General features: G+C 49.4%; 58 protein-coding genes and 2 pseudogenes (2 of these 60 cut by a window edge). 7 read left to right on the top strand and 53 right to left on the bottom strand.

Features of this window, described 5'->3' with window-relative positions; translation table 11 throughout:
• From hslU to sucC, 7 genes are all read right to left on the bottom strand, one after another.
• A protein-coding gene (gene hslU / locus KJS63_RS08540; RefSeq protein ID WP_213618736.1) for an ATP-dependent protease ATPase subunit HslU crosses the window boundary here: on the bottom strand, positions 1 to 1,300 show its 5' portion. Its footprint begins 110 nt before the window's first position; only the first 1,300 of its 1,410 coding nucleotides appear in the window; it begins with the start codon at positions 1,298 to 1,300; its stop codon lies off the left edge, out of view.
• Between the two features lie 27 nt (positions 1,301 to 1,327).
• Positions 1,328 to 1,870 carry an ATP-dependent protease subunit HslV gene (gene hslV, locus KJS63_RS08535; RefSeq protein WP_068619363.1) on the bottom strand — a complete coding sequence of 181 codons (543 nt, stop codon included), beginning with the start codon at positions 1,868 to 1,870 and terminating at the stop codon, positions 1,328 to 1,330.
• A 98-nt stretch (positions 1,871 to 1,968) separates the two neighbouring features.
• Positions 1,969 to 3,294, bottom strand: coding sequence for a methylenetetrahydrofolate--tRNA-(uracil(54)-C(5))-methyltransferase (FADH(2)-oxidizing) TrmFO (gene trmFO, locus KJS63_RS08530; protein ID WP_374706264.1), 1,326 nt, complete (start codon positions 3,292 to 3,294; stop codon positions 1,969 to 1,971).
• 46 nt (positions 3,295 to 3,340) lie between these two features.
• Complete coding sequence (topA, locus tag KJS63_RS08525) at positions 3,341 to 5,440, bottom strand: type I DNA topoisomerase (RefSeq protein WP_213618734.1); 2,100 nt, start codon at positions 5,438 to 5,440, stop codon at positions 3,341 to 3,343.
• Between the two features lie 172 nt (positions 5,441 to 5,612).
• Positions 5,613 to 6,707, bottom strand: a complete 1,095-nt coding sequence (gene dprA, locus KJS63_RS08520; RefSeq protein ID WP_213618733.1) for a DNA-processing protein DprA — start codon at positions 6,705 to 6,707, stop codon at positions 5,613 to 5,615.
• A gap of 173 nt (positions 6,708 to 6,880) precedes the next feature.
• Complete coding sequence (gene sucD, locus KJS63_RS08515; protein ID WP_068619372.1) at positions 6,881 to 7,810, bottom strand: succinate--CoA ligase subunit alpha; 930 nt, start codon at positions 7,808 to 7,810, stop codon at positions 6,881 to 6,883.
• 27 nt (positions 7,811 to 7,837) lie between these two features.
• Positions 7,838 to 8,998 (bottom strand): ADP-forming succinate--CoA ligase subunit beta, encoded by a 1,161-nt coding sequence (gene sucC / locus KJS63_RS08510; protein ID WP_068619374.1) that lies wholly within the window; start codon positions 8,996 to 8,998, stop codon positions 7,838 to 7,840.
• 248 nt (positions 8,999 to 9,246) lie between these two features.
• Here sucC and KJS63_RS08505 point away from each other — a divergent pair, with 248 nt between their 5' ends.
• The gene (locus tag KJS63_RS08505) at positions 9,247 to 10,053 is read left to right on the top strand and encodes an RDD family protein (RefSeq protein ID WP_213618732.1); all 807 of its coding nucleotides are present in this window, start codon (positions 9,247 to 9,249) and stop codon (positions 10,051 to 10,053) included.
• A 176-nt stretch (positions 10,054 to 10,229) separates the two neighbouring features.
• Here KJS63_RS08505 and KJS63_RS26430 read toward each other — a convergent pair whose 3' ends face one another.
• A complete protein-coding gene (locus tag KJS63_RS26430) occupies positions 10,230 to 10,985 on the bottom strand; it encodes a collagen-like protein (protein WP_213618731.1) in 756 nt (251 codons plus the stop codon).
• 328 nt (positions 10,986 to 11,313) lie between these two features.
• On the opposite strand from KJS63_RS26430, the gene KJS63_RS08495 reads away from it, so the two are divergent.
• Positions 11,314 to 12,900, top strand: coding sequence for a YifB family Mg chelatase-like AAA ATPase (locus tag KJS63_RS08495; RefSeq protein WP_213618730.1), 1,587 nt, complete (start codon positions 11,314 to 11,316; stop codon positions 12,898 to 12,900).
• Positions 12,901 to 13,360: 460 nt separating this feature from the next.
• On the opposite strand, the gene KJS63_RS08490 is transcribed toward KJS63_RS08495, so the two are convergent.
• From KJS63_RS08490 to KJS63_RS08435, 12 genes are all read right to left on the bottom strand, one after another.
• Entirely contained in the window at positions 13,361 to 13,864 is a 504-nt protein-coding gene (locus KJS63_RS08490; RefSeq protein ID WP_213618729.1) for a DinB family protein, read from the bottom strand.
• 38 nt (positions 13,865 to 13,902) lie between these two features.
• A complete protein-coding gene (locus tag KJS63_RS08485; RefSeq protein WP_068619384.1) occupies positions 13,903 to 14,301 on the bottom strand; it encodes a YraN family protein in 399 nt (132 codons plus the stop codon).
• The gene (locus KJS63_RS08480) at positions 14,291 to 14,599 is read right to left on the bottom strand and encodes an EscU/YscU/HrcU family type III secretion system export apparatus switch protein (protein ID WP_068619386.1); all 309 of its coding nucleotides are present in this window, start codon (positions 14,597 to 14,599) and stop codon (positions 14,291 to 14,293) included. Before KJS63_RS08480 ends, KJS63_RS08485 begins: the two co-directional genes overlap by 11 nt.
• Complete coding sequence (locus KJS63_RS08475) at positions 14,596 to 16,785, bottom strand: flagellar hook-length control protein FliK (protein ID WP_213618728.1); 2,190 nt, start codon at positions 16,783 to 16,785, stop codon at positions 14,596 to 14,598. The genes KJS63_RS08480 and KJS63_RS08475 overlap by 4 nt, the downstream gene beginning before the upstream one ends.
• 175 nt (positions 16,786 to 16,960) lie before the next feature.
• On the bottom strand, positions 16,961 to 17,584 hold the full coding sequence (locus tag KJS63_RS08470; RefSeq protein WP_213618727.1) for a ribonuclease HII: 624 nt from the start codon (positions 17,582 to 17,584) through the stop codon (positions 16,961 to 16,963).
• Positions 17,581 to 18,762, bottom strand: coding sequence for a polysaccharide deacetylase family protein (locus KJS63_RS08465; RefSeq protein WP_213618726.1), 1,182 nt, complete (start codon positions 18,760 to 18,762; stop codon positions 17,581 to 17,583). The genes KJS63_RS08470 and KJS63_RS08465 overlap by 4 nt, the downstream gene beginning before the upstream one ends.
• 280 nt (positions 18,763 to 19,042) lie before the next feature.
• Positions 19,043 to 19,906: a ribosome biogenesis GTPase YlqF gene (gene ylqF / locus KJS63_RS08460; protein WP_213618725.1), complete on the bottom strand. Its 864-nt coding sequence runs from the start codon at positions 19,904 to 19,906 to the stop codon at positions 19,043 to 19,045.
• A 129-nt stretch (positions 19,907 to 20,035) separates the two neighbouring features.
• Positions 20,036 to 20,659: a signal peptidase I gene (lepB, locus tag KJS63_RS08455; protein WP_213618724.1), complete on the bottom strand. Its 624-nt coding sequence runs from the start codon at positions 20,657 to 20,659 to the stop codon at positions 20,036 to 20,038.
• A gap of 102 nt (positions 20,660 to 20,761) precedes the next feature.
• A complete protein-coding gene (gene rplS, locus KJS63_RS08450; protein WP_068619397.1) occupies positions 20,762 to 21,106 on the bottom strand; it encodes a 50S ribosomal protein L19 in 345 nt (114 codons plus the stop codon).
• 157 nt (positions 21,107 to 21,263) lie between these two features.
• On the bottom strand, positions 21,264 to 21,701 hold the full coding sequence (locus tag KJS63_RS08445) for an AAA family ATPase (protein WP_213618723.1): 438 nt from the start codon (positions 21,699 to 21,701) through the stop codon (positions 21,264 to 21,266).
• Between the two features lie 2 nt (positions 21,702 to 21,703).
• Positions 21,704 to 22,441 carry a tRNA(His) guanylyltransferase Thg1 family protein gene (locus KJS63_RS08440; RefSeq protein WP_213618722.1) on the bottom strand — a complete coding sequence of 246 codons (738 nt, stop codon included), beginning with the start codon at positions 22,439 to 22,441 and terminating at the stop codon, positions 21,704 to 21,706.
• 156 nt (positions 22,442 to 22,597) lie between these two features.
• On the bottom strand, positions 22,598 to 24,052 hold the full coding sequence (locus tag KJS63_RS08435; RefSeq protein WP_213618721.1) for a 4-hydroxyphenylacetate 3-hydroxylase family protein: 1,455 nt from the start codon (positions 24,050 to 24,052) through the stop codon (positions 22,598 to 22,600).
• A gap of 105 nt (positions 24,053 to 24,157) precedes the next feature.
• Here KJS63_RS08435 and KJS63_RS08430 point away from each other — a divergent pair, with 105 nt between their 5' ends.
• A complete protein-coding gene (locus tag KJS63_RS08430; RefSeq protein WP_213618720.1) occupies positions 24,158 to 24,622 on the top strand; it encodes a cupin domain-containing protein in 465 nt (154 codons plus the stop codon).
• Positions 24,623 to 24,857: 235 nt separating this feature from the next.
• Here KJS63_RS08430 and KJS63_RS26425 read toward each other — a convergent pair whose 3' ends face one another.
• The 10 genes from KJS63_RS26425 to smc form a co-directional block, all read right to left on the bottom strand.
• Positions 24,858 to 24,992, bottom strand: a complete 135-nt coding sequence (locus tag KJS63_RS26425; RefSeq protein ID WP_262363157.1) for a hypothetical protein — start codon at positions 24,990 to 24,992, stop codon at positions 24,858 to 24,860.
• A gap of 178 nt (positions 24,993 to 25,170) precedes the next feature.
• Positions 25,171 to 25,941: a tRNA (guanosine(37)-N1)-methyltransferase TrmD gene (gene trmD / locus KJS63_RS08425; protein WP_213618719.1), complete on the bottom strand. Its 771-nt coding sequence runs from the start codon at positions 25,939 to 25,941 to the stop codon at positions 25,171 to 25,173.
• Between the two features lies 1 nt (position 25,942).
• Complete coding sequence (rimM, locus tag KJS63_RS08420) at positions 25,943 to 26,461, bottom strand: ribosome maturation factor RimM (protein WP_213618718.1); 519 nt, start codon at positions 26,459 to 26,461, stop codon at positions 25,943 to 25,945.
• A gap of 112 nt (positions 26,462 to 26,573) precedes the next feature.
• Positions 26,574 to 26,804, bottom strand: coding sequence for a KH domain-containing protein (locus KJS63_RS08415; RefSeq protein WP_213618717.1), 231 nt, complete (start codon positions 26,802 to 26,804; stop codon positions 26,574 to 26,576).
• Between the two features lie 22 nt (positions 26,805 to 26,826).
• A complete protein-coding gene (gene rpsP / locus KJS63_RS08410; protein ID WP_068619412.1) occupies positions 26,827 to 27,099 on the bottom strand; it encodes a 30S ribosomal protein S16 in 273 nt (90 codons plus the stop codon).
• Positions 27,100 to 27,141: 42 nt separating this feature from the next.
• On the bottom strand, positions 27,142 to 28,527 hold the full coding sequence (ffh, locus tag KJS63_RS08405) for a signal recognition particle protein (RefSeq protein ID WP_213618716.1): 1,386 nt from the start codon (positions 28,525 to 28,527) through the stop codon (positions 27,142 to 27,144).
• Positions 28,528 to 28,559: 32 nt separating this feature from the next.
• Complete coding sequence (locus KJS63_RS08400; protein ID WP_068619418.1) at positions 28,560 to 28,913, bottom strand: putative DNA-binding protein; 354 nt, start codon at positions 28,911 to 28,913, stop codon at positions 28,560 to 28,562.
• A 137-nt stretch (positions 28,914 to 29,050) separates the two neighbouring features.
• Positions 29,051 to 29,698: a PAQR family membrane homeostasis protein TrhA gene (trhA, locus tag KJS63_RS08395; protein WP_213618715.1), complete on the bottom strand. Its 648-nt coding sequence runs from the start codon at positions 29,696 to 29,698 to the stop codon at positions 29,051 to 29,053.
• A 15-nt stretch (positions 29,699 to 29,713) separates the two neighbouring features.
• Positions 29,714 to 30,715: a signal recognition particle-docking protein FtsY gene (gene ftsY / locus KJS63_RS08390; protein WP_068619421.1), complete on the bottom strand. Its 1,002-nt coding sequence runs from the start codon at positions 30,713 to 30,715 to the stop codon at positions 29,714 to 29,716.
• 670 nt (positions 30,716 to 31,385) lie between these two features.
• The gene (gene smc, locus KJS63_RS08385) at positions 31,386 to 34,955 is read right to left on the bottom strand and encodes a chromosome segregation protein SMC (protein ID WP_213618714.1); all 3,570 of its coding nucleotides are present in this window, start codon (positions 34,953 to 34,955) and stop codon (positions 31,386 to 31,388) included.
• 159 nt (positions 34,956 to 35,114) lie between these two features.
• On the opposite strand from smc, the gene KJS63_RS08380 reads away from it, so the two are divergent.
• Positions 35,115 to 35,291, top strand: a complete 177-nt coding sequence (locus KJS63_RS08380) for a hypothetical protein (protein WP_213618713.1) — start codon at positions 35,115 to 35,117, stop codon at positions 35,289 to 35,291.
• A gap of 107 nt (positions 35,292 to 35,398) precedes the next feature.
• Here the strand turns inward: KJS63_RS08380 and KJS63_RS26165 are convergent.
• Together KJS63_RS26165 and KJS63_RS08375 are read right to left on the bottom strand one after the other, a co-directional pair.
• Positions 35,399 to 35,720, bottom strand: a pseudogene (locus KJS63_RS26165) (family 1 glycosylhydrolase); the annotation flags it as partial.
• 111 nt (positions 35,721 to 35,831) lie between these two features.
• Positions 35,832 to 36,611: an acetoin reductase gene (locus tag KJS63_RS08375; protein WP_213618712.1), complete on the bottom strand. Its 780-nt coding sequence runs from the start codon at positions 36,609 to 36,611 to the stop codon at positions 35,832 to 35,834.
• A gap of 231 nt (positions 36,612 to 36,842) precedes the next feature.
• Here KJS63_RS08375 and KJS63_RS08370 point away from each other — a divergent pair.
• Positions 36,843 to 36,947, top strand: a pseudogene (locus tag KJS63_RS08370) (LacI family DNA-binding transcriptional regulator); the annotation flags it as partial.
• Between the two features lie 285 nt (positions 36,948 to 37,232).
• Here the strand turns inward: KJS63_RS08370 and rnc are convergent.
• The 10 genes from rnc to KJS63_RS08320 all read right to left on the bottom strand — a co-directional run bounded on the left by rnc (position 37,233) and on the right by KJS63_RS08320 (position 45,285).
• Positions 37,233 to 37,928, bottom strand: coding sequence for a ribonuclease III (gene rnc, locus KJS63_RS08365; RefSeq protein WP_068619429.1), 696 nt, complete (start codon positions 37,926 to 37,928; stop codon positions 37,233 to 37,235).
• Positions 37,929 to 37,940: 12 nt separating this feature from the next.
• The gene (gene fabF, locus KJS63_RS08360) at positions 37,941 to 39,179 is read right to left on the bottom strand and encodes a beta-ketoacyl-ACP synthase II (RefSeq protein ID WP_213618711.1); all 1,239 of its coding nucleotides are present in this window, start codon (positions 39,177 to 39,179) and stop codon (positions 37,941 to 37,943) included.
• 125 nt (positions 39,180 to 39,304) lie between these two features.
• Entirely contained in the window at positions 39,305 to 39,538 is a 234-nt protein-coding gene (acpP, locus tag KJS63_RS08355) for an acyl carrier protein (RefSeq protein ID WP_024630176.1), read from the bottom strand.
• A 103-nt stretch (positions 39,539 to 39,641) separates the two neighbouring features.
• Positions 39,642 to 40,391, bottom strand: a complete 750-nt coding sequence (gene fabG / locus KJS63_RS08350; protein WP_213618710.1) for a 3-oxoacyl-[acyl-carrier-protein] reductase — start codon at positions 40,389 to 40,391, stop codon at positions 39,642 to 39,644.
• 240 nt (positions 40,392 to 40,631) lie between these two features.
• Positions 40,632 to 41,576, bottom strand: coding sequence for an ACP S-malonyltransferase (fabD, locus tag KJS63_RS08345; protein ID WP_213618709.1), 945 nt, complete (start codon positions 41,574 to 41,576; stop codon positions 40,632 to 40,634).
• Positions 41,577 to 41,666: 90 nt separating this feature from the next.
• Positions 41,667 to 42,656, bottom strand: coding sequence for a beta-ketoacyl-ACP synthase III (locus KJS63_RS08340; protein WP_213618708.1), 990 nt, complete (start codon positions 42,654 to 42,656; stop codon positions 41,667 to 41,669).
• Complete coding sequence (gene plsX, locus KJS63_RS08335) at positions 42,657 to 43,655, bottom strand: phosphate acyltransferase PlsX (protein WP_068619440.1); 999 nt, start codon at positions 43,653 to 43,655, stop codon at positions 42,657 to 42,659.
• Entirely contained in the window at positions 43,639 to 44,235 is a 597-nt protein-coding gene (gene fapR, locus KJS63_RS08330) for a transcription factor FapR (RefSeq protein ID WP_082926943.1), read from the bottom strand. The genes plsX and fapR overlap by 17 nt, the downstream gene beginning before the upstream one ends.
• A gap of 219 nt (positions 44,236 to 44,454) precedes the next feature.
• Positions 44,455 to 44,628 (bottom strand): 50S ribosomal protein L32, encoded by a 174-nt coding sequence (rpmF, locus tag KJS63_RS08325; RefSeq protein ID WP_082926944.1) that lies wholly within the window; start codon positions 44,626 to 44,628, stop codon positions 44,455 to 44,457.
• Between the two features lie 144 nt (positions 44,629 to 44,772).
• Complete coding sequence (locus KJS63_RS08320; RefSeq protein WP_068619442.1) at positions 44,773 to 45,285, bottom strand: YceD family protein; 513 nt, start codon at positions 45,283 to 45,285, stop codon at positions 44,773 to 44,775.
• Between the two features lie 242 nt (positions 45,286 to 45,527).
• On the opposite strand from KJS63_RS08320, the gene KJS63_RS08315 reads away from it, so the two are divergent.
• The gene (locus KJS63_RS08315) at positions 45,528 to 46,757 is read left to right on the top strand and encodes a nucleotidyltransferase (protein ID WP_213618707.1); all 1,230 of its coding nucleotides are present in this window, start codon (positions 45,528 to 45,530) and stop codon (positions 46,755 to 46,757) included.
• Here KJS63_RS08315 and KJS63_RS08310 read toward each other — a convergent pair.
• Positions 46,744 to 47,775, bottom strand: coding sequence for a SepM family pheromone-processing serine protease (locus KJS63_RS08310; protein ID WP_244862536.1), 1,032 nt, complete (start codon positions 47,773 to 47,775; stop codon positions 46,744 to 46,746). The two genes, KJS63_RS08315 and KJS63_RS08310, sit on opposite strands and share 14 nt — an antisense overlap.
• Before the next feature lie 168 nt (positions 47,776 to 47,943).
• Between KJS63_RS08310 and KJS63_RS08305 the strand changes: the two genes are divergently transcribed.
• Positions 47,944 to 49,164 carry a nucleoside recognition domain-containing protein gene (locus KJS63_RS08305; protein WP_213618706.1) on the top strand — a complete coding sequence of 407 codons (1,221 nt, stop codon included), beginning with the start codon at positions 47,944 to 47,946 and terminating at the stop codon, positions 49,162 to 49,164.
• A gap of 11 nt (positions 49,165 to 49,175) precedes the next feature.
• Here the strand turns inward: KJS63_RS08305 and coaD are convergent, their stop codons facing one another.
• From coaD to KJS63_RS08255, 10 genes are all read right to left on the bottom strand, one after another.
• Positions 49,176 to 49,688 carry a pantetheine-phosphate adenylyltransferase gene (gene coaD, locus KJS63_RS08300; protein WP_068619450.1) on the bottom strand — a complete coding sequence of 171 codons (513 nt, stop codon included), beginning with the start codon at positions 49,686 to 49,688 and terminating at the stop codon, positions 49,176 to 49,178.
• On the bottom strand, positions 49,675 to 50,280 hold the full coding sequence (gene rsmD / locus KJS63_RS08295; RefSeq protein ID WP_213618705.1) for a 16S rRNA (guanine(966)-N(2))-methyltransferase RsmD: 606 nt from the start codon (positions 50,278 to 50,280) through the stop codon (positions 49,675 to 49,677). The genes coaD and rsmD overlap by 14 nt, the downstream gene beginning before the upstream one ends.
• A 422-nt stretch (positions 50,281 to 50,702) precedes the next feature.
• Complete coding sequence (locus tag KJS63_RS08290) at positions 50,703 to 51,371, bottom strand: DUF2642 domain-containing protein (protein WP_213618704.1); 669 nt, start codon at positions 51,369 to 51,371, stop codon at positions 50,703 to 50,705.
• A 13-nt stretch (positions 51,372 to 51,384) separates the two neighbouring features.
• Positions 51,385 to 52,728, bottom strand: a complete 1,344-nt coding sequence (locus KJS63_RS08285; RefSeq protein WP_213618703.1) for an arsenic transporter — start codon at positions 52,726 to 52,728, stop codon at positions 51,385 to 51,387.
• Between the two features lie 821 nt (positions 52,729 to 53,549).
• Positions 53,550 to 53,660 carry a sporulation protein YjcZ gene (locus tag KJS63_RS08280; protein WP_213618702.1) on the bottom strand — a complete coding sequence of 37 codons (111 nt, stop codon included), beginning with the start codon at positions 53,658 to 53,660 and terminating at the stop codon, positions 53,550 to 53,552.
• Positions 53,661 to 53,754: 94 nt separating this feature from the next.
• Positions 53,755 to 54,036 (bottom strand): hypothetical protein, encoded by a 282-nt coding sequence (locus KJS63_RS08275; RefSeq protein ID WP_213618701.1) that lies wholly within the window; start codon positions 54,034 to 54,036, stop codon positions 53,755 to 53,757.
• 331 nt (positions 54,037 to 54,367) lie between these two features.
• Positions 54,368 to 54,898 carry an accessory gene regulator ArgB-like protein gene (locus KJS63_RS08270; protein ID WP_213618700.1) on the bottom strand — a complete coding sequence of 177 codons (531 nt, stop codon included), beginning with the start codon at positions 54,896 to 54,898 and terminating at the stop codon, positions 54,368 to 54,370.
• Positions 54,843 to 55,547 (bottom strand): hypothetical protein, encoded by a 705-nt coding sequence (locus tag KJS63_RS08265; protein ID WP_213618699.1) that lies wholly within the window; start codon positions 55,545 to 55,547, stop codon positions 54,843 to 54,845. Before KJS63_RS08265 ends, KJS63_RS08270 begins: the two co-directional genes overlap by 56 nt.
• Positions 55,548 to 55,849: 302 nt before the next feature.
• On the bottom strand, positions 55,850 to 56,746 hold the full coding sequence (locus KJS63_RS08260) for a cation diffusion facilitator family transporter (RefSeq protein ID WP_213618698.1): 897 nt from the start codon (positions 56,744 to 56,746) through the stop codon (positions 55,850 to 55,852).
• A 281-nt stretch (positions 56,747 to 57,027) separates the two neighbouring features.
• Positions 57,028 to 57,671, bottom strand: partial view of a glycoside hydrolase family 25 protein gene (locus tag KJS63_RS08255; RefSeq protein ID WP_213618697.1) — the 3' portion only. The gene runs 181 nt beyond the window's last position; only the last 644 of its 825 coding nucleotides appear in the window; its start codon lies beyond the right edge, outside the window; the stop codon is at positions 57,028 to 57,030.

Genomic DNA, 57,671 nt, shown 5'->3' with positions numbered 1-57,671 from the left:
AGCTCAGGTCCTCAAGCAGCTTCTCCAGGATCGTATGCAGTCTTCTCGCGCCGATATTCTCGGTGCTCGCATTCACTGAAGCCGCAATGCTGGCGATTTCCCGGATCGCTTCACTGGAGAACTCAATCTCGATATCCTCGGTCCGGAGCAGATCAATATACTGTTTGGTAAGCGCATTCTGCGGCTCGGTCAGTATAGATACAAAGTCATCCAGGGACAAGCTGCTGAGCTCTACCCGGATTGGAAAACGCCCCTGAAGCTCGGGAATCAGATCCGAAGGCTTGGAGACATGGAAAGCACCGGCTGCGATGAACAGCACGTAATCCGTCTTGACGGGGCCATATTTGGTCATAATCGTGGAACCTTCCACGATTGGCAGAATATCACGCTGTACCCCTTCACGGGATACGTCTGGCCCCGAGCCCTGCCCACGGCTGGCCACCTTGTCGATTTCATCTATGAAGATAATGCCTGACTGTTCCGCACGGCTGATGGATTCCTGGACCACATCATCGTGATCAATGAGCTTGTTGGCTTCCTCCTGCGTGAGGACTTTACGCGCTTCCTTAACGGTCAGCTTGCGGCGTTTGGTCCGTTTGGGCATAAGGCTTCCAAACATTTCCTGCATATTCATCCCCATCTGGTCATTGCCCTGGCCAGCGAACATATCCAGCATGTTAGGCGCATTGTCCTCCACATCGATCTCAACGGTATCATTCTCAAGCTGACCGGCCAGCAATTTAAATCTCACTTGTCTTCTCTTCTCGGCTACACCGCTCTCCACCTCAGAATCATCCTGGCTGCTTTGGGCCTGAGTTCCCCCCTGCTGATTTCCGAACAGCATCTCGAACGGATTGCGCTGGTTCTTGTTCTTGCTCGGAGACGGCACCAGAATTTGGACCAACCGCTCGTTGGCAAGCTCCTCGGCTTTGTCTTTGACTTTCTCTGTACGCTCCTGCTTGACCATGCGGATGGACGTCTCAATTAAATCACGCACCATTGACTCCACATCACGGCCCACATAACCAACCTCGGTGAATTTTGTGGCTTCCACTTTGACAAAAGGCGCATTAACCAGCTTCGCCAGCCGGCGTGCAATCTCTGTCTTCCCCACTCCAGTCGGCCCGATCATGAGAATATTTTTGGGTACGATCTCGTCCCTGACATCTTCACCCAGCAGACTCCGGCGGTACCGATTGCGCAGAGCGACCGCCACCGATTTTTTGGCCTGCTTTTGACCGACGATATACTTATCCAATTCAGCTACAATCTGTCTTGGAGTTAAAGCCTGATTTGTCATCGAATTCCCTCCCGGCTCTTCAAGTTCTTATAGTTCTTCGACGATGATGTTACCATTGGTGTACACGCATATTTCCGAAGCCACCTTGAGCGACTCCCTAGCCATCTCCGAAGCGCTCAGGCTCGCAGCGTGACGCTTAAGGGCCCGCGCCGCGGACAAGGCAAAGTTCCCCCCTGAACCGATTGCAAGCACGTCATCATCCGGTTCAATAATCTCTCCACCTCCGGATATGAGAAGCATACCGGTTTTGTCCATCACAATCATTAACGCCTCCAGCTTGCGCAGAACTCTATCCTGACGCCAGTCCTTGGCCAGCTCGACAGCAGCCCGCTGCAGGTTGCCGTGATGCTCCTCCAATTTCCCCTCAAACTTCTCGAATAGCGTAATGGCATCCGCCACGGAACCGGCAAATCCGGCCAATACCTGACCCCGGTATAACCTTCTTACCTTCTTGGCCGTCTGTTTCATAATGACACTTTCACCAAAAGTAACCTGGCCATCTCCGGCTATCGCCCCTTGACCGTTATGGCGAACGGCACAAATCGTAGTTGCATGAAAAGACATTTCCATGGTTATCACCTCATCTTACTTTATGAGTACATGTATACTTTCAACACCGCAAAACAGATACACCGTCCTAATGAATTAGGACGGCAACCGGATAATATTTATATGGATTGGCTAATTATAAACTGCTCAAGGCTGTTCAGGGCCCGGCGAGCAAGCGCCTCATTCTTCTCGCTCTTCTTCCGGTATCTCTCCTCAAGCTTAGGGAATAGACCGAAATTGGCATTCATCGGCTGAAAATGTTTAAAGTCAGCGGTGGTGATATACCTCGCCATGCTGCCAAGGGTTGTGTCCTCAGGGAATACAATCCCCTCCTGGTCACGGGCTGCTCTAGCCGCGTTGATGCCGGCAATAAGCCCGGAAGCCGCAGACTCCACATAACCCTCCACCCCAGTCATCTGACCGGCAAAAAACAGCGTAGGCCGCTTCTTGGACTGATAGGTCGGCTCCAGCAAAGTAGGGGAATTTATAAATGTGTTGCGGTGCATTACGCCATAGCGGACAAACTCCGCATTTTCCAGTCCAGGAATCATCGAGAATACCCGCTTCTGCTCGCCCCATTTCAGATGGGTCTGGAAGCCGACCAGATTGTACAGGGTTCCGGCGGCATTATCCTGACGGAGCTGCACCACCGCATGCGGAAGCGTCCCGGTATGCGGGTTAACCAGACCAACCGGCTTCATCGGACCGAACAAGGCCGTTTGCTTGCCGCGTCTCATCATGATCTCAATCGGCATGCAGCCTTCAAAGTAGATTTCCTTCTCGAATTCCTTGACTTGAGCCACCTCTGCCGAGATCAGAGCCTCATAAAAAGCATCGAACTCCTGCTCATTCATCGGACAGTTAAGATATGCCGCTTCCCCTTTATCGTATCGGGAGGCCAGGTACACCTTCTCCATATCAATGGAATCTTTCTCTACGATAGGTGCCGCAGCGTCATAGAAGTAGAAATACTCCTCACCAGTCAACGCTTTGATCTGCTCGGATAAGGCAGGTGAGGTCAGCGGTCCTGTAGCGATCACCACGATCCCTTCAGAAGGAATTTCCTTGAGCTCCTCGTTCACGACTGTAACCAGCGGGTGCTCATGCAAAGTTCTTGTAATATCGCCGGAGAACCCATCCCGGTCTACCGCAAGCGCGCCGCCCGCGGGAACCGCATTCTTGTCGGCTGAGCTCAGCACCAGGGAATTCAGACGGCGCATCTCCTCCTTCAGAACACCCACAGCGTTGGTCAAGCCATTAGCCCGTAGTGAATTACTGCACACCAATTCAGCAAACTTGTCTGTATGGTGGGCCGGTGTCTTCACAACCGGGCGCATTTCATATAGAGTCACAGGGACACCGCGGCTGGCGATCTGCCAGGCTGCTTCGCTGCCTGCAAGACCGGCTCCAATCACGGTAACCCTTGTCTGATCTGTCAAATTCATAACCTCCTAGATAATTCCCAAGCCACCCACTAAGAGAAGTGTATGGTTACTCGGATGCTTCGTCTTCGTTGTCTTCCACAGCTTCAACATAGTCGCAACCCGTGCATTGAAGCTTGGTCCCCTGCTTGTTACGCTTCTCCACCAGCATGGAGCCGCACTTTGGACATGGCTTTGGTGACGGCTTATCCCAGGAGACGAAATCACATTCCGGATAACGGTCGCAGCCGTAGAATACACGCCCTTTCTTGCTTCGGCGTTCCACAACATGACCTTCCTTACATTTAGGACAGGTTACCCCGATGTCCTTAACGATCGGTTTGGTATTCCGGCAATCCGGGAAGCCCGAGCAGGCCAGGAACTTGCCGAATCTGCCAAGCTTATAGACGAGCGGCTTCCCACACTTCTCGCAGATCTCATCGGATACCTCATCCTCAATTTCGATCTCCTTCATCTCTTCCTCAGCGACCTCGAGCCTCTTCTCAAACGACTCATAGAATTCACTGAGGACTCTGACCCAGTCTTCCTCGCCCTCTTCCACATGGTCGAGATCCCCCTCCATATGGGCGGTGAACTCCACATCAAGGATTTCAGGGAAGAACTGCTCCATCTGCTCAATTACGAGCTCACCGAGTTCGGTTGGCATGAACTTCTTGTCCTCAATGGCTACATAACCGCGCTTCTGGATCGTCTCAAGTGTTGGAGCGTAGGTACTTGGACGACCAATGCCAAGCTCCTCCAGCGTCTTCACTAGGCGTGCTTCCGTATATCTTGGAGGCGGCTGGGTGAAATGCTGCTTAGGTTCAATCTTCTCAGTCTTAAGATCATCTCCAGACTTTAGGGGTGGAAGGAACTTATCGTCATCTGTCGTTCCGTCGTCATTGCCTTCCACATAAACCTTCATGAACCCGGGAAATCTCACCTTAGACCCGACAGCCCGGAAGGTTGCCTCCCCTGCGGCAATATCTACGGAAAGCGTATCCAGAACAGCCGAAGCCATCTGGCTGGCCATGAAACGTTCCCATACCAGCTTGTATAATCTATATTGATCTCTGCTCAAAAAAGATTTAATAGACTCTGGATCCCGAAGTGCGGATGTCGGCCGGATCGCTTCATGCGCTTCTTGCGCATTCGCCGCCTTCTTAGAATACTGGCGGGGTGATTCAGGAACGAATTGTTCGCCAAACTTACCTACAATATATTCCTTGGCCTCTTCCTGGGCTGAAACTGCTATACGTGTCGAGTCTGTACGCATATAGGTGATTAAACCAACGGTTCCTTCCTTGCCAAGCTCGACCCCTTCATACAGCTGCTGGGCAACCGACATCGTCTTGGAAGCCCGGAAATTGAGCTTTCTCGCAGCCTCCTGCTGCATGGAGCTGGTGGTGAAGGGTGCCGAAGGGTGGCGTAGACGCTCCTTCTCCTTAACTTCACTAACCTTAAAAGAAGCCCCTTTAATGCTTTGAAGCACTTGATTGACCTGTTCCTCATTAGACAGGTCCATCTTCTCTCCCTTGAAGCGGTGAAATTTCGCTTCAAAGGTGGTGCCGTCTATTTGCAGCAGAGCGGTTATGCTCCAGTATTCTTCCGGAACGAACTCGGAGATTTCATTCTCCCGGTCCAGAATAATCTTGACCGCCACCGATTGAACACGCCCAGCAGACAAGCCCTTCTTGACCTTTTTCCAAAGCAGGGGGCTGATCTTATATCCTACAAGACGGTCGAGAATACGCCGTGCCTGCTGGGCATTGACCAGATCCATATTAATCTTGCGCGGTGTCTTAAAGGCATCCTTGACCGCCTGTTTAGTAATCTCATTAAAGACGACCCTGCAGCTCTTGGATGCATCCACATCGAGCACATGCGCCAAATGCCAGGCAATCGCCTCTCCTTCGCGGTCGGGGTCAGCCGCCAGATAAATATTTTTAACTTTTTTGCTGGCATCCTTCAGTTCCTTCAATATAGAACCTTTGCCGCGGATCGTAATATATTTCGGGTTAAAATCATTCTCAACCTCTACACCGATTTGGCTCTTAGGCAAGTCCCGAACATGACCCATTGACGCTTTCACGATATATTTACTGCCTAAATACTTGCCGATCGTCTTCGCTTTCGCGGGCGACTCGACAATAACAAGTGAATCCGCCATAGGTTCATCCTCCTCTCAAAACAATAAACAACCACTTAAATCCACTCCATAGGGTATAAGCTCCGTAACATTACTAAATAAGAGTTAGAGGCTCAGCAGAGCCATGGGGGTGCATCTTATTTAAGTTCACACCATATATAGTTAAATTACGTAATCCTCACCTGTGTCTAAACTATATTAATTTGTAAATTGAACCAGGTAATTGCACAACCTGTTTTTTTATGATTAAAGATAACAGAACTGAGTGCAAAAGTCCAAAGTCCCAGCCTGTCGCCGACAGAAGGGCGTCGAGGCCTGCGCTCCCCTGCTCCAACATATGGTATATGCGCTGCTCTGGTTCTGTCAACTTGTTTCCTTCGTTCATACTAGCCAAGCCCGCCAGATTCAACTGGTCCACTCTGCCGTATTCCTCCAGAATATCCTGAGCAGAAGTAACCATTTTGGCCCCCTGCTTAATCAGATTCAAGGTTCCGCAGCTCTTCGGCGAGGTGATTTGCCCCGGAACAGCAAAAACATCCCGGTTCGCTTCCATTGCCGCATCAGCTGTGATCAGCGATCCACTTCGGGCATCGGCTTCAACGACCAAGGTCCCGCGCGTAAGTCCCGCAATAATGCGGTTCCGCTGGGGAAACAATCCCGGATGAGGAGGCGTTCCAATAGGATATTCTGACACAATCAGACCCTTCTCCGCAACTCTCTGGTATAACCCGCTATGCTCGGGTGGGTAAGCCTTGTCAATCGCAGTCCCCAGCACAGCAATTGTCGGTCCTCCGCAGCGGAGTGCCGATTCATGGCATACCCCGTCGATTCCTCTTGCCAGTCCGCTGACAACCGTCACCCCATTATGACATAAATCGGCAGCCAGCTGCTCCGCCACCTTGCGGCCATAAGCAGTCGGCACCCGTGTTCCGACCATGGCTATGGAGAAGGAGGACAGCAGTTCTCGGCGTCCAAGCAAGTACATGACCCAAGGAGGTCTGCCGCTTTCCTTCATTAACATGGGATAATCCTCATCCAAACAGGTGATCCAGTCTATTCCTTTATTACGCAGCTGCTGCTCTCTTTGTTCCATCCATTCGTTACTGAAATTTTCTGTCATCCGCTTCGCTTGTACTTCCGTCAGTCCTGAGTGAACCCAATCCTGGGCCGAAAATTCTGCCGCATGCTCCCAATCCTGGTTCCCCAATAATATTTTCTCAATACTTCTCCATCCGAGCCCTGCGCTCTCATGCAGTCCAAGCAGTATCCTTCTTCTATTTAGTTTCATCCTAATCTCCTTCCTTCTATTAAACACAGCAGGCGGCCCAATAATTCGTATTTATGTAAAAAAGCAACCTCTCTCTCCAGAAGGAGAAAAAGGTTGCTTACCTTAAAGACCAAACTCTATGATTCGTGACCCATTATACAGGGTATTCAACCATATCGCGTGGTAATCTTATCTTAGTGTGTTGTGCACTGGCTGAGAAGCCCGCGTTCTTCAAGAACGCTGACCAAAGTGGAACCCATCTCCGCTGGAGTTGGAGCCACCTTGATGCCGCAGGATTCAAGCTTCTCGATCTTCTCTTTGGCCGTTCCTTTGCCACCGGAAATAATCGCACCCGCATGGCCCATGCGTTTGCCTGGAGGCGCGGTCACTCCGCCAATGAATCCGACAACCGGTTTCTTCATGTTGTCACGAACCCACTCAGCAGCCTCCTCTTCAGCTGTACCCCCGATTTCACCGATCATGATTACAGCATAAGTATCCGGATCTTCGTTGAACCGGGACAGGATATCGATGAACTCCGAGCCCTTAACCGGGTCACCACCGATACCTACCGCCGAGGACTGTCCAATCCCGCGGGTAGTAAGCTGGTGAACGGCTTCATAAGTTAAGGTCCCGCTTCGGGATACTACGCCGACATGACCCGGCGTATGGATGTATCCAGGCATGATTCCGATCTTGCATTCGCCAGGAGTAATCACTCCAGGACAGTTTGGTCCGATCAGAACAGTCTTCTTGCCTTCCATGTAACGTTTTACCTTAACCATATCGAGTACAGGAATGCCCTCTGTTATACAGATGACCAGTTCCATCTCCGCATCCACAGCTTCCATAATGGAATCTGCGGCATAAGCTGGCGGCACATAGATCACGTGTGCAGTTGCTCCTGTAGCCGCCTTGGCTTCACGAATCGAGTTGAAGATCGGCAGGGTTACCGTCTCGCCATTCTCAAGGGTGATATCCAGGCTTGTACCGCCTTTGCCCGGAGTTACGCCGCCGACCATCTGCGTGCCGTATTCAAGCCCCCCTCTTGTATGGTAAAGACCGGTTGCTCCCGTAATACCTGAGGTGGTAACTTTTGTATTTTTATCGACCAAAATACTCATATCCAAAGCCTCCTTCTAAATTCCGTATTATGATACGAGCTCTACGATCTTGCGGGCTCCATCAGCCATGGAATCCGCAGAGACGATAGCAAGTCCCGATTCAGCCAAGATTTTTTTGCCGAGTTCAACATTGGTGCCTTCGAGTCTGACCACAAGCGGACGGTCCAAGGACACCTGCTTCGCGGCTTCAACAATCCCTTCTGCAATAACGTCACAGCGCATGATTCCGCCGAAGATATTAACAAAGATCCCCTTCACCTTGCTGTCAGACAGGATGATCTTGAAAGCTTCCGTAACTTTCTCAGCTGTCGCACCGCCCCCAACATCCAGGAAGTTGGCAGGGTCTCCGCCGTAATATTTAATAATATCCATCGTCGCCATGGCAAGGCCGGCACCATTAACCATACAGCCGATATTGCCATCAAGTGCAATGTAGCTCAGGTCGAATTTGGATGCTTCGATCTCCTTGGCATCTTCTTCTTCCAGATCGCGGAGCGCCAGAATGTCCTTGTGGCGGAACAGCGCATTGGAATCAAAGTTAAGCTTCGCATCCAGGGCCATAACCTCACCGTCACCTGTTACGACAAGCGGATTGATCTCGGCAATGGAGCAGTCTTTTTCTATAAATGCCGTATAAAGGGCCTGCATAAACTTCACAGCTTTGCCCACAAGTTCATTAGGAATATTGATAGCATAAGCCAATCTGCGGGCTTGGAACGTCTGAAGTCCTACAGCCGGGTCCACAACTTCCTTGAAAATTTTCTCCGGTGTCGCAGCTGCAACTTCTTCAATCTCCGTGCCGCCTTCTTCCGACGCCATCAGGACTACACGGCCTGTAGCACGATCAACGACCACGCCGACATAATATTCTTTACGGATGTCACAGCCCTGCTCAATCAAGAGACGCTTGACTTCCTTACCTTCCGGTCCAGTCTGGTGGGTTACCAACACCTTGCCGAGAATTTCACTTGCGTAGGTACGCACTTCATCCAAATTTTTGGCTACTTTGACACCGCCGGCTTTACCGCGGCCACCTGCATGAATTTGAGCTTTGACCACGACCACTGGGCTGCCCAGTGCTTCGGCTGCTTCCACGGCTTCATCCACCGTAAATGCCACCCGTCCTTGCGGAACGGTCACTCCATATTGCTTTAGGACTTCTTTTCCTTGATATTCATGGATATTCACTCTAGAATCCTCCTATCAACGGGCGGTTATTAAGGGTACGAAAATTCCATATAATTTCAAACCCACAATATTGTATCATGTTTTTAAAACGCTTTCCTTAAAAAGTTCATAAATTCTACACTGTTTTTGATATCGGTTTCATCGCGTGTTGAGAATGATTTAAGGCTTTTTTTCTATTCGCATTCCTGGTTTCATAGTACAATGTGCTTAGGAAATTTCTTCTATAAGCTATTGTTCGGAGGAATCTTATGAAAATTTGTCCTGAGTGCGGTGTCCAAAATAATCAATCCAATGATTTGTGTATGATCTGTGCCACGCCGTTGGATTTAAACGATGAGCGAGAGCGAGAACTTCTGGAGCAGGAGTCTATACCTGAGCCATTAATAGAACCCTTACCTAACCATGTACAAAAAGTAACCTTGTCTCAAGATCAAACTGAACTGTATAAAAATGCTAAGTCCAAAAAGACTCATCAGGGAGATGCTAAGCCATTAGGGCGGTTTGCGAGCCACACCGCAAATGATTTAATGTCGGCAATCCCAAAAGGCTCTGAGAGCCAGGGGAGTAACATCAGAAGACCTAATTCCGCTGCTAAAAACAAATCCAGAACCCCTTACGCGGGGTTTTGGAGGAGAGTGGCGGCCAGCCAAATTGATTACTTCGTGGTCTTCTTACCTCTGATTCTCATATTTAATTACTTTAAAAGCACTCCGTCTCCGGTCGCACCTTTCAGTTATTTATACGAACATCAGCCTGCTTCGACAACAGCTTCTTGGTTTAATCCGTACGATCTTATTCTTTCAGCCGTGTTGACGCTCTACGAAGCGTTAATGATCTCGTCTTCAATGCAAGGAACACTGGGAAAAATGGTCATGTCAATCAAAATTACGGATACAAAAGGACAACGTATCTCTTTTTTGCGAGCCCTTGCCAGAACGTTCTCCACCCCCCTCTCTTTACTAACTCTAGGGATCGGGCTTTTGCTGTGCATTTGGACATCGAAGAAACAGACCCTGCATGATATCGTTGCCGATACCGTGGCTATAAAGAAATAAAACTTAACTTAAAATCAAGACCATCTAGCATTTATTACATACGGAAATATTGGGAAAGCACCTTTAAGATTCAAAAGAAAATCCCCTACCAAATGCCAAAAAATCGCTGTGCTAGTAGCAGAGCGATTTTTTGTACATATACTACAAATAATCTTTGAGTGTCGTCAGTAACTTGTTTAAGCCGTCGCCAATTGTTCTATAACAATCGAAGCGCTCACCGTAGGCGTTCCCCCGCCTATGCTTGCCTGAAGGGTCTGTGTACCCATATTATCAATCCGGTTCAAAGTCAGAGTACCTCCGGCCGTTAACCTCGCTACAACTTGACCTTGATAAGGGTTATTGCCTGCACCGGAGCCGTAGTTGCTGCAAAGAACCAGTGTGGCAGGCAGCGGTCCGGCGGCATCCGGATCAAAGAACAGGCCGAATGCACTGTTTCCGGCAGTAGGGAACACTTCCCAGCTGATGTTGTAGAAGCCGGTTTCCAGGATATTGATGGTAGAAGGACTTGTGAAGGAGGTTGCCGGTCCGTTTATTAGAGAATCATTAAAGGTAACGGCGCCCCCTTGGCCTCCGGGAGTTGGGGCTGGGGCAACAGTTTGATCGACTGTACTGCATAAGAACGCAAATGAAGCGACTCCTGCTGGACCTGCAGGACCTTGGGGTCCCGGCACGCCTTGTGGACCTATAGGGCCTTGTATTCCAGGAAGACCTTGCGGGCCTATCGGACCTTGTGCTCCGGGAAGGCCTTGTGCTCCGGGGAGACCTTGTGGTCCCTGGGGACCTGCAGGACCTTGGGGACCGGCCGGGGCCGTAACATTAACCTTTGGGGGAGGACAGTTTACCTTTACAATTTTTTTAATGATACGACGTTTCTTTTTTTTATGATGATGGACAACAACTTTACATTTGCGGCGCTTTTTTAAACAATCCAATGATATACACCTCCTGTAGATTTGTCTACAGAATACGGGTCTACTTAAAGTTTCGCTTGGACGGATAACTATAGCCTGCTAGACTAACGGCTATCTTGAGCAAAAACAGGCTTCTGCAGGGGGTATTTACCAGTCCAGTCTAATTTCCCAGCCATCACAAAAAGGCCAACACGAATGTAAAGAGAATGCCCATAAATTAATCTTGACTTATAACCAAAACCAACTAGAATTTATTACATATGGAAATATTAAGGAAGCACCTTTTTTCCTCAGATATCAGTCTGCACTGCAGGTCTGATTATGAACAGAGAGAGGGTGTTTTTTTGTTATGTACAGCAAACTATACAGTGCTTGTCTTTACGGGATTGACGGCGTGTTGATTGAAGTTGAGGTGGATTTGTCGAGCGGAATTCCCCAGACCTCTATCATTGGTTTGCCTGACTCAGCTGTCCGTGAATCCGTGGAACGTGTTCGCTCGGCTGTCAGAAACTGTGGATTCACGTTCCCGCTCCAGCGAATCACGATTAATCTGGCCCCTGCCGATCTGCGGAAAGAAGGCTCCGCCTTTGACCTGGCTATTGCCCTCGGCCTACTGTCTGCAAGCGGCCAAATCGTGCTTCCCCAAGATGAGAAAGTTCTTATGATCGGAGAGCTGTCCCTTGAAGGCCGTCTCCGTCCGGTATCGGGCGTGCTGTCGATGGTAGACTTAGCGAAGCGCCAAGGCTTCACTTCAGTCCTGCTCCCCAGAGAAAACGCGGAGGAAGCCCATCTGCTGGGTGGGATTAAGGTGTATGGGCTGCGCCATTTAAGAGAGCTGGTTCCCGAGGACCACCAGGAATTGCTGCTCTCGAAGAGTGGAGGCGGAACGTATCAGCTGGAATCAATGCGGCACCTGGAGGTACCAGCACTCCCCGCTCCGCCAGCCCAATTGGCTGTTCAATCCGCAGCGCAAGAGGATTACAGCGACGTGCTAGGCCAGCTTCATGTGAAACGGGCCTTAACGATTGCAGCCGCAGGCATGCACAACATCATTTTGATCGGTCCCCCAGGGACAGGGAAGACCATGCTGATCCGCCGTCTTCCCACCATCCTCCCGCCTCTATCGCAAGAGGAGTCACTCGAAGTAACCAAAATTTTCAGTGCGGCTGGCAAACTTAAGGAGCCTGAGGCCGGGCTTATCCGTACAAGACCCTTCCGATCTCCGCATCATACGATCTCAGCCGCAGGCATTGTTGGCGGTGGCACCATTCCCAAGCCGGGTGAGGTCAGCCTCGCCCACAAAGGCATTCTGTTCCTGGATGAACTTCCCGAATTCTCACGCGGTGCGCTTGAAGTACTGAGACAGCCTTTGGAAGACCGGGCCGTAACTATAAGCCGGACGAAGGCGGCCTTCACTTTCCCAGCTCATTTTATCCTCGCTGCCTCAATGAATCCGTGTCCGTGTGGATTTTTAGGGGCAGAACCGCCGTTGCCAATGTGCACCTGCGGACCAGGCAAAATTCTGCGCTACCGCGACAAAATCTCCGGTCCCCTACTAGACCGGATTGATCTGCAGGTTGAAGTGCCCAGGCCCGGGGATTGGCCGTATGATCCCTCTCCTCTTTCTTCATCGTCAATGAGAGAGAAGGTTCTGGCTGCCCAAGCTTTGCAGCAGCATCGTTACCGGAGGCACAACATCTCCTGGAACAGCGAGCTGTCCGGAAGAACGCTGCGCCGCTTCACCAGGCTTAACAAGGAAGCAGAGGGGATGATGAAAGCAACCTTTGAAGCGCTGGGACTGAGCATGCGCGCCTATGATCGTATTCTGAAATTGTCCCGGACAATTGCCGACATTGAGAACTCGGAGGAGATTCTTTCCGTTCATGTGGCTGAGGCTATTCAGTATAGGCAGCTCGACAGAAGAAGTACAAGCTAAAGCTGGAGCTAACAAGAACTGCAAGCAGGACTGGAGGCCTGTTCATGGTCGGCAGCCTATCTTTCTAATAAAGTAATAAAAGACAGGTTTCTCCCTAAAACGGCCTTAATCGCTAAATCAGAACCTGCCAGTCAGCATTCCGCGATACATTTCAAGACCTTTTGGTGCGCATTATCTATATTAATCAGTTCCCTCATTTCATTGATCAGAGCTTAAGAATAGAAATAGAAACAGAAATAGACCATCCACCATGAATGGTCTATTTGCTATTTTTTCCCCAACAAAATGAAGTTGAACGAATTATACCTTATCATCTATCTGATAGATGATAGGAACTGAGCAGTGCAACCCGTAATTCTATCTTGATAAGAATATCAAAAAGAGACCCCATGTAGGCAGCCTCTTCTATTTCAACTTATTCGTCTATTATGTAATTATGATTTTCTTCAAGGAACTTCAATTAAATTTCCGGCGGCTCCATTCCCATGGTGCTCCAATCCTCCAGAGAAGGACCATAAATACCCGGAACTGGCAGACCTGCCTGACGCATCAATACAGTCATCTGTCCACGATGATGAATCTGGTGATAGACCAGCACCGTAAGAGTTGCGCCATTACGCCACTGCTCTCCATACATATCGTTCTTTTCTTGAAGGCTGCTGTCTGTCCATTTCTCAGAAATGGCTTGAAGCAGAGCGCTACTCGCCTTCTTATAGCTCTGTGCGATAAACTCAGCAGAATCGGGCAGTGGCGCATCGTGATGGGGGGCGTCAAAGTCAAGACCGGTGCGGGACAGCATTTCATGGAGGGAAGTAACCAAATGCCATGCCACACGTCCCAAAGTGCGGTTCTGAGAAGTTACGGCTTGCGACAGCGACTGATCCGTGAGCACATCCAGAATAGCCTGCGTAAGCCCACTCTCCCGCTGCCAGGTTTCTTCAAAAGCTTTAATCGTTGTAAACATGATCACTAAGCTCCTTTGTCAAACAGAGTATGTTCCTGTCAAAACGCATTTTTGAGATGATCAAGTGATTCGAGCTGCCCTGCTTGTCCGAACTGAACGGCAATGACATCAAATCGGACCGATGCATCTGAGCGGTTCACACGGTGCAGGTACACAGCTGCTGTCGTTCTCACCTGATTCATCTTCCTCGCGGTCACAGATTCAGCGGCTGTGCCAAAAACAACAGAACGGCTGCTTCGGCTGCGGACCTCTACCACTATAATATCGTGATTATACTCCGCAATCAAATCGAGTTCACCGGTTCGGCAGCGCCAATTCCTTGCTAAAATCCGGTAGCCCTGATTCTTCAAATAGTCGGCAGCCAGTTCTTCCGCATACCGCCCTTGCTCCTTGCGTGTGTCCTTGCGGACTGCCTTATATTCCCGTTTATGTTCCACGGTTCAGCCCCTTCTCAGCAGCACGGTCCGAGCGGTAAATGAAGCTTAAAATCTCAGCCACCAAGGCATACAGCTCAGGGGGAATCTGCTGGTCCAAGTCGAGCTTTGACAGCACTTCTACCAGAGCCGGATCTTCCTGGACCGGTATGCCGTGCTCCTTTGCTTTCTCAAGAATTCTTTCTGCCAGGAGCCCCGTCCCCTTAGCCGCGATAACCGGTGCTTCATGCTCAGATGGTTCATACTTGAGGGCTACCGCTCTCTTCATAGATGGGGTTCGATCCTCAGGCTTCTGGTTCATATCCGGTAATCCACTCCTTTATAGGCTTGTGGAACATACAGTGGTGGGATCGCCTCACTCCCTCCTGCCTTAGAAGCAGCTTCCATCGCTTCTGCCTTTAGCGATAACAGCCGATACCCGGAGGCTTCAATAGCTGACTTAATCTCATCTTGTCTGCTCTCGATAAAAGCCCCCACGGCTTCCTGATCGCTGTGCACCTTTAAAATGACCTTTTTGTCCGCGACCTGAACATCGACCATGACCTGTCCTAAATGTTTCATTTGGAGATCAAACCACAGCCGACAGTTCGCAGCATCCAGCTCCCCACGCTTGCCCCGGCGTGATTGAATATGCACGGAAGCAGTCTGATCCCCATCCGGTCCAGTAAAAGGCAGGAACATTGTGAACTGGGCAAAAGGAGCTGTCCGGTCTGTATTCATCAGCAGCTGTTGACCGGTAAGCTGGTTCACCAGCTGTTTTGCCGTCTCTTGAAGCTGTGGTGGCATGTCCCCCGAATCAAGCACCTGCATCAGCACGCTCTTCAGTGTCTCTCGTATCGCGGCCGCCGGCTCATCCGCCGCCATCGAAGCCATCGCAGCGGCGGCGGAAGCATCCGGCAGCGGCGCGTTCACAGCCGCGCCGTGCCGTCCCTGCTGCCCGGAAGGCGCAGCCGTCCCGGGCAGGGCCTGCGCCGCACCGCTGCGCGCAGGTGCGGCCTCCGCCGGCGCGCCGGTTCCTGCGCTGCCGGCAAGCGGCCCATCGCCGCCGGGCGCTGGCGCGCCGCCCGCAGCGGCAGACCCCGCACGCGCCGCGCCTTCGGCATGCGCCGCGTCCGCCTGCGCAGGCGACGCGGTCAGCGCCACCGCGCGCGCGGTATGCTGCTCGTGCTCCGCACCGAGCAGCCTCAGCACCCGGGCCACCCACGGCTCTGCCTCGTGGGTGCGCCCCGGTCCCGGTGAAGCCGCTGCAGGCGCTTCACCTTGGGGCTGTGGTGCCGCCTGCATAGGTGCGGCACCCTCTTCCCCGGGCGCGGGCACAGCAGCGCCCGCTGCCGTTGCAGCTGCCCCCGCTGGGGCAGCTGGGTTAGCCGCGCCGCCAGCCGCAGGCGGGGCGGCGGTCTTTCCCTGCTCAGATAATGCCTTCGCATCCATGCCGGCTAATCCTGGAGCCGTCTGAGCAGCGGCCGGATTGCCGCCGTTTATAGCCGAACCCCTCGCCCCCGTCTTAGAGGCTTCAGCAGCATTTCCTGTTGATGCTTCAGCCTCAGACTGCATATCCATCGTTGCAGCTGCTGTCGCAGCTGAGCCGGCCTGTGAAGTATTGACCGTCTTGACCGTCACAGAATTTAAGGCTTCCTCAGATCCCAATGCCCGCAGTTCTCCCAGGAGGCTCTGCAGCTTTATCAACAATTCACTGCTCTTGGCAGCAGCTGCCGAAGGGGCTGCTACGTTACCCGCACTCACAGACGATGGAGTCCCTGCTACTTTACCTGTCGTATTCCCCTCCGGGTCCACAGCTTCTCCTGTAGAAAATGTTGCCCGCAGAGCCCCTGATCCTGAAGCGTCCTGCCCACTTGCCTTCGTACCTGTCTGATCTTCTGTCTTCAATAGCGCAGTCAATAGATCCGCGACCTGATCCCCGAGTACCGTCAACAGATTTTGCAGCGGTGCCCCAAAGACCGCCTGATGCAGCCCAGCCACACTTGCGGCCGTGACTGGCAGCCCCCGGTGGTACGCAATAGCCGCAGACTGCACCCACTGCTCAAGCGGCACGTTTTGTGGCTTCCCTGCAAGAGACTCAGACAACGCAAGCGCCTGATCTTTGGTTAGAGGAATTCCTTGAGTCTGCATTAGTTTAAGAAGCTCTCTATTCTCGGGGGAATTCTCCAATCCGAAGCTGCCCAGCATTCCTGCCAGAGAAGCTTCAGAGAAAGAAGCCGCCGAAGGCAGATTCAGCGGCTTTAGAACAATCATCCCGTCTTTGCCCGGAGGCTGAACCTGCAGCAGAGTGGTTTGTCCCTTTTGCAGCGGGGTTTCCAAGGCTGCTCTTAGCTGTACGCCCTGCACCTGGACAACCGCCTCCTGTCCGTCATCAGAGACACTCATTACAACTCCGCGGATAACCTGCCCCATCTTCAACTCCAGCTCTTTGGGCTGGCCGGCCCGGCTCTCGCCGAGCAGTCCTCTTACAATTGGACCGATGTTCACTTTATGCTGCCCCCTTTCGCCCGAATGGCTGGCTTTTATAATTCAAGCACCCCGCTGGTGCCTATGATGAAGCCGTCGAGTTAATATCTATGACTAATGTATCGGTCTTTGCAGAAAGATATTTAAGCTTTACCTTTCTCAATTAATAAAACCCGCCGGCTCCCGGCGGGTTTTATTAGAACAGCTCCTGCTGACGGACAAACAAATTACGCATGAAGCTCTTACGGTGCATGGGCGTTGCACCCAAAGCCAGTATTTGTTCCCTGTGCAGTTTGGTAGCATATCCTTTATGTACAGCAATTCCATACTCCGGGTACATCGCTTCCCATTCTCCTTGACAGAGCCGGTCCCGGGTCACCTTCGCAACGATCGAAGCGGCTGCGATGGTCTGACTAAGGGCGTCTCCCTTGATTACAGACAGCTGCGGAATATCCGAATCCACCTTCTCCGCATCAATCAAAAGGTAATCCGGCTTTACAGACAGCTGCCCAATCGCATCCAGCATAGCAAGTCGTGTGGCCTGTTTGATATTGATCCGGTCAATTGTCTGTGCATCGGCAAATCCAACGCCAACGGAGACCGCTTTATCTAGGATCACTTCATAAAGCAGATTACGCTTCTTCTCACTGAGCTTTTTAGAATCCATAACTCCATCAATAACCAGATCCTGAGGCAGGATCACGGCGGCCGCAACCACATCGCCAAACAGACAACCGCGGCCTACCTCATCCACTCCAGCAATATACTGGCAGTGATCCTGCCAGATTTGCTTTTCATACATTAACATATCTTCACTCATGCAGCTTCTCCATAAACATGTGCTCCCCATGCCCCGACTACGGCTGAAGACGCGGATTGTTCACCATCGAGCTTAACCAAATCACTGTTATGGGTCCGGTCACCTTCAATCAATTGCTCCAGCGTTTTAAAAGGGCCTTCATGAAGCAGATCAAACGGACTGCTCAGTTTCTTCTTCGTTTCCTGCTTAGCCCCACTCTTCATCAATTTAATCAATTCATCCGGGTTGTTCTGTTTCCCCCCGGCATTCACTCTGAAACCATTCAGCTGACCCTTTGCATTAATTCCCGGCTTCACAGTAAATGTAATTTTGATCCCCAGCTCGCGGCATACCTGCAGGGTTTCTTTCGTATATGCCCCGTAAGGGAAGGCAAGAACGTCCATGTCATTCCCGAGCCTCTGCTTCAGTACCGCTTGAGCCTGAGACAAATCTTTTTTGACGCGGGCCTTGAATTCCGTCATTGTTTCTTTCCGGTTCAGCTTCTCCAGATACATAGGACCTGCAAGAACCGCTCTTGACGCTTTATGTGATGCACTGGTAGGAGCAAGAATATGGGAATCATACGTATGATTGTAGAAATCAATTCCGTTCTTGTGCATCTCGTCAACTTGAGCCCATGTCAGCTTTGGAATTCCCGGATGCTTCGGATTATCCACTGTGTTCGCAATCAGGAACATGGTGGCTGGAATTTTATGTTCTTTGAGCACTGGATATGCATACTCGTAGAATGACTCATATCCATCGTCAAATGTCATCAGGACCGCATTTGGCGGAACCGGAGTTCCTTTTAGAATAAAATCGCTGTATTCCTTCATCGTAATCCATTTAAAGCCATTGGCCTTCATCAGCTCGATCTGCCGTTTGAATTTCGATACCAGTACGGTTCCACTATCAATTTGCTCAGGTGTAACCTCGTGGTACATTAGGACAATCACTTTGTTGCGGTAGTATATTTTATTAGGTGTCGCTTGAGAAGGAGTTGTCTTGCTGCTCTTTACATTGACAGGCTTATCTGAGCCTTTCCCGGCTCCAATACTAGCTCCGATATCTCCAATAGTGCTCAAAGGCGTTAAATTATTAATTTTATGTTTGCTGCTGCCGTTCTGCCACAAATAATTAGCTGTAAGAACTAGAACAAGAACGATAACTGCGGCAGATATCCATTTGATTTTCTTCATATTCCTAATTCCTCTCTGTCTTTCCCTAATTAATCTATTGCTTAGATTAACACATGCTATGGTAAGCTGCGTTTCTTTTTTGTAACAATTTTATCGGTTAAAGCGGTCCATTTATAAAGTTATTTCTTGGATATTTCTGTTGAACTAGTTCCCTCCCTTTCCACATTCTATAAATAATAGACGCAGATTACCTGTAAATTGTTTCAATCGTCCAGGCACTAAATCCAAATCGTTTAGCTTATGTACGAAAAAAAAAGCGCCGGGGAACCGACGCTTCACATTAGTAGGGTGATTCCAAAGAGAACTTTCCAAGCTTGCCGGCACGAAGCTCCCTAAGCATAATTCCTGATGCCTTCTCCAGATCGACACGGCCACCGCTTACAATACAGCCACGCTTTCTGCCTATTGCCTCCATAACCTCTACAATCTCGTCCGGATTCTCGTTATCCTGCGGAGGCTCCCCCAGATCAAACCGCTCCTGAAGCTGGGACCAATAATAACGGGACAAATATTTGATCGCAAAAAAAGCGATATCTTCCACATTCAATATTTCTTCTTTGATTGCTCCGGTCACAGCCAGCCGGTAGCCCACGTTCTGATCCTCGAACTTAGGCCACAGAATCCCTGGCGTATCCAGAAGTTCCATCTCCGTCCCCACCTTGATCCACTGCTGTCCTTTCGTGACGCCAGGTCGGTCACCGGTTGCCGCAATGCTGCGTCCGGCCATACGGTTAATTAACGTAGACTTTCCAACGTTAGGAATTCCCACAATCAGAGCTCTTACCGCTCTGGGACGGATTCCTTTGGCAATCTGCCTATCGATTTTCTCCTTAATAAGCTCTTTCGCTTTTACTGGAATTTCCTTAATGCCTTGACCAGATGAGGCATCGGCGGTTATTGCCGTATGTCCCTCACGCTTGAAGTAGTCAATCCATTCACCGGTAACCGATGGGTCTGCTAAGTCTGACTTGTTGAGCACAATCAGCCTTGGCTTATTCATCAGAATCTCGTCGATCATCGGATTACGGCTGGACAAGGGAAGCCGGGCATCCAGGAGTTCAATCACCACGTCAATCAGGCTCAGCTTCTCTTGGATCTGTCTGCGGGCTCTTGTCATATGACCCGGGAACCATTGTATTGTCATTGTCTGCTCACCTCTTTATCTCCCGACCACTCACCCATATAAGAGAGAACGAACCAAAGACCGTTGTATCCTGATCAGTCTTTAGTTCGTTCTTATGGAGGCGGAATTCTATAAATACCCTTATAAGTATTAGTGTTTAATAAAATGAATATCCTTCAGCGGCCAGAAAACGAGGTCTGCCCGGCCCACAATCTCTTTCTGGGAGATAAAGCCCAGACGTCGGCTGTCGGTACTGTTGGAACGGTTATCTCCGAGCACAAACACGTAACCTTCCGGCACCTTTCCGTCTTTGAACTCTTCATTCGGGAAATCGGCTTCTGTGTTGTAAAGCTGATTGCTCTTATGCTTCTCGTCAATCGCTCCCTGAATATAGGTCTCACTCACCTGCTTGCCATTAACCGTCACCGTATCGCCTTCCACCTTCACAGTGTCACCTGGAACGGCGATAACTCGTTTGATGAAATCTCTGCCTTCTGATGGCACATGGAACACAACAACTTCCCCATGTTTAGGCTGCCTGAAATCATATAAAATCTTATTAACAATAATTCGCTCGCCCGTGTGGAAATTCGGCTGCATGGACGGGCCATCCACAATAAACGGGGCAAATAAAAGCCATCGAATCAGAAAAACCAGTACAACCGCAATCACAATGGCTTTAAGCCATTCAAGCGCTTCATTTTTCTTCTTTTTAGTCGACTCAGGGTTTATATCCGTACGATCCGGCTGCTCCGATTGAAATTGCTGCTCCATAGCTCACTGCCCTCCCTTTATGTTTAGGATGCAATATGTAACCCTATTTTATTAAAAACGAAAGGGGCTTGAAGATCAAGCCCCCGGATCGTTATCAATTGATTAACGACGTACTTCTTTAATTCTTGCTGCTTTACCGCGCAGTTCGCGAAGGTAATACAGTTTAGCACGACGCACTTTACCACGGCGAGCCACTTCGATTTTATCGAGTTTCGGGGAATGAAGCGGGAAAGTTCTTTCCACACCTACACCATTGGAAATTTTACGAACTGTAAAAGTTTCACTGATTCCACCGCCACGACGCTTGATTACAACTCCTTCAAACAACTGGATACGCTCACGAGATCCCTCGATAACCTTAACGTGCACTTTCAAAGTGTCACCAGGGCGGAAACTCGGAATATCCTTACGAAGCTGTTCTTGCGTAATCGCTTGTACGATATTCATATATGACTCCCTCCTTCCACTCAGGTGTTCTTGCCTCTTCCGAAGACATCTATAGGTTCTTCATCATTATCCGCAGAGGACCACCGAATTCACAACAAATGAAATTTTATCATATTATAACGGTCATAGCAAGAACTTTCACATCTCAAGATGAGCTTCAGGGCATTTCACTAATCTCAAAACTTCCATTCCTCGCTCTAACTAGATACAACTCATCAAATCCTTCCAGATAGGTAGGAGCAACGAGCTTCTTTAAGGTACTTTTGATTCCTGCTTCCGCAACTCTTTCTTTCCCGATTCTGTGATCATTTCTTTCCATAGACAACTCAAAATCCGGTTCAAAATAATAGCCAATGATCCTGAATTTATGCTTTCTGGCGGCCTCAATATATTTCTGCCGGTCGGTAATGGTCGGGTTTGTATTGTCGATCACAAAAGGCTGCTTGGCAAGCAACGCGGCCTCTAAAAATATATTTTCCCGATTCCTGGTCTTTAACATATCCAAATTTATTCTCATGTGAGTTTTAAAGAAATGATCCTTGTAGAACGTGGACTTGCCCGAAGCCTGGATTCCCGTGAAAATGATACATTCCATCGCTATTCACCCTTAGAAAGATACACGTATTGGTTGATGTACTCCCTATCTTGGCTAAAGATCGGGGTATCGAAGTCGACTTCCCACCTGCTTCGCACAGCCTCTTCCTTCTTATAATCCTGTTTTGTAATACACACACCACGTTTCTGCCAGACAGGCAGGTCATTCCAATTTACGCCTCTCTCTATGAACAGCTTGTCCTGCAGTTTCTTTCCGTCCAATCCTTCAAGTTCTTGATGGGGGAAGTTGGCTTGAGCAACCATGGAAATACTGTTTTTGGTCGCGTCCTGCTGTCTCCATAAGAAATAATTTGTCACTTCATCATGGGGCAGCACCCATGCCCGGCTGTCGAAGGTGGCAAGTGGTTGATTGGGGTAGTATTCTTTAATAACTTCATTAAATTTGGCAGTTGCCATAGAGGCGGATACAGACACAATCTTCTGAAGATTGTTCTCAAACCAAGACTGTGTAGTTAACTTATCATAATTAGTTAATAAAATAGATATTTCGTCACTTTGATGATATACCAACTTGCATCCCATAATATTCTGGGCTAAATACTTGCACGTTTCCCAAAAAGCACGAATTAAAGACTCGCCGAATGGCTTTTTCATTCCACGGGTGTATGTATGAAAATGTGAGCCATCTATACGAATGATCACGGGCAGCCTTTGCGGAAGTATTTGTCTAAATACATTCTCATACCCCTTCATTCGATTACCGAAATTGTCTTTTTGCATAGGACTCCCTCACTTCAATTATGTATAAGGACAATTATACCATAGGGGAATTGAATTCATTTGACCTAAAAGATCCACCTGCTCATCCACTAGCTCTGGACAAGAAGGTGGAGACTCTTGCAAAACTTCTTAGAACAATAAATACTGTAACGTTTTCTATTTATTCTTCATCAACCGCTTCACCTTATCGATATACTTTTCTCTGTCCGACAGGTTGGCGTAGGCTCTGGCCATAAGTGTGTCTTGATTGCCAAAGAAAAAGCGTTCATACTGCATCTGTCTTCCCCCAAAGGCACTGACACCCAGCTCCCAGGCCAGCCGGAATAAATTAACCTTGTCATATGCATCAATCCCGGCACCGCTCAGATAAGAATCAAGGTATCTCGATACCGGGGAATTGAAATCCTGCTCCTTCGGCAGCATGATCAGATCACTTGATCCAAGCAGCTGGATTGTCTCTATAATTTTGGGGTAAATTTTCGGGTAATAAGCGTTGGCCGCATAGAGCGGTTTGGGGCTTGGCAGCATAATCCCCCACTCATTCAGCTCACTTTGTTCTTCCGATGCTATGACGATAGATTTCAAAATTTCAAGTGTGATAAGGATTTCGGAAACCCTCTCGATGACAAAAAAATCCTCACTTTTATCCAGGCAATCGGCCATATACTCCAGCACACCGATTAGAAACTCCGTCTTTGCAATATACCTGCACAAAATTTGATGGGAGACAAGGGTATGGAAATGACTTCTTTCAAACAGGTCAACAGCCATTTCCTCATCCCCGTACAGAAACATCCTGTCGTGTGGAACCAACACATGATCGAGGATGACCAAAGTATCCATCTCCTCATAGCGGGAGCTAAGAGGATAGTCATAACCGGACGTACCCGCCAGCGTATTCTCCCTGCAGACGAATGTGATCCCCTTAAGATTGCTCGGAACCGCAAAAAAGAAGGCATAAGGGTTAACCGATTCGGACACAGCGATAGGCTGTGGGTACACAAGCATCTCTTCAGACGTGGCTCCCTGTGTATTCATCATAAAGGAACCGCTCACTACATAGCCGTCTTGGTTAATTTCATGAACTTTTGCCGCTGTGGACTGTTCTGGATTGTCGCTGATTACAGCAGACAGTATGCTTGCTTTGGATTGGATAAAACCATGAGACAAGGTGATGTCGTTCTCACGGCAGTAGACGTAGTAATTTTTTAAGTTCTCAGCATGTTTGGGGTATTTGTCTTCCAATAGGCCGGATGCGCTGGAAAAGGCTACGAGAGCCGTGTTCATATAATCCGGAGAACGGCCAAGAAAGCCATGATGACTCTCTGCCCAAAGGGACATCATCTTCCGGCGTTTTTGCAGATCCTCTTTGGTCTTGGGTTGGAGAAAAGAAAGGCCTACCGGGTCTCCTGTTGCAGGAGATAAATAAGTCATCGTCGCCCTTAAGGATTCTTCTGACTGCATATCATACAGTGCTGCCTGAGACTCCACCAGCCCGCGAAATGCAGGATGCTCCGAGATCAACCCCTGTACACGTTCTCCGCCGAGCCACACTTCCGGACTAAGTTTGTTTAAATTTTCGATGTAGCCTTTTCCAGTTTTAATAGGCATACATCCGCCTCCCCTCGGGAAATCACCGTTATCGGCTTTCTTTCGTCAAAGCTGTATATTAATATAGATGGATACCAGTAAATTTAGGAAAGAAGGAATAATGCAGTGACCAATAAACCACTTTCTCCACTAGTCGAAGCCCTGCAGCTGTCCCCCCATGAGGAAGGCGGATGGTACAAAGAGCTTTGGAAAGCTTCCTTTGAAATTCCCCAGGAAATACTCGGATCAGAGTACTCCGGTTCCCGTTATGCCGCCTCATCAATTTACTTCCTGCTTCATGGGGATGAATTCTCTGAATGGCACACGGTTCTATCCGATGAAGTCTGGCTCTGGCATTCAGGAAGCCCGCTTGTGCTTACTTTGGGCGGTGACGGTGACCAGCCTTCAGATCCCCAAGAAATCATTCTCGGTCCTGATGTATTAAACGGCCAGAAGCCCCAGGCCGTGGTTCCAGCCAAAGTATGGCAGACCGCTAGACCGCTTGGCGATGAGCCTGTCTTCGTTTCCTGCGTAGTAGCTCCAGGATTTCATTATGACGATTTCAGGCTGATTGACAAAAGCGGCAAATAAAAGCCGGTTCAATCGCACAGATTCATTTTTAACAATATACAGAGATTGTCATGATGAGGTGTATGTCCGCATAATAAAAGATCATTTTCCTGGCGGTCTGACCGTCAAGAAAATGATCTTTTTAATTGGCTGAAAGCTGATTTGAAAAGCTTACTCATTCGGAAGTGTGTCTATAATCCACTCTGTTTCGGCATGAATTGTATCTGGAAGTTCATACATTAAGAATTCCTCCCCATTATTTTCGGCTGGCATAGTAGGCGAGCACGTCGTCTACGGTACGCAGCGGCTCCGATTGATGATTCTCCGGTTCCTCTTGAGGCTCCATATACAACTCTATATTGGACAGCTCCTGCTGCATGTCTTGTGTCATAGCTTAATCCCTCACTTGTTATTTGCTATCTTGCTGCACTATCTATTACCCTCTTTCCCCCCATATTGTAACAATCCATCTCCTTATTTTATTCAGAATCTTCTGAAACGATCCGGCTTATGTGCAAAAAAACAGCCTTCATCAAGCTTCTTAAGCAAGCCTGGTGAAGACTGTTTAATTAGTTTTGAGGATTTTCCTCAATCCTGATCTCCTCTAGCCACTGAAGATCCTTCTTACTGAGCTCAATCTTCTCCAGCAAATCCGGACGGCGCTGCCAGGTACGTCTTAGGGCTTCCTTCCGCCGCCAGTCTGCCACGTTGGCATGATGACCGCTCAGCAAAATGTCGGGCACCTTATAGCCCCTGAACTCCGCCGGTCTGGTGTAATGCGGATATTCCAGCAGCCCAGTGCTGAAGGAGTCGGTAACCGCACTTGTCTCGTTCCCCAGCACGCCGGGCAGAAGCCTGGCCACACTGTCAATCACAACCATAGCGGGCAATTCCCCGCCGGTCAGCACGTAATCTCCTACAGAGAGCTCATCGGTAACCAGATGCTCCCGAATCCGTTCATCGTAGCCCTCATAATGGCCGCAAATGAAGAGCAGTCGATCCTCCTGAGCAAGTTCCTCGGCTTTCTTCTGGGTAAACTGCTCTCCCTGCGGGCACATCAGAATCACCCGTGCTGGACGTTTGGAAGCCTTATCCGGCTCGGCATCTTCCTGGGACAACAGCTCTTCGACCGCACGGAAGATCGGCTCCGGCTTCAGGACCATGCCGCCCCCTCCTCCATACGGCGTATCATCAACCGTGCCGTGTTTGCTCTCCGAGTACGCCCTGAAGTTCACTGCATTTAGAGCAATAATGCCTTTCTCCTGGGCCTTGCCAAGAATACTGGAATGAAACACCCCGTCAAACATCTCTGGGAATAGGGTGAGCACGTCCACGCGCATGTTATAACAACCCTTCCATCAGATGAACCTTCACCAGCTTGTCCTTAACATTTACATCAAGAACAACATCGTCAATGACCGGAAGAAGAATTTGTTTGCGGGCGGGAGTCTTAACAACCCACACGTCATTTGCACCTGGGCGCAGAATTTCATCAATTACCCCAAGCTCCTCACCTTCATCCGTCACAACCCGGCAGCCGATAATTTCATGGAAATAGTACTCATTCTCCGGCAGCTCAATCGTCTGATCCTTCGTTACTTTCAAATCCCATCCCTTATACTGTTCCACTTCATTGATATTTCCATATTCTTTGAATTTAACGATATAAGTCTGTTTGTAGGGACGTGATTGATCAACGGTAACTTTGATCTTCCGCTGGGTCTCGGGATTTACAAGAAGAAGCTCGCTCTTCGGGGCAAACCGCACCTCTGGAAAATCCGTGCTGAGCAGCACCTTCAGTTCGCCGCGGATTCCGTGTGTATTTACGACCTTACCGATCGATAATAATGATTCGGACATAATTTCCTCCTGATCTCTTCAATATAAAATGGGCTGGGCCGCTAACCGCTTATGGCTTCAGCATGTACGAAAAAGGGCTAGGAAATGCATCCTAACCCTCTTTCGTATATTTTTAAGACATAATGTCCACGGTAACCCGTTTATCTAGCTTCACTGCTGCTGATGTGACGACCGTGCGAAGCGCCTTGGCGATCCGCCCCTGCTTGCCAATGACCTTCCCTACATCATCAGGATGCACGGACAGTTCAAAAACAACCAGATGCTCTTTCTCCACGACGTTCACACGCACATCTTCCGGATGATCAACTAAAGCCTTCGCAATAACGCCGACTAATTGCTCCATAAGAGACCCTCCGAATCAGCAATTATTTCTGGTTCTTAAGTTCATGGAACTTTTTGAGGACACCAGCTTTGCTAAGCAAGTTACGGACAGTGTCAGATGCTTGAGCACCATCTTGAAGCCATTGCAATGCTTTTTCTTCATTGATATTTACAACTGCCGGTTCAGCGACAGGGTTGTAGTAACCAATTTCCTCGATAAAGCGACCGTCACGCGGGGAACGGGAGTTCGAAACCACGATACGGTAGAATGGAGCTTTATGAGCACCAATACGTTTCAAACGGATACGAGTTGCCAACGAAATTCACCTCCTTAAATAGGATAAAATATATATCAAGGCTTACCGGAACGGGAACTTCATTCCTCCGCCTTTCAAACCTTTAAGACCCTTCATCGCCTTGGCCATCTTGCCAGCCTTTGGCCCGCCCATCATATCCGAGAACTGCTTCATCATGCGGCGCATTTCATCAAACTGCTTGATCAGACGGTTCACGTCAGCGAGTGTGGTACCACTGCCAAGCGCGATACGCTTGCGGCGGTTATGGTTGATCATGTCAGGATTCTGCTTCTCTTCCTTGGTCATCGACCGGACGATGGCTTCGACACGCCCCATCTGCTTCTCATCGACTTTGACATCCTTGAGCTGCTTCACCTTGCCCATGCCAGGAAGCATATCCATGATCTGATCGATTGGACCGAGCTTCTTGACCTGATCCATCTGTTCAAGGAAATCGTCGAACGTAAATTCGGCGTTGCGCATCTTGCGCTCCATTTCCTTAGCCTTCTCAGCATCAATATTGGATTGAGCCTTCTCAATCAGGGAGAGCATATCTCCCATCCCAAGAATCCGGGAGGCCATGCGCTCTGGGTGGAATGGCTCCAGCGCGTCAATCTTCTCACCCAGGGCTGCGAATTTAATCGGACAGCCTGTTACAGCTTTAACCGATAGCGCTGCACCCCCGCGGGTATCTCCATCAAGCTTGGTGAGAACAACACCCGTAAGCTCGAGCTGGCTGTGGAAGCTCTCGGCGACGTTGACAGCGTCCTGACCGGTCATGGCATCCACCACTAGCAGAACTTCGTCCGGCTTGGTTACTTCGTGAATCTGGCGAAGCTCTTCCATCAGCTGCTCATCCACATGCAGACGACCCGCTGTATCGACAATCAGATAGTCATTTCCGTTGTCCTTGGCGTGCTGAAGGGCCTGGCGTGCGATCTCTACAGGGCTGATGCCTTCACCAAGCGCAAATACAGGAACCTGAATCTGTTCACCCAGCACTTGAAGCTGCTTGATCGCAGCAGGACGGTAAATATCCCCTGCTACAAGCAATGGGCGGTGGTTCTGCTTCAGAAGAAGCTTGGCCAGCTTGGCGGACGTCGTAGTCTTACCTGCCCCCTGCAGACCCGCCATCATAATGACGGTTGGCGGTTTGTTGCTTCTGGCCAGCTTCGCCTGGCTTCCCCCCATCAGCTCGGTCAGTTCCTTGTTTACGATGTCGATGATGACCATCCCTGGTGTAAAGCTATCCATCACTTCACTGCCGATGGCCTTCTCCTTCACCTTGGCGATAAATTCTTTAACCACTTTAAAGTTAACATCGGCTTCAAGCAGCGCGAGACGAACCTCCCGCATCGCTTCGTTCACATCATCTTCCGATACCTTGCCTTTGCCGCGAAGCTTGCTAAACACGTTTTGCAGCCGACTGGTCAATCCTTCAAACGCCATAGTCAGTCACCTCCAATTGAAATTTTATCTCATTACCACTCTTGCAATCTCCGAACCAGATCAAGAGCGGTCTCTTTATGTACATCCGTAAAATTGTCTTCCTCAAGCAGGCGGCGAAGATTCTCAAGCTCTCCGGCACGTTTCATCTGCTTGCCCAGCAATCCCAGCTTGTCCTCATAAACTTCCAGCATCTGCTCAGCCCGCTTAATATGCTCATATACGGCCTGGCGGCTTATATCGAACTCAGATGCAATCTCGCCCAGCGAGAAATCATCATGGAAATAATATTTCAAGAAAGTCTGCTGCTTCTCTGTGAGCAGCGGTTCATAGAAATCGAATAAGAGATTCACCCGATTTGTCTTCTCAAGCCTATTCTCCTGACTCACCAGCGGGCACTCCCTCCGTCAAGGAAAAACACTTTACAGCTCATCAACGAACCTAATCATAACGAAAACAAAAGAAGATGTCAAGCCATTTCCCTTAACATCTTCTTCACTAAAGCTTTACATCCGCTTTGTCGGTCCTAATGTACCGGAAGCAGATAGAGAAAAATTGCAAAAAAATGCAGCACGCTTCCCGCGAGTACGAACAAATGCCAGATGGCATGGTGATACGGAAATGCCCTCCACACATAAAAAATAGTTCCCAGCGTGTACATGATACCACCGATCACAAGCAATTCCATGCCCGCAGCTGGTACCGCCGCCATCAGAGGCTGCCAGGCGATGACGATTAACCAGCCCATTAGGAGGTAGAAAAGGGTGGAGAGGAACAAAAACCTTTTGACGAAATAGGCTTTGAATACCACCCCAAGCAAAGCAATCCCCCATACAACCCCAAAGAGACTCCAGCCCAGCGTCCCCCGGATCGCCACCAGCAGAAACGGCGTATAGGTTCCCGCGATGTAAAGATAGATGGAGGAATGGTCAAAAAACTCAAACAGATCCTTCAGCTTGCCTTCCTTAAAGCTGTGTACAAGCGTCGAGCTGCAATAAAGCATCAGCATGCTGATGCCATAGACGGTAAAGCTGACCACGTGCCATACCGTTCCCTTTGTGCTGGAAAACACAATTAAGAGCACGAGCGCCGCCACGCTGAGCAGCGCACCGATGCCATGGGTAACCGCATTGGCGATTTCTTCTCTTCGCGGGTAAGTATGGGTGTTAGCCATGTTCATCCCTCCTTTTTAGGACTGGGCTTCCGACTCGTCTGCTTCCTCTTTCAGTATGCCTGAAAATAATCCGTGCACAAACTGCTCGGAATCAAATTTTTGAAGATCTTCCATCTTCTCTCCGAGTCCAACCAGTTTGACAGGAAGACTGAGCTCCTGGCGGATCGCCACGACAATCCCACCCTTAGCTGTACCGTCAAGCTTGGTCAGCACAAGGCCTGTAACCCCGCTTTTCTCACCAAACAGTTTCGCTTGACTGAGCGCGTTCTGGCCCGTGGTGGCGTCAAGCACCATCAGCACCTCGTGCGGCGCATCTGGAATTTCACGCTGGATCACGCGGTAGATTTTGTTGAGCTCCTCCATCAGGTTGGACTTGTTCTGAAGGCGCCCCGCCGTATCGCAGAGCAGGATATCCGCACCGCGCTGCTTGGCGGCCTGCACAGCATCATACATGACGGCCGCCGGGTCTGAACCTGCCTGCTGCTTGATCACCTCAACACCAACCCGCTGTCCCCAGACCTCCAGCTGCTCGATGGCACCGGCCCGGAATGTGTCTCCTGCCGCCATCAGCACCTTCTTGCCTTCCTGCTTGTAGTGGTGAGCAAGCTTGCCGATCGTTGTGGTTTTGCCTACGCCGTTTACGCCTACAAACAGAATGACCGTTATCCCATCCGGATTCATCCGAATGCTGTTGTCCTCATCCCCGCGGAGAAGCTCCTGGATCTTCTCGGACAGCACGGGCTGAAGCTCAGCCGCGTCTTCGATCTTGCGTTTCTTCACTTCCACGCGCAGATCATCAATCAGTTGGAGAACCGTGTTAACTCCCACATCGGCTCCAATCAAAATCTCTTCCAACTCTTCGAAAAATTCCTCATCAATCTTCTTGCGCCGGGTTACAAGCTCGGCAACCTTCTCCACGAAGCCCTTCCGGCTTTTCTCCAAACCTTCTTTAAACTGTTTGGTGACCGATTCGGTTTTTGCTGCAATGCTCTCTTTAAGCTTCTTAAAAAAACTCACAGATGGAATTCTCCTTTAAAGTAGTGTATACCCTCCCAAACCCTCCCTACCAGGGAGGGCCCCAGAGGACTTGCCCTCTGGACACCCGAAAGGTTGGTGGGTTGTGTGCTGTTGGCGCTCCCGGGCGGCTACGTGCCATTTCCTCGCTTGCCGTCCCTTCGGGACCCGCTTCACTTTAGGCGCTCCTGCTGTTGGGGCGAGGAGCTGCCGCGATGCTTTTTGCCGTAGGGTGTGCGTATGCACGCTGTCCCTAACACATCTCATGAAAATATGGATGACTATCTCTACAGTATAGGCTTTAGTTCTGCAAAATTTAACAAACATAAAATGTTTGTAAGAGTTGCTCTGCAGTTAAGAGCGGTTACCCGCAGGAACCGCTCTTTCCCTACTACTCCCCCTCCTCGATTGAAGGATGGGGAGTACCAAGCAGGGAGAGAAAGATTGGAGCTGTAGAAGCGACAGCGGTCGCCTTTATCTTCGGATTTCAACCCCTATAGGTGAATACAATCAAGAAATCCGAAGATAACAGCGATCGGAAGCCCAAACTTTCTCGGACTGTGCCTTTCTTCTTTGAATCTTTACATCTCTGCCCTTACTTACCGCTCGTTCTTTTACATGTTCTCGGCAGACTTCAATTCGTCTGCCTCTATTATCGCATGCCGCCTATCGGCTACGCAATTTCAGCCTCATCGTCCTCAAGCCGCACGGAGACCAGCTTGGATACGCCGCCTTCCTCCATCGTAACGCCGTACAGGACATCGGCCTCCTCCATGGTACCTTTGCGGTGGGTGACCACGATGAACTGGGTCTGCTCCGAGAATTCCCGGAGGTACTGGGCAAACCGGATAACGTTGGCTTCATCCAGAGCCGCTTCCACTTCGTCAAGGACACAGAACGGCACCGGCTTCACCTGAAGAATCGCAAAGAGGAGAGCCATCGCCGTAAGCGCACGCTCACCACCGGATAGCAGCTGCAGGTTCTGAAGCTTTTTGCCAGGAGGCTGAGCCACAATGTCGATCCCTGTCTCCAAGAGATTTGACGGATCAAGCAGAATCAGATCCGCACTTCCGCCGCCGAAGAGCTTGGTGAATACTGTGCCGAACTCCCGGCGAATGGCGTCAAAGGTTATTTTAAAGCGCTTGGACATTTCATCGTCCATCTCACGGATAACCTGATACAGCGTAGTTTTGGCTTCAACGAGATCATTCTTCTGCTCGCTGAGGAACTCGTAACGCTCGGAGACACGCTGGAACTCTTCGATTGCGCCCAGGTTCACTTCACCGAGAGCGGAGATGCTGCGTTTGAGCTCTCTGACCTCACCTTGGGTCTGAGCCACATCCTCCGGCACCGTGTAACGCTGCTTCGCTCTTTCGTAGGTCAGCTCGTAATCCTCGCTGAGCTTCTTCAGAATGTTCTCGAGCTCCACATCAAGGCGGTTCGCCTGAATCTCGGTTTGCAAGAGCTGCTCGTCCACCGATTTTAGCGCAGCCCGCTGATCCTTCGTCTCACTCTCGCCTTCCTCGAGCTTCTTCATTAGAGAAGCTCTCGCCGCCCGCTGAAGATCAAGACGTTCGCTTGTTCGGGTCTTCTTGAGCTTGTACTCATTTAAATCTTCAATCTGCCGGACACTTTGGTTCTCGTTCTCCTTGAGATCGGCTTCAATTGAAGCTAAGATCCGTTTGTTCTGCTCAAGCTCTTTCTCCTGGGCGTTAAATTCCTCCTGCTGCCTGCTAAGCTGCTCCCGCAGGGAAAGGCATTCCTGATCCAGCTTCCCTTCACGTACTTTAAGTCCGGTTAACTGGGCCTGAAGCTCTTCCTTAGCGGACTCATTCGCTTTGCGGGCAAATTCAGCCGCCTGAATGGAATCATGCTTCGACTGCTGCTCGGCCGTCAGCTCTTTCAATTTCTGTTCAGCTTCGATCCGGCTCTTATCGAGCTCCTCCATTTCCTTCACATAATGGCCCTTTTCCTGGCCATACAGCTCAAACTGCTCAGTCACATGTTTATATTCATGATCGACCTGCTTCAGGTCGCTTGCCACACTTTGCTCCTCGCTGCGCATCCGGTCCCCGGATTCCCGCATTTGCTCAAGCTCCGATTCGAGCTGGGTTATCTGCCCGCGGACTTCCTCCATGCTGCTTCGCAGCTTCTGGATCATGCTCTCGCTTTGGCGGATATCCTGGTCCAGCTGCTCCAGCTGGCGGCTGCGTCCCAGCAGATTGCTGTTCTTCCGGTGCTGGCTTCCTCCGGTCATGGAGCCCCCGGCGTTTACAACGTCGCCCTCCAGAGTAACTACTCTGAACCGGTACTGGCTTTTGGCCGCCATCCGGTTCGCATGCTCAAGCGTATCCGCGAACACTACGTTGCCGAGCAGGCTTCCGATGATCCCTTCATACTTGGGCTCACAGCCAACCAACTCTGCTCCGACTCCGATGAAGCCTTCGGCATCCTCCATCGTCCGCTTATCCGAAGCGGAGATTTGGCGTGGGCGGATAACATCGAGCGGCAGGAACGTTGCGCGCCCCAGTTGGCGCTGCTTCAGGAAAGCAATCGCCTGTCTGGATACCGCCTCATTCTCCATGACAATGTGCTGCATCGCCGCTCCAAGAGCGGTCTCTACTGCAATCTCCAGCTTCTCCGGCACCCGGATCAGCTCAGCCACTGCACCATGAACTCCGCCTAGTGCACCTTTGCGGGAAGCCTTCAGCACTTCTTTGACGCCAAGCGCAAAGCCGTCAAAATCATCCTGCATCTCCTTCATCGTATCCCGGCGGGAGACGAGCGCTTCGCGCTTCTGCTCCCATTTGCGCAGACCGTCCCGGCTCTCTTCCGTCAGCTTCTGAAGCGAGTGCAGACGCTCGCTCTCCGTTATGTAGCTTTTACGGACTTCCGCTATCTCTTTAGCCATCTTCTCCAGACGGCTGTTCAGCTCCGCCTTGCGCTCAGCAAGCTTCTGCTGCTCATCACGCCATTTGGAGCCCTCGGTTTCAGCCCGCTCCATCCTCCGTGCAACGCCTTCCTTCTGCTGCTCCGCATACCGGATTTCATTGCGCGCCTGGGCAATCTGATTCATAATTTCAAGCAAATCGCCCTTAAGCGCTTCCTCCTGAGCCTGACTGATTCCGCCGGTAACCCCGAGCAGCTTGGCTTCTTCCGCCGAGAGCAGCGCCCGCAGCTCTGTCAGAAGCCTGTCCGACTCCTCGTACTTCTCTTTCATTGTCTTTAGCTCGGCCGCACGCTGATTATAGCGCTCCTCATTCGCGGCAATGGAATCAAGCAGCTGCTGGCGGTTCTGCATCAGATTCTTTGCACGTTCCTTCAGCAGGCCGCCGAAGCCCTCGTTCTTCTCATAATTCTCACTGTACTCCAGAAGCTGCTGGGTCAGAGATTCAATCTCTTCTTCAAGCACTCTAAGCTCTGAGCGTTCCTTCTCCAGAGTAGCGTCATGGGCAGAAACAATAGTGGAGAGGGTAAGCTGCTCCTCCCGCAGCTTGGCCAGCTTCTCATTGGCCTCACTCCAGGAAGTATGAATCTGTTCAATTTGGTACACATACAGTGAAATTTCCTTATGCTTAAGCTGCTCACGCAGTTCTTTGTAATGCAGGGCCTTCTCGGATTGTTCCTTAAGCGGGCCCATCTGGTCCTCAAGCTCACTGACAAGATCGTGAATCCTCAGCAGATTCGTCTCGGTCTCATCCAGCTTCTTACGGGCGTCTTTCTTACGTGATTTATATTTCACAATTCCGGAGGCCTCTTCAAAAATACCTCTGCGGTCTTCCGATCTTGTACTCAGGATCTCCTCAATACGACCTTGTCCGATAATAGAGTAAGCTTCCTTGCCGATCCCTGTATCCATAAACAATTCAGTGATATCTTTAAGTCGGCAGGATTGTTTGTTAATCAGGTACTCACTGTCCCCACTACGGTGAACACGGCGCGTAACCGTCACTTCATTGAAATCAAGGGGAAGCGCCTGGTCCGTATTATCCAGCGTAAGTGAGACCTCACCATAACCTACGGCCTTTCTGGCATCACTACCCGCAAAAATAATATCCTCCATCTTGCCGCCGCGAAGCGATTTCGCACTTTGCTCCCCGAGCACCCAGCGGATTCCGTCGGAAATATTACTTTTCCCACTTCCATTAGGACCGACCACCGCCGTAATTCCACGCACAAATTCCATTTCCGTACGATCCGCAAACGACTTGAATCCGGATAGTTCAATTCTTTTCAAAAACATACGTACCCTATCACCTCTAACGCCTATTGTAACATAACTGAAGCCCCAGTGTGACTAGACAAAATTCGCTGCAGACAACCCTAATCCAACCAGACATCCACACCAGCCTCCTCCAGAACAACCGGCATCTGATCGTGAATTTGATAACAGAGAATCGAGATGATGCGAACATGGATGAGGCAGGAGAAAATTGTCTACCTTGATGTGATGGATTACTATGAACGTTTTAGTGAACGGGTAATTCGCAGCTTTGGAGATCTGGAGGTTAAGAAGAAACTAAACCACATGTTTATATACAAAATAAGCGGTGCTGATTTTCAGCACCGCTTCCATTAGTTCAAGATATTCTGCGTGTGTTTTGCCGTTACCGGGGTGTTCACCTTAATGGGGGGTTCGCAATTGCTTGTACGCCAAAGTCCCATGTCTTCTCCCAAAACCATTCTATCTCCACGCGCATGCATGTCGGTGTAGAACAAGTTACGTTGGTTCTCCTGCTGATTCTTCAATACATCTCCAGGTTTGCATGTATGCACATAACTTTCCATCTGGGCAAGCATACAGCCAATTTTTACACTGGGACTAATCTGGCATAATTTTGTAACCAATGAGCTCGCTACAAATTGATGGTGAGGAGTCTGGTAGATCATCTGAAGCTTGTTCTCAACACGTTCAATTCATATACCTCCCACCCGTAAAAGGGCTGATGGACATCCTATTGATTTCGTTAAAGGTCAACCAGTACGCTACCTTATTCTTGTAACGCTTATAGTTGTTTTTATTCAGACGTATTGTATAATTTGCGCCAGCAGCGTTCCCGTTCCATAATACAGTGGAATGACCCAATAATCACATTTTTATTTCGTGGTGGGATGCGGCTTAATTAAACACCATACCACCGTCACTCAGAATATTTTGACCAGTAATGTAATCAGATTGAGACGACGCCAAGAATGAAACCAAGTTAGCAACATCCTCGGGAGTTTGAGTACGGCCAAGTGCAATACCTTCCGCATATTTTGCAAGTGCCTCACCTTTTTTAGTACCCAAATATTTCATCATTCCCTCATCGAGACGTTCCCACATAGCAGTTCCAACAATGCCTGGGCAATAGGAATTAACAGTTATCTTGTCTCTCGCAAGTTCTTTTGCAGCAACTTGTGTCAAGCCCTTAACCGCAAACTTTGTTGCAGAGTATGGACCTAACAATGCAAATCCTTCTTGTCCAGCGATGCTGCAGGCATTAATAATTTTCCCGCCTGTTCCTTGCTTCTTCATTTGATTTGCAGCTGCTTGAATACCGTAGATTACACCTTTAACATTGATATCAAATACACGATCAACAGCTTTTGGATCAGTTTCTGTAAGAGGAGCTATTTGTCCTTCAATGCCTGCATTGTTAATGAATACATCTACACTGCCAAACGTGTCAACCGCTTTTTGAACTAGAGCTACTTGATCCTCCAGCTTTGCAACATTTCCAACCATTGATGTTACGTTAACACCTTTTTCTTCAAATTCTTTAACGGTTTCGCTCAGTGTAGCCTCATTAATATCGCTAAGTACAATTGCAAATCCATCGTTCGCTAAGCGCTCTGCTAATCCTTTACCAATTCCTTGACCTGACCCGGTAATTACTGCTACTTTTTGTTTGCTCATTATACTTTCCTCCGAATATATTTTATTTAGAATAGACATATCTCGTTTTTTGGAATAAAAGGAAACGTTTCCGAAAATAATCATTTCACTTTTCCCTTACTTTGTCAAGCTTTCATATGTCGTTTTATATTGGAAGGGGATCTTTTTATTGAACTAAATAGGAAACGTTTTCGTCATGTGACAGTGAAAGAAACCGTTTCCGTTATTAAGGGATAAACTTTGTATGACAAAATTAGAAAAACGACCATTCAAGATGTAGCAAAGCAAACTGGAGTCGGAATTGCAACCGTCCCTCGTACGCTTAACAATAGCGAGGGTATCAGCGAAAAAACAAAAACACGTAGCGGACTTCCTGGACACTTTGATGACATAGCCGTGAACATGAAGCCGATCCGCAATACGAAGAGCAGTTGGGAAGCATTCGCTGATCCTCGTGGACATTGGAAAACGCCCCGCTGGAAAATCCGATGAAATACAATAACGGGCAACAAATTTGACAGCCTCAGTCCACTCCATTCGCCAAATCTTTCATACATCTAACATAAAAAAGACAGACCAGAATTACATTCTGATCTGCCTTAGTAACTCCACAGGGCTTGTCTGCCCCACCATCCGGACCGCCTACTCCTGTACTCTTAAACGCTCCAGTGCAACGGCCGCAGCCTGCTGCTCCGCCTCTTTCTTGGAGCGTCCGCTCCCTTGGCCGAGGCTGTTCCCATCCATAAATACCTCAGAGACAAATTCCCGCTCATGCGCAGGCCCCCGCTCTTCGATAATCCGGTACTCCAATGTCCCGAGATTATGGTGCTGGGTCAACTCCTGAAGCTCCGTCTTGTAATCCGTTACCTGAAGCTTCCCGTTTAAGACCACCTGAGTGAATACATGCTTGTCCAGGAAGGAAGTGACTGCCCCGAGTCCCTGATCCAAATACAACGCGCCGACAAAAGATTCGAATACATCCGCAAGCAACGCAGGACGTGTACGTCCGCCTGTCAGCTCCTCCCCCTTGCCGAGCAGCACATAATTCCCGAAATCCAGCGCTTCGGCAAATTTAACCAGGGACGGTTCACAAACAATAGCGGCACGCTGCTTTGTAAGCTCCCCTTCCGGCCGGTTCGGAAACAAACGGTACAAATATTCCGACACCGTCAATTCAAGCACAGCGTCCCCCAGAAATTCCAGGCGCTCATTGTCTTCATGCTGGCTGAACCGGTGTTCGTTTACATAGGAAGCGTGGGTAAATGCCTGTTTCAACAATTGTCGGTTCTGGAATTGAATTTGAAGTTTTTGTTGTAACTGCTTCAGATCTCCACTCAACAGACTGACTCCTTATGCATCGAATTTCTTCAGGACGATAGTGGCATTGTGGCCACCAAACCCAAAGGAGTTGGACATAGCAATATTTAAATCCGCTTTTCTCGCTTGATTCGGCACATAATCCAAATCACATTCCGGGTCCTGGTCCTCCAGGTTGATCGTAGGAGCAATAACACCGTTCTGCAGTGACAAACCACAGATCACAGCCTCTACCCCGCCTGCAGCACCCAGTAGATGTCCGGTCATGGACTTGGTTGAACTGATCGCCACTTTGTAGGCATGATCGCCCAGCGCCTTCTTGACCGCCAAAGTCTCGGAACGGTCTCCTACCGGAGTCGAAGTCCCGTGGGCATTAATGTAATCAATATCTTCCGGATTAAGTCCGGCATCACGGATCGCCATACGCATGCAGCGTGCCGCACCGTCCGGATCCGGCTCAGTCATATGATGGGCATCCGCACTAAGTCCGTACCCCACCACTTCAGCATAGATTTTGGCTCCACGCTTTTGGGCATGCTCAAGGGATTCCAGAATTAGTACTCCAGCACCTTCACCCATTACGAAGCCATCACGGCCCGTGTCAAACGGCCGGCTTGCCTTCTCAGGCTCATCATTACGCGTGGACATCGCTCTCATCGCGCAGAAGCCTGCCATTCCCGTAGGGCGGATGGTGGCTTCAGCTCCCCCACAGATCATTACGTCAGCATCACCGCGCTGAATAATGCGGAAGGAATCGCCAATAGAGTGAGTTCCGGTGGCGCAAGCGGTTACCTGTGTGGTATTCGGTCCTTTAGCTCCGAACATGATCGACATTTGGCCTGAGCCCATATTGGCGATCATCATCGGAATAAAGAAAGGGCTTACGCGTTTGGGTCCTTTTTCGAGCAGGACATTGTGTTGATCCTCCCAGGTACCAAGTCCTCCGATACCTGAACCGATGGACACACCGATACGCTCTGCATCTGTGTTATTGCCAATCTCAATCCCGCTGTCCTTCAGGGCCTGAGAGCCCGCAGCGACCGCAAATTGAACGAAACGGTCCATCTTTCTTGCTTCCTTACGGTCAAAATAATCCTCTGGGTTGAAATCCTTTACCGATGCGGCGATTTGGGTGGTATAGTCGCTAACATCAAACGAATCAATCCGGGATACCCCGGATTTGCCGTTCATAAGACTATCCCAGAACGTGTCCAAATCCTTCCCAAGGGAAGTGATGACTCCCATTCCTGTCACAACTACTCTATGTTTCAAACACATTCACCTCGTATAGACTTCATGTGTACTATTTAAATGTTAATGAACTCTTCGAACAGAAACTTCTGCAAGATGAGGAGAAGTCCCGCCTGCATTAAACAAGGTACGGGACTTTAAATGACTTAGGTATGAGATTGTATGTAATTTACAACTTCACCTACGGTCGTAATCTTCTCTGCATCTTCATCTGAAATTTCAAGATCGAATTCATCTTCCAATTCCATAACCAATTCCACTACATCGAGGGAATCAGCACCAAGGTCCTCTTTGAAAGAAGCTTCAAGTGTTACTTCAGCTTCATCAGCACCCAAACGATCAACTACAATGCGTTTTACACGCTCCAATACATCGGACATCCGGTTCACCTCCTCTTTGGTATTATACGAGAATTAAAGTTAAAATGCCATAGAGGCGCTTTTAAAAACCCTCATTGCCTTTATTGTCCCCAAGCCAAGCCGGCTACATGTACATTCCGCCGTCCACATGAAGTGTCTGGCCGGTCATGTACGAAGCCCCTTCCGAGGTCAGGAACAGAACAACACTCGCAATTTCCTCTGGCTTGCCTAGACGGGCCAGCGGGACGTCGCCCAGGATTTTAGCGCGGACTTCTTCGGGAAGCTCTCCCGTCATATCCGTGTCAATAAATCCGGGAGCCACGCAGTTCACCGTAATATTCCGGGATGCAAGCTCACGGGCGGATGTTTTGGTCAGTCCGATCACACCTGCTTTGGCGGCCACATAGTTAGCCTGACCGGCGTTGCCCAGAACCCCGACAACAGATGAAATGTTGATGATCCGGCCGAAACGCTGCTTCATCATCGGACGCGTTACGGATTTGATTCCATTAAACACGCCTTTAAGATTGGTCTCGATCACCGCATCGAACTCTTCTTCCTTCATACGCATAATCAGATTATCTCTAGTGATTCCTGCATTATTTACGAGGATGTCAATTCGGCCCCAGGCGTCAAGCACCTGCTTCACCATGGCATCAAACTGGCCGCTGTCACCCACATGAGCCTGAATAGCCAGCGCGCTTACGCCCAAGGCTTCAATCTCACGGACAACCGCTGCCGCGGCTTCCCCGTTACCGGCATAATTTACAGCCACATTAGCCCCTGCTTCAGCCAGGGCAAGCGCAATGCTTCTACCGATCCCACGTGAAGCTCCGGTGACAAGCGCCGTCTGACCCGCAAGTGGTTTTGTCATGGAATGTGCCTCCTTTCCCAAGCATTTACTCCTTTTACCCCCTTAGCTTAAGGCAATTCACCTAAAGGGCATCGCGCTTTCAAGAGCTGCTTTCATTGAAGGCAGATCTAAAGCACAGCTGCAGCGAAAGACTAAAGATAACGGTGCCAAGCAGCCGCTATCCAGCTTTGGCTTACGCAGGCCTGGCTGAAAGAGATCCGAAGGCTTATGGGCACTTTTTAGACGCCTCTTAGACCCCCCTTACAGATCTTCTTTCAGCGTCCCGGCCACCTGCTCCACATGCTCCAGTGTGCTGATGTTCAGAACACGCACACCTTTGTCAATCTTCTTGATTAGTCCTGCAAGGACACTGCCCGGGCCGATCTCAACAAACGTATCGACACCTTGTTCAATCAGCCAGCGCACGCTGTCTTCCCACTGAACCGGTGAATAGACCTGCTGAGTTAGAAGGGCCGGAATATCCGCTGCCTTCTGAACCGGCTGCGCGGTTACGTTCGCTACAACCGGAGCCTTGGCATCCTCGAAGCGGACCGCAGTCAGCTTCTCCTCGAGACGCTCCGCAGCAGCCTTCATGAGCGAGGAGTGGAAAGGTCCGCTCACTTCGAGTGGAATCGCCCGTTTGCCTCCGGCTTCTTTTACCCGCTCCACGACCGCAGCGACTCCCTGCTGGGTTCCCGATACAACAATTTGACCTGGACAATTAATATTCGCCAGCTCAACCAGATGTCCGCCGGAAGTGATGTCTTGGCATAAGGCTGCAAGCGCTCCGCGCTCCGCTCCAAGCACCGCTGCCATAGCTCCCTGTCCTCCCGGTACAGCCTGCTCCATGAACAAACCTCTGGACCGGACAGTGGCTACAGCATCCTCGAACGAGAGGACCCCTGCGGCTGCCAAGGCTGTATATTCACCCAAGCTGTGCCCAGCGAAGAAATCCGGCGTTATGCCGTGTGAGGCAAAAGCGCTGTACAGCGCGTAGCTTGTAGTCAGCAGGGCCGGCTGTGTATTCGCCGTCATCTTGAGTTCAGCTTCCGGACCATTAAAGATCAGGTCACTCAGCTTGAAATCCAAGACTTCGTCGGCCTTACCGAATAATGCTGCCGCCTCCGGCAGAGCTTCATAAATATCTTTGCCCATCCCCACAGCTTGGGAACCCTGTCCCGGGAATACAAATGCTAACTTCCCCATAACGATTGCCAGCTCTCCTTATGTCTAGTCCTCTTCAGGCGGAACGACTAGCCCCAGCCAACGAGAGAACTCCTAAATTAGATATGAAAATTACCAAACAAGTACGGAGGCTCCCCAGGTGAGGCCTCCTCCAAAACCGACCAGCAGGAGGGTGTCCCCTTCCTTCATGCGTCCCTCTTCCGCAGCTTCTACCAGAGCCAAAGGAATGGATGCGGCGGAAGTGTTCGCGTACTTATCCACGTTGATCACACACTTCTCTTCCGGTAATCCAAGACGCTCCATAGCGGAATGGATAATACGGATGTTAGCTTGGTGAGGCACAAATAAATCAACGTCTTCTTTGGAAATTCCCGCCTTGCGAAGCACTTCCTCTGTAGCTGTACCCATCACCCGCACCGCAAATTTAAACACCTCGCGCCCGTTCATATAAATGAAATGCTTGCCGGAACCGACGGTATCCGCGGAAGCGGGCAGTCTGGAGCCTCCGGCTTCCAGCTTCAGCTGGGAACCCCCGGCTCCTTCCGCTCCCAGATCAAACGAGAGGAAGCCTCTTCCTGCCGGCACTTCACCCAAGACTACGGCACCCGCTCCATCTCCGAACAGCACACAGGTGTTGCGGTCCGTGTAGTCCGTAATGCGTGACAAGGTGTCTGCACCGATCACAAGCGCATTATTGTACATGCCTGTCTTGATAAAATTCGTAGCTGTGGCGAGACTGTATACAAATCCCGAGCAGGCGGCCGACAGATCAAAGGCAGCAGCCTGCTTGGCGCCGAGCCGCTCCTGCAGGAGACAGGCCGTGGAAGGGAACGTCATGTCCGGCGTTACCGTTGCCACAATGATGAGGTCCAAATCTTCCGGGGCTAGTCCAGCCGACTTCAGCGCCTTGATGGACGCCTCATAAGCCAAATCCGAGGTAGCCTGCTCCGGTGCGGCAATATGACGCTCACGGATCCCGGTGCGCGATACGATCCATTCATCGTTCGTTTCCACGATTTTCTCCATATCCGCATTGGTTAATACTTTCTCAGGCACATATTTCCCCGTACCAATAATCCCTACCGGACGAAATTTATTCACTTAATCCACTCTCTCCCTGCTGCTGAATTCTTTGGAAATTGTCTGTGTCAATTGGCTGCGCAGAGCTATCCGCGCCTGGCGGAACGCATTCTTGATCGCATCCGCATCGGACGAGCCATGTCCCTTCACGACGAGCCCGCTCAATCCGAGGAGCGGAGCGCCGCCGTGCTCTTTATAATCCATCATGCTTTTGAGGCTGCGCAGCTGAGGCATTAACACAGCAGCCGCCAGCTTGTTCTTCAAAGAGCTTGTAAATTTCTCCTTTAGAATGGAGAACAGCGCTCCAGCAGTCCCTTCCAGCGATTTAAGCAAAATATTGCCCGCAAAGCCGTCACAGACCAGGACATCACAAGCCCCAGCCAGCACGCCATGTGCTTCCACATTGCCTACGAAGTTAATCGGAAGCTCCTGCAAAAGCGGGTAGGCGGCCTTCGTAAGCTCGTTCCCCTTAATTGCCTCTGTGCCTACGTTAAGAAGTCCCACTCTGGGCTTGTCTATTCCATGAACCTGCTGCCGGTATACACTGCCCATTAGCGCATATTGGGCCAAGTGCTCCGGCTTCGCGTCCATATTGGCTCCCAAGTCCAGCGCCAGTACACCTCTACCGTCAACTGTAGGAATCATTGGCGCAAGAGCCGGACGTTCAATGCCTTCCATCCGTCCAACCACAAGCAGCCCCGTAGTCATTAAAGCCCCGGTGTTCCCCGCCGAAATCATTGCGTCCGCCTCGCCCTCGCGAACCATCCGTCCCGCAACGACCATGGACGAATCCTTCTTTCGGCGGACAGCCTTTACCGGTTCGTCCTCCCCGCCAATCACTTCCGAGGTATGGCGGATGCTCAGGTTGGCCGGACGTTCTGTAAGCAGGCTCTCAATCCGCTCTTGGTCGCCAACCAGGACAATCTGAATATCGCTCCATTCTTTGGCTGCGGCCAGCGCCCCCTGCACGTTACATTCGGGCGCATGGTCACCCCCCATGGCATCAATAGCTATCAACATGCTTAGTTCCCCCTTCGCTGTGTTCCTCTTTCCCGGAACGGTAAATGACGAAGTTGCCCTGGAAGACCATTTCTTCACCCACATAGGTGAATACCTCCACCTTGGCTTTTCCTTTATTGCCCGGCTCGGAACGGACATAGGCCTTGGCAATGCATTTCTCCCCGAGATGAACCTGTCTGACAAACCGGATATCTGCGGATGAGGTCAGAGCGATCTCGTCGTTAATCACGGCTACAGCAAGGGAGTTAGCTTGGGCGAACACATGGTGTCCCCGGGCAATTCCGGTTCTGGAGAACACATGCTCTTCACGTATTTCAAAAATGGATATTCCGCTCTTGTCGAGCTGCAAATCTACGATATCCCCGATAATTTCATGCAGCGGCAGAGACCGCACCTGGTCATAGCTTCGCTCAGCCATCAGCTTCATCCGTTCACGAAGCTCGGGAATCCCAAGCTCAAGACGGTCCAAACGGATGGTCTGGATGCTGACTTTCAGCTGCCGGGTCAATTCCTGGTCTGTAATGAACGGATTATCTTCAATCATTCTCACGAGCTGCTGCTGCCTCGCCCGCTTGGGCAAACGTTCGATAAGAATCGCCCCCTGCTTGATCTATAGTAAATGTAAGATTCTATTATTCCGGTGATCTCTTTAGAACCAGGTACTAAGCTCCAGTATAAATCATCCGCATTTAAAAAGAAAGATAATCCCTCTGCCGCAAGAGGAATTCTGCAAATCACCTGTTTTCTCCAAAAAAAATAGCACCCCATCCAAGATGTAGGTACTACTTTGATTGTTTGACTATGCTTTGATAATTTCTCTTGCTTTGTATGTTCCGCATACTTTGCATACGTGGTGAGCAAGCTTCAATTCTCCGCATTGTTCACATTTTACCATGCCCGGCACAGCCAATTTGAAATGAGTACGACGTTTGTCACGACGTGTTTTGGACGTTCTCCGTTGAGGTACTGCCATGGTTCCCACCTCCTTATTCAAGTCAACCTTGCCATATCCTTGCTGCAAGAGCAGTTAGGTATCAGACTTTGTTAGATATGTGAAAGTTAAGATGAACTTCATCCTCCCCATATCACAAGAAAAGCTAAACGCTGTTCTCTTTCATTACTGTTTAAAGAAATCCTTGAGTGCCGCAAGCCGCGGATCAACCACTTCTCTGTCACAGCCGCATTCGCGTTCATTCAAATCGGTTCCGCATGTCGGGCAAAGCCCCTTGCAATCATCCTTGCAGATGGCTGCAAAAGGAAGATTAAGCAGCAGATCTTCTTCTATGAAAGGAACAAGATCAACGTCATCCTCTGCAATGTAGCGGATATCGTCTTCCTCATTCTGCACATCTTCCGCATTCTCGCTATACTTAAACCGTTCCTCAAAACCGATACCGATCTGTTTCTTCAAAGGCTTCAGACAGCGGGAGCACGTCATGTCCAATTCCGTGGACAGATTGCCCTGTACATGCACTTCATTATCGCCCAAATAAACAGCCTTTAGATCGGCTTGAAGGGGGCTTATACGGGTAATATCCTTGCGGTCCTTGGCAACATGCCGGACATCCAATGCCTCATGGAGTTCCACAGGGCCGTCGGTGGACGCCATCTTACGAAATTGAAAGTGCATATCCATCACTCCAAACAAACAAAAATTATTATACCGATTTCAAGAGAGTTTTGTCAATATCATAAACTTGACTCCCCCTTTTATTATACGGCAATTCCAGACATTCTACCCATCCCCGGCAGGAATATAAACCCTCCATTTGGAACAAGTCTGTAAATTATACCATGTTTATTCGGTAAAACATGCAGTTCATGATATTATTTCTAATACTTATTACCTTTTCTCCAAGGGGGGCCCAGATTTTGAGTATTGTCGGTTTAATCGTAGAATATAACCCGCTTCATAACGGGCATCTCTATCATTTCAACCGGGCGAAGCAGGAAACCGGGGCTAAGGCGGCTATCGCCGTCATGAGCGGCAATTTCCTGCAGCGGGGTGAACCGGCTGTCGTCTCCAAGTGGGCACGGACGGAAATGGCACTGGCCATGGGGGCGGACCTGGTCATTGAGCTGCCCGTAGCTTACGCCGTACAGCCGGCGGAGTGGTTCGCCTACGGGGCGGCTGCGCTGCTGAACGCGACCGGTCTGGTCACGCACCTGGTATTCGGCAGCGAGGAAGGCGGGACTGACAAGCTGCAGACCCTCGCTGGGGCGCTTGCGGAGGAAAGCGGCCCCATGCGCCAGGCCGTGGCGGAGGAGCTCGCCACGGGCGCCAGCTACCCCGCCGCCTACGCTGCGGCGGCGGAGAGGACTCTCGCGGGCGGCGCAGCCGAAGGCGCCCGCGAGCTCTTGAGGCAGCCCAACAATTCGCTTGGGCTGCATTATATGATCGCACTGCGCCGGCTTGGCAGCGCGATCCAGCCCTTAACGATCCGGCGCGAAGCCGCCGGATACCATGATGCGCAGCCGGGCGAGGGGTCCATCGCCAGCGCGACCGCCATCCGGCGGCTGATTCTGGCCGGGGGACTGCCAGAGGCAAGTCCCTACATGCCGGATTATGCCGCCGGTATCCTGGCCCGCGAGATCGCCGCGGGCCGTGGGCCGGTGACCTGGGAATCGCTTCGCGGGCCGCTTTTTTATCAGCTTCTGACCAGCCCGGCTGAAACGCTCTCCCATATCCATGAAATGACCGAAGGACTTGAATACCGGATTAAGAAGGTGCTGCCTTCCCTGAACCAGCCGACCGTCGCTCATCTGCTCGAGGCGCTCAAGACCAAGAGATATACCCATACGAAGCTGCAGCGCCTGCTGGTCCATGTACTGCTCCAACATAGGAAAACGGCTTTCACCAGGGAAGCACTTGCGGAGGGACCCGGCTACCTCCGGGTACTCGGATTCTCAGAACAAGGACGTGAGCTCCTGAAACAAATGAAAAAGACGGCCTCGCTGCCCATCCTCACGAGACCGTCCACGTTATCCCATCCCCAGCTGGAGCTGGATCTTGCCGCCTCCGCTGTCTATGCGGGCGCCTTTAACGATTATGCTACTGACCAGATCTTCCGGGATTACCGTCAGCCGCCTATCCGGCTTTAGCCTTCAGTTTGCTGAGATAATCCAAGGCATCATCCACCGTTTTTACAGGAACAAGCTTCATAGATGTGCCGATTTCCTCTGCTTTCTTCTTCGCATCCTTGTAGTTATCCTCTGGAACGAAGAAGATTTCTGCCTTCTCCCGGTCGGCGGCCACGATTTTGAACTGCACTCCGCCGATCGGACCTACTGTCCCATCCGTTGACATGGTTCCCGTCCCCGCAATCCGGTATCCCTTGCTCAAATCTCCCGGGGTAAGCTGGTTGTAAATTTCCAGCGTGAACATTAAACCGGCTGAAGGACCACCCACCTGGGTGTGCGCAAATTCGACCTGCTGCTTCGGATCAACGGACTTCACTTTTCTAAGCTCTCCGATGTTCAGGCCAAACCCTGCTCTATTCCCTCCAGTTGTCGGGTCCTTAAGCGGGATCAATTCCGCCTGCTCACTCAGCGTCTTCCCATCCCGCTCCAGCTCTACGGATACACGGTCCCCAGCCTTCTTTGTCTTCAAGATTCCTGAAAGCTGTTCGAACCGGGTCAGCGCCTGACCATCCACTTTCCGGATAATATCTCCTGGGGCAAAATCCCCTTTCGGAGGGTTAGATTTGGATAAGGACACGACAAATACATATTCGGATACGATGTTAAAAGGAACCTTCGCCTTGTGATATGCGGCCGCCATCGCGCTGGACTGGGAATCACTCATATAATAAATCTGCTGGGTTTCATATTCCTTGCCCCCCTGCTCGGGCGTCTTGCGGACGATCTGGGCCTGGCTGTTGAATTGGGACGCGATAAGTGCCGCAACGTTGGCGTACGTCACCGATACAGTAGTCATCATAAATGTCCCTTTTTCTTCGGGATCGCCCCCCGCTACCCGGATCATGGGTTTGATTTCTTCAGCTGATCCCGGCTGATTCACCATATAAGGAGTAGGCATGAATACAACCACATACACCATAACCACCAGCAACATTACATAGAGTAACGACTTAAATATCCTCGAGTTTCTCTGCTGCACTGTGTATTCCTCTCCCTCAAATAGTGCCTTATGGAACAAGCCTGGTCTGTTCCGGGCTCTCCATGCATAAATTATATTTGTACTAGCCTTTTCAATTTCATCCGTGAATACCGCAGACAAGCCCTACACGGCTGCTCTATATCTATTCATATAAGAGGTGAAGCATTCATGAACGGACAACAACAGCCGAGAGGCCGGCTGTGGGTTACTATTCTATTCGGCGGCGGAGCCATTCTGCTCGCAGCCAGTATCGTCAAGTCCCCCGGCGCCGCGTTCGACGCCTCACTTCAGGGTCTGACCCTGTGGTGGAGAATCGTATTTCCCGGGCTGCTTCCCTTCCTGGTATTATCCCAAATCTTAGTCGCTTATGGATTGGTGCATGTTCTGGGTACACTGCTGGACCCTTTGCTTCGCAAAGGGTTTGGTGTGCCTGGCGTGGCCGGATGGGTCATTCCTCTCGGTCTGATCGCCGGATTCCCCTCCGCTGCCGAGGCATCCGCCCAGCTGTACGCTCAGGGACGATTAAGTGCCAGACAGGCCGGGATGCTGGCTTCAGCCGCTCATTTCTGCAGTCCCATGTTGATCATTGTTGTCATCGGCACCGGGTTCCTTCATAATCCGGCACTCGGCCTGCTTCTTGCCGCTGTTCATTCCGTGACAGGCCTGGCTGCCGGAATGACTCTCCATGTGATCCTATCACGCCGGGACAAAAAGCGGTTGAATCCTCCACCCCTTACATCTGATCAGGATAGGCACCATTCCCGCTCTCTTCTCCAAAGTATTGAAGAAGCCCGTCAGGCAGACGGGCGCAGTTTTGGCAAGCTCCTAGGCGATACGGTTGCTTCTTCCGTTCAGACCTTAATGATGATCGGCGGGTATATGCTGATATTTGCCGTTGCTGCCCGTATGATTCAGCTCTATATTCCAGGCCTTGGTTCTCCGCTCGGGCTTGCGGGAATCCTTGAGGTTCACTTAGGCAGTTATGCCGCCGCAAATGCGGAGTTCTCTTCCCCTTCATTCCAAGCCGCTCTGCTGGGAACCATCCTGGGATTCAGCGGTCTATCGTCTTATTTGCAGGTTAGAGCTGTTCTGGGTCCAGCGGGAATTGGCACAGGCCTGTTTCTGCTTACCCGAATGCTGCACGCCATCTATGCCTTCGGTCTAACCCTGCTTTGCTGGAAACCTCTCTCCAGCCTTTTCCCCGGTGCTGCACCCGTGTACAAAGAGGCTGCACCTGCAGCAGCTTCGGCGGACAGCTTGAACAACATTTTGGAATGGCCATATATTCTTAGTATGGTAAAATGGCAGATCGGTATCCTGGCCCTGTTCACGGCCAGCCTTCTGGTCTTCACTCTGATTTGGCGGTTTCACAGACGGGCAGCCCGATAATCAGCTGTCTGTCATTTTTTCGCAGCCGGAGCATATTTGCGCCGAAGAGCTTCCTCTACTTCAGGAAGCACCAAATCCACGACTTCCCCCTGAAAACGGGCAATTTCCTTCACCACGCTGGAGCTCAGATAGCTGTATTTGGGGTTGGTCATCATAAATATCGTCTCAACCTCACTGTTAAGCTTATGATTAATGGAAGCCATCTGCATCTCGTACTCGAAATCGGTAACTGAACGCACACCCTTCACAATGACATGGGCTTGCTTCTGCACCATATAATTTACGAGCAGATCACTGAAGCTGTCCACTTCAACATTAGGCACATCCCTTGTGGCCTGCTGCAGCAGTTCCTTTCTCTCTTCCATCGTAAACAAGGGATTCTTGCTTGAGTTGTTCAGTACAGCGACAATCAGCTTGTCGAACTGTCTGGCAGCCCGGTGAATAATATCCATATGGCCCATAGTTACCGGGTCAAAGCTCCCGGGGTATACGGCTATGCGCAGATTATTATTAGATTCCGTCATGGTGTTCTTCCTCCTGGCTCTCGTCCGCAGAATTAGCGTTAAGCCTATACTTATAGACCGAAACGGCTGTCTCGCCGTACTCAGCTTTACGCAACCGGTTGAATTTACCGAAATGCTCCGGATACTCAAATGAAGATTCATATTCCAGCACAATCGTGGCCTCATCCTCCAGGAGACCAAGCTCGTCCATTTTTCCCATTAGCTTGTCTCCGGATTTCAGCCGGTATGGGGGATCGAGAAACACAAGATCAAAAGCTGCCTCCCGTTTGGCCAGCGCCTTAAGCGCTCGCTCGGCATCATTCTTGTAAACCTCTGCCTGATTCTCCAACCCTGTGGCCTTGAGATTAGCTTTAACGACCTCAAGACTCTTATATTCAAGATCGATGAATACTGCACGGTCCATCCCCCGGCTTAATGCCTCGATTCCAAGCCCGCCGGTTCCGGCGAACAGATCAAGCACTTTCCCTCCATCAAAATAAGGGCCAATCATACTAAAGATGGCCTCCTTCACCTTGTCCGTTGTCGGCCTTGTCCCCGTACCGGGTACAGCCTTCAGCGGCCTGCCTTTGGCAGTTCCTGATATTACGCGCAAGCTTCTGTCACACCCTATCTTTTCGTCACATGCCGTGTCGCTTTTTTTATGACGATATCGTACCATACTCCTACCGTATTGAAAAACTGATTCCACACACATTCCCTTTTTTTATAAGATGCAGGTATAAAAAGGGCAAACGCGGACACAATAAAGATATCGACATCACAAATGTCGTAGACAACCGCGGAGAAGACTTACGTTTCCCCATAAGCTCTTCGTCCGGTTTCTCCTCTCCCATGATGGGGATCTCGTAAGAGATCCCCGGACAAAAGCCTTTGTATCGTGCATTTGTACGAAGGCTTTTGTCTTTTTTTGTGATTTGGGACGAACTGGAACGAAATAAAAAAGACTCGGATAATACATCCGAATCACTCAAGACATGCTTCTTAATGAGCATGTTAGCATGGTCTACTTCTAATTCATTTATTAGGAAAATGAATGGTCATGATATGATCACCATGGATAAAATTAATATTTCCACTAGCATCGATCATTTCAAGTATATTATTCTCTAAAGTTTTTAACAGGCCTGCGTGACAGGGCTTCTCACCCAGATTTACAATGATGAGTTCACCTTCTAATTTCTTGATTTGCTGGTCTAAAGCTCGGGATACAGGCAGTGCGGCCGGCTGAACAGGAAAATGGTCTTGGCTTAGATCGAATGGAGTTTTATTGGGAGGGTAAGGGATTAAGTATTTAACATGATTAATAGCTACATATACACTGCCATATACTGGAGAGAAGAAAATAAAATAATCGTTCATTATGCCGGTCAAGTATCCGTGTATGGAACGTTTGTTGCCAATGGATACTTCAGTGAACATCCCTCTGGAATTCATCAGCATTTTTCGATATGAAATTTGATCCTGTTCGGGCAAAGAATTACGGCTTGAATCATACAGTTGAAGATCAGCCGAAGCCAGATTCAAATGCTGCAGATGGTGAATGGGGATATAAATGAATTTTGATTCCGAGAATAATACTAATATGTCGCTTCCCATGTCAATTAATTCGCCAATGATACGTTCAGTGCATCCAGACAACTCAAGCTCCACGGTTTGATTTAACCATTTCTTAAAAACCTGCATCCTCATCCTCCTCTCAAAGCAGGAATTGTGTCCATACATATAAGGACATCAGACTAACAATCAAACCAATAGGTATCACGATTAAGGTTACTTTCATATACTGTTTCCAGGTAATGGGGACATGATTACTCCTAAGGATATACATCCACAGTAATGTGGCCAGGGTGCCTACAGGTGTTAACAATGCTCCTATATCACTTCCCATGATATTAGCCAAATACGCGAGTTGAAGAGGCTGTTGTCCTAACCCCATATCCGTCACTGCAAAAGTGCCAATCATAACCGACGGAAGATTGTTAACCAGATTCGAAAGAAGTGTTAGCATCAGACCGGAAGCGGCTATTAAACTTGCTTCGCTCTTCTCAGCAAATGGTTGTAATAAAGTTATCAGCCATTCTGTCATCCCGGCACGATGAAGGCTATTGACGATGACATAAATGCTGAATGCAAACAACAGAATATGCCAAGGTGTTTGTATCACAACATCACGGATACCCTTCCTTGTTCGATACCATCTAACCGCAATCATGAGTACAACTCCAGTTAATGCGACGAGCTCAATAGGAATTCCCAAATCCTCGGCAAGAAAAAATCCCCCACGAATAAAAACAACTATACCTATACAAACTCTGAACAGCCACCAGTCTACTTTATTACTAATCTCATGGTTATGCAGCAGAGGGTGGTTCCCTGGCTGTAATGAATATCTGATCGGATTTTTGCTGATTTTGCGGGGAATATCCTTTTGAAAATAGAGATACAAAAGTACGGAAATACATAAGATACCCATCATAGAGGGGACAAACATCATGACGGTATATTGGTTTAGATCCAGTCCAACGATGCGGAGTGCTATTAGATTTGCCAGATTGCTTACTCCTATAGGTGCGCTTGATACCGTAGCAATCAGTGCTCCAGAGAACAAATAGGGGATTTTTTGCTTCGATTTCAACTCCAGAATGTTACCAATTTGGATAATGATAGGTGTAGTTATGAGTATACTGCCGTCATTATTGAAGAAGAGGGTCATAAGAAAGCAGAGAAGGAGAATTAGCCAGAAGAGCTTTACACCTGAGCCTTTAGCTCTCTCAACCAGATTAAAAGCCACCCAGCGGAAGAAGCCGATGCTCTCAAGTATAATGGACATAACAATGGTAGAAAGAATTGTGACCGCGGCTCCAGATACAATTCCTAATACTTCAAGGATATGCTTGTAACTTACTACACCAGCCAAGATGAGAATGAGTGCCCCTAGTGATGTTGGGATCGATTCATTAATTCTCCCGGGACGCCACATGAGGAGAATAACGGTGCATACAAAAACTCCGAATGTGATCCATTGCTGATAGTCCGGCATTATTGCTGCTCACCCCCCAAGGGGAGAACGTCAGATAAAGGCGCTAGTTTTTGGGGTGTGGCCTTTACGATTTTAGCTGGGAGAATGAGCCAATATAGCGGTATACCTAGAAGAATGCAGTATATATAGAGATACATTTCCTCTTCCTCCCTTCACGCTGTTATCAAGGTACAGTTCCCCTTCTTTTTTTAAGGTTCCTCCATACTCGTCATTCATGTCCACCTCTAATGTATTCATATGTGACAGGGATGGGAAAGGAACTAGCCATATATGCTGATTACTAACAAAACCCTCAAACATCTAATATCAATAACCTATTCCATTCATAGTTTAATATAGGAATTTTTATAATATTTTTTGATGTGGTTTTCGTCCATACGCTTCCTCGGCCAAGAGCATTTATTATATTGTACAATTACAAATCATTGAAGGGAGATCAGGCATATGGATCATTCTTTTCACAAGGCAGTACACAAATACAGAAAACATGCAAAAGAAGCTCGGAAGCATTTTAGACATGTCAAAGACAAAGCATTAGGGGAAGGCCTGATAGGATTAAGCAAAAGCCTCAACCAAATCAATACAAAGTTAAACGTGATCAATAAAAAATTAGACAGACTCAAAAATCGGTATTATTAAACCTTAATATGAGTAAATACTCTGAGAAGCTGTCATACAGCTTCTTTTTTCATTCTTTTTACCGACCCATGCCGCCCTATTACACGCTCTCAGATCTTCGCCAGACTAATACACCCAACACAAAATCCCCGCCAGGCTTACCACGCCTAACAGGGATTTGTGTCAAAATCACTTGGATTTAATTAGTACAGGATAGAACGGGAAACGATCACCAGCAGAATGAACAGTACCAGGATTGCGCCAGTTGAAGTAAACATTCCTCCGCCGCCGTATCCGCCACCTACTTCGCTCATTTGTGAAAACCTCCTCTATGCTAAGAATACAATTCATTGTATTCTCAGCCCTCACCCGAAGCTTGGACGCCAGTCCAACTTTGATTTATTTTTATCAATCTCTTGTCCAATACTCTGCACGACTTCGTTGTTCTCGTTCCAGGCCACCTTCAGACTCCTGCTCCCAGCCTTGAACAATCCGCACAGACTCGGTGTAAGATTTGTTCTCCCATGAAATATAATGATGGTTCTCCAGCCATAACAGGGCATTCTCTATCTCTGAGCTTCGGTGTCTGCCCGTAAGACGCTGAAGCTCGCGCATTTCAGGCATCTTCCGGTATTTCAGCGAATAGTTGTACATAATTCTAAGCAGTTTTCTTTCAAAATCAGGGAGCATAGCTTCGACCTCCTCTTCGTCCTTCTCAATTCCATACTCCTAGGCCTCCGTTAAATTATACAGGAACATATGTTCTAATTTCAATCAAAAGAAAGGGCCCTGTTCATACCGAACATTGGCCCTTCCTCATTATATATTTATCTCTTGACTGAACATGCTGAAACACGGAGCCTTTACACATAAACCGGGTTCGCAGGATACGGAATTCAAGACTTAGTCTTCTTCAGTTCTTTCGGGAGCCGCGGGGCTCCGATTAGGCTTTTATTGCTAGCGGCAGACTTCATTGCACTTCTCTCTAACAATTCAGATAATTTCCGGGCCAAAGACTGCTTCATTCAGAATCACCTCCTTTCCATAAAGGAAGGAGAAGAATAGCTTGCACCGCACAGGACCATGCGATTTCAGAAGACTGAATTAGGAAATTAGCTGCTACTAACATGCAAGATATTATTTTTAAATAAGGATCTATAGCAGATGGGTTGCGTTCTTCAAAAATATTCGGAGAATACAGCAGAAACAGTACAACTGCTATCCCGGTGACCATCAGAGTCATACTCGTGTCCAAAGGAACAAAAGGAATCAATACAAAGAGAAGTGAAGAAACGATCGTACAGGCGGTCAGCGATCTCATGTGTACGCCTCCGGAATACCGTCTGACAATATAAAAGGCAGCTAAAGCGGTTATACTTTCCGGCAAAATACCGCAAGCCCATCCGAGCATAATGGTAAGCAATAACGCACAGAGAGTATTTAACCAGATTCCCAGCTGATACTCCATGACTTCAAGGCTTACCGGCCCATGCGGATCACTTTGCTTTATTCTCCTTGAGATATGCTTCGACAATGCTTCTAACACCTTCATAATCGCTCCTTTGGGAGAGGAAATAGGAAATGCTGAAGGTTACGAAAGCCATGATGATGAAACCTAATGAATCCACAGTATACAGAAAAAAGCCAACCAGAAATATCGTTACTGATGATATAGTCGCTGCAACCAGTAAAGATTTATTTTCGCCTGGGTAGGAGTCTGTAGAACTCTCGTGGTGGGAGCGGATGAACGAAAACCCGAGTCGAAATGCCTTCAAGAAGATGGCGATGCCATATGCGGCAAGAATTGAGCTGATTTGGATAATATACACAGGAACTCCGTCGGTCTGGTTAAAGACACTATTGTATAACACCCCAACCAAGTTATAGATATAATAGATCGTCAGCTGAAGAACCATATAAGCAGAAATACCTGCCCCGGCAACAAAAGCCGACAAATTGAATTTTAATTTATAAACGTACTTTAGAAAAATAATAAAAAAGAGATACTGCAAAGGCAGGTCCAACTGGGGTAATCCGATGACTAGTCTCATGATAAATGAATATAATGCGATAAATATCACAAATAAAGCCACTTTATAACGATGGTCCCACAAAGGGAGCTTGTAAAGGGAGATGATCAAGCCAAACATGGCGAGCGCGTCAAATATGCTCAGACCAAAATAAATAAACGAAGACAGCAATTACTGCACCACCCTTTACTTTATAACTAAATTATAGGGAAGTGCGAAGGAAAGTTCTAGTACTTTTGGGATACTAAATTCGAAATCTAGTAAATTATTTTTAAAAGTCTCTTCCCGCAATATGGGTATTATTGTATAATTAGTTAACATTTAAACGGGGAGTGATTATCTGTGAAAAGATTAGACTCGTTCGAAAGAATCCTCATGCTTTTTGCCGCGATCATCATCCTCTTTATCATCTGCTCCTGTGCGGCGTTCTTATATTTCTCCTCCCAAATCTCCCCTTGACCCGATCTAGCCTTCTAGGCTAAATGATCCTGATACCACGGATTGATGTGCACCATAACTTCCTCAACATAATCCACTTCCCGTTTAACGGTATTCCTGATTTCCTTACTCACATCGTGTCCTTGCTGCACCGTCATGTCACTAGGGATGCTCACCCGGACATCCACAATAATATAATTGCCAAGCTCCCGTGCGCGGATCCGGTCGATCCGTTTGACGTGCTCAATTCCGCTCACAATGCTTCGGATTTGCTCGATTTGTGCTTGGGAAATATTCTTCTCCATCAGGATATCCACGGATTCCTGTCCCATCTTGTAAGCCAGCTTAAGCACGAAATAAGATACGATCAGCCCCGCAACCGGGTCACCGTACTTGGTTAGTGGAATGTTGTAATAATCTCCAAGCAGGGCAATCCCGATCCCCGCACATGCCGCCACTGAGGCATAGACGTCCGCCAAATGATCATAAGCTGTAGCGGTCAGGCTCTTGCTGTTCTCCGTTCTGCCGATCCGGATACAGTATACATATAGAATCTGTTTCCATACCAGAGATACTGCTGCAGCTATCAAAGCAATAAAGCTTGCTTCGGCGGCCGGAACGAGAAAAGCCTCAACTGATTTGACAATCATTAATACGGCCGCAGCCGCAAGAATAATGGCGACCACGGCGGAAGCAAGTACCTCTGCCTTGCCATGCCCATAGGGATGATCCTCATCCGCCGGCTTCTTCGAAATCCTAGTTGAAGTTAGCGCTGCGAATGTGGCCACCACGTCGCCGGCATTATGTATCCCGTCTGCGATGAGAACCTGACTGTTGAACAGAACGCCAACCAAAATTTTGACCCCGGTTAGAAATAAATTGCTGATCAGACTGATCCACACTGCAATAAAGGTTTTGCTTGCTGCCTGCATCTTATATACCGCCTTATTCAAATATTCCAAGACATGAAGATGACGCCCGCTTTCAATCCACATGTCTTCCCGCGCTTTTTAATTCAGCCCATTTATCTTAACCAAAGATATCGAGTGGGTCTAGAGAAACAGTGTTGTCGTTGTCCCTAAACAAAAGGTTATTGCAATAATTTTTCTCTAGAGAAACTTTTCTGGTCAAATTCAAACCTGGGTTAGAGCAGCAGAAAGCCATGAACCCCCTGGATGGCTCATGGCTTTATAATTCCGGGAGGCTCCCCCGCTTATTTTTGTTTAGCCTGAAGTTTGGCCAGAATAGCGCCAAGTGTTCCGATATCTACAGGGTCCTCCGCCTTCCAGTCGCTGCTGATCCCCGCTTGATCAATCAGCCACTGCCTGCCGGACTCCTTCCAGGCGGGGGCAGAACCGCTACCACCAGGGGAACCGGAATTACCGTTATTGCCAGAGTCTCCTTTGCTATAGGCGGCCATAAGCTCAGCCTCGCTTCCCTTATATTCGTTCAAATCAACATTTCCACTAATACCGGGAACCTTGCCCTCACTTGTATACTGAAGGAACTCCCACGATTTCCATCCCGCCTTATTTCCTGGAGGGACATGGCTGTAGTAGGCATACCATAAAGGCACATCCTTCAAGCTGTTGTCCAGATAGCCTTCGATAAAGCTGGGGTAAGTGTAGATTAGCGGGTATTTGCCTGTCCGCCTGCGGAACTCATCCACCCAGGCCCGTACCGTGGCCGTAACGTTGGCTCTTGTTCCCGCTTCTTTGGTCTCGATATCAAGCACAAACGGCAAATCAAATGCGTCTAATCCCCCTGCCAGCCCAATTACCGTAAGGAAGTGGTCGATCTCAGCCTTCACCTCCGCAGGCTTGGCAGCTCTCGTGAAATGATAGGCGCCTACAAGCA

Source organism: Paenibacillus sp. J22TS3, from assembly GCF_018403205.1.
GTDB classification, from domain to species: Bacteria; Bacillota; Bacilli; order Paenibacillales; family Paenibacillaceae; genus Fontibacillus; species Fontibacillus tuaregi.
The sequence above is the reverse complement of the archived record's forward strand: the minus strand, read 5'-3'. Positions and strand labels throughout refer to the sequence as shown.

What these genes read in the sequence shown, in the direction of transcription:
- hslV (WP_068619363.1), bottom strand. Translation starts at nt 1,870, where the DNA reads ATGGAAATGTCTTTTCATGCAACTACGATTTGTGCCGTTCGCCATAAC.
- trmFO (WP_374706264.1), bottom strand. Translation starts at nt 3,294, where the DNA reads ATGAATTTGACAGATCAGACAAGGGTTACCGTGATTGGAGCCGGTCTT.
- topA (WP_213618734.1), bottom strand. Translation starts at nt 5,440, where the DNA reads ATGGCGGATTCACTTGTTATTGTCGAGTCGCCCGCGAAAGCGAAGACG.
- dprA (WP_213618733.1), bottom strand. Translation starts at nt 6,707, where the DNA reads ATGAAACTAAATAGAAGAAGGATACTGCTTGGACTGCATGAGAGCGCA.
- sucD (WP_068619372.1), bottom strand. Translation starts at nt 7,810, where the DNA reads ATGAGTATTTTGGTCGATAAAAATACAAAAGTTACCACCTCAGGTATT.
- KJS63_RS08505 (WP_213618732.1), top strand. Translation starts at nt 9,247, where the DNA reads ATGAAAATTTGTCCTGAGTGCGGTGTCCAAAATAATCAATCCAATGAT.
- KJS63_RS08495 (WP_213618730.1), top strand. Translation starts at nt 11,314, where the DNA reads ATGTACAGCAAACTATACAGTGCTTGTCTTTACGGGATTGACGGCGTG.
- KJS63_RS08490 (WP_213618729.1), bottom strand. Translation starts at nt 13,864, where the DNA reads ATGTTTACAACGATTAAAGCTTTTGAAGAAACCTGGCAGCGGGAGAGT.
- KJS63_RS08480 (WP_068619386.1), bottom strand. Translation starts at nt 14,599, where the DNA reads ATGAACCAGAAGCCTGAGGATCGAACCCCATCTATGAAGAGAGCGGTA.
- KJS63_RS08470 (WP_213618727.1), bottom strand. Translation starts at nt 17,584, where the DNA reads ATGAGTGAAGATATGTTAATGTATGAAAAGCAAATCTGGCAGGATCAC.
- KJS63_RS08465 (WP_213618726.1), bottom strand. Translation starts at nt 18,762, where the DNA reads ATGAAGAAAATCAAATGGATATCTGCCGCAGTTATCGTTCTTGTTCTA.
- ylqF (WP_213618725.1), bottom strand. Translation starts at nt 19,906, where the DNA reads ATGACAATACAATGGTTCCCGGGTCATATGACAAGAGCCCGCAGACAG.
- lepB (WP_213618724.1), bottom strand. Translation starts at nt 20,659, where the DNA reads ATGGAGCAGCAATTTCAATCGGAGCAGCCGGATCGTACGGATATAAAC.
- rplS (WP_068619397.1), bottom strand. Translation starts at nt 21,106, where the DNA reads ATGAATATCGTACAAGCGATTACGCAAGAACAGCTTCGTAAGGATATT.
- KJS63_RS08445 (WP_213618723.1), bottom strand. Translation starts at nt 21,701, where the DNA reads ATGGAATGTATCATTTTCACGGGAATCCAGGCTTCGGGCAAGTCCACG.
- KJS63_RS08440 (WP_213618722.1), bottom strand. Translation starts at nt 22,441, where the DNA reads ATGCAAAAAGACAATTTCGGTAATCGAATGAAGGGGTATGAGAATGTA.
- KJS63_RS08435 (WP_213618721.1), bottom strand. Translation starts at nt 24,052, where the DNA reads ATGCCTATTAAAACTGGAAAAGGCTACATCGAAAATTTAAACAAACTT.
- KJS63_RS26425 (WP_262363157.1), bottom strand. Translation starts at nt 24,992, where the DNA reads ATGACACAAGACATGCAGCAGGAGCTGTCCAATATAGAGTTGTATATG.
- trmD (WP_213618719.1), bottom strand. Translation starts at nt 25,941, where the DNA reads ATGCGCGTGGACGTGCTCACCCTATTCCCAGAGATGTTTGACGGGGTG.
- rimM (WP_213618718.1), bottom strand. Translation starts at nt 26,461, where the DNA reads ATGTCCGAATCATTATTATCGATCGGTAAGGTCGTAAATACACACGGA.
- KJS63_RS08415 (WP_213618717.1), bottom strand. Translation starts at nt 26,804, where the DNA reads ATGGAGCAATTAGTCGGCGTTATTGCGAAGGCTTTAGTTGATCATCCG.
- ffh (WP_213618716.1), bottom strand. Translation starts at nt 28,527, where the DNA reads ATGGCGTTTGAAGGATTGACCAGTCGGCTGCAAAACGTGTTTAGCAAG.
- trhA (WP_213618715.1), bottom strand. Translation starts at nt 29,698, where the DNA reads ATGGCTAACACCCATACTTACCCGCGAAGAGAAGAAATCGCCAATGCG.
- smc (WP_213618714.1), bottom strand. Translation starts at nt 34,955, where the DNA reads ATGTTTTTGAAAAGAATTGAACTATCCGGATTCAAGTCGTTTGCGGAT.
- KJS63_RS08380 (WP_213618713.1), top strand. Translation starts at nt 35,115, where the DNA reads ATGATGCGAACATGGATGAGGCAGGAGAAAATTGTCTACCTTGATGTG.
- KJS63_RS08375 (WP_213618712.1), bottom strand. Translation starts at nt 36,611, where the DNA reads ATGAGCAAACAAAAAGTAGCAGTAATTACCGGGTCAGGTCAAGGAATT.
- acpP (WP_024630176.1), bottom strand. Translation starts at nt 39,538, where the DNA reads ATGTCCGATGTATTGGAGCGTGTAAAACGCATTGTAGTTGATCGTTTG.
- fabG (WP_213618710.1), bottom strand. Translation starts at nt 40,391, where the DNA reads ATGACAAAACCACTTGCGGGTCAGACGGCGCTTGTCACCGGAGCTTCA.
- fabD (WP_213618709.1), bottom strand. Translation starts at nt 41,576, where the DNA reads ATGGGGAAGTTAGCATTTGTATTCCCGGGACAGGGTTCCCAAGCTGTG.
- plsX (WP_068619440.1), bottom strand. Translation starts at nt 43,655, where the DNA reads ATGTTGATAGCTATTGATGCCATGGGGGGTGACCATGCGCCCGAATGT.
- rpmF (WP_082926944.1), bottom strand. Translation starts at nt 44,628, where the DNA reads ATGGCAGTACCTCAACGGAGAACGTCCAAAACACGTCGTGACAAACGT.
- KJS63_RS08320 (WP_068619442.1), bottom strand. Translation starts at nt 45,285, where the DNA reads ATGCACTTTCAATTTCGTAAGATGGCGTCCACCGACGGCCCTGTGGAA.
- KJS63_RS08305 (WP_213618706.1), top strand. Translation starts at nt 47,944, where the DNA reads ATGAACGGACAACAACAGCCGAGAGGCCGGCTGTGGGTTACTATTCTA.
- coaD (WP_068619450.1), bottom strand. Translation starts at nt 49,688, where the DNA reads ATGACGGAATCTAATAATAATCTGCGCATAGCCGTATACCCCGGGAGC.
- KJS63_RS08290 (WP_213618704.1), bottom strand. Translation starts at nt 51,371, where the DNA reads ATGCAGGTTTTTAAGAAATGGTTAAATCAAACCGTGGAGCTTGAGTTG.
- KJS63_RS08285 (WP_213618703.1), bottom strand. Translation starts at nt 52,728, where the DNA reads ATGCCGGACTATCAGCAATGGATCACATTCGGAGTTTTTGTATGCACC.
- KJS63_RS08280 (WP_213618702.1), bottom strand. Translation starts at nt 53,660, where the DNA reads ATGAGCGAAGTAGGTGGCGGATACGGCGGCGGAGGAATGTTTACTTCA.
- KJS63_RS08275 (WP_213618701.1), bottom strand. Translation starts at nt 54,036, where the DNA reads ATGCTCCCTGATTTTGAAAGAAAACTGCTTAGAATTATGTACAACTAT.
- KJS63_RS08270 (WP_213618700.1), bottom strand. Translation starts at nt 54,898, where the DNA reads ATGAAGGTGTTAGAAGCATTGTCGAAGCATATCTCAAGGAGAATAAAG.
- KJS63_RS08260 (WP_213618698.1), bottom strand. Translation starts at nt 56,746, where the DNA reads ATGCAGGCAGCAAGCAAAACCTTTATTGCAGTGTGGATCAGTCTGATC.